This window comes from Rhodanobacter denitrificans (assembly GCF_003335105.1).
GTDB lineage: Bacteria > Pseudomonadota > Gammaproteobacteria > Xanthomonadales > Rhodanobacteraceae > Rhodanobacter > Rhodanobacter denitrificans_A.
Genome location: NZ_QFWQ01000003.1, coordinates 113706 through 168596, shown reverse-complemented (window position 1 = coordinate 168596; position 54891 = coordinate 113706). Strand labels below are relative to the sequence as shown.

The window sequence follows — 54891 nt, the reverse complement described above, 5'->3', positions numbered from 1 at the left end:
CGCGGCCAGGCCGAACCGGGTGGACAGCCAGGCCAGGCCCAGGCACAGTGCCAGCACGATCATCAGCGGCGAATGCGGGCCCAGCGGCTTGTCCAGCCAGGCGGAGTTCCAGCGCATCACCCGCGCACCGCCCCAGCCGATGACCGCGATGAAGCCGATCGCGCCGGCCAGCACCACCAGCAGGTGCAAGGCGTCGACGCTGCCGCCGCCCTGCAGCGACACCACCACGCCGAGCAGCAGCATGGCCAGGATGTCGTCGATCACCGCGGCGCCCAGGATCACCTTGCTTTCGATGCGCTGCAGTGCGTTCAGCTCCTGCAGCACGCGCGCGGTGATGCCGGCCGAGGTGGCCACGAACGCGGCCGCGACGAACAGCGAGCGGTCCCAGTCGAAGCCGTTGCCGTGGGCCCACACGCTGCCCATGCCGAACGGCACCAGCACGCCGACCACGCCGACCACGAACGCCACCTTGCCGACTTTCTTCAGATCTTCCAGCCGCGTTTCCAGGCCCACCGCGAACAGCAGCAGGATCACGCCGATCTCGGCCAGCACGTCGAGCGGGGTGCCGGTGGCGATCTGCTCCGGGGTGATCCAGCCGAGCAGGGAAGGGCCGATCGCGCAGCCGGCGGCGATCTCGCCGACCACGCCGGGCAGCCTCAGCCGCTGCGCGATCTCGCTGCCGATCTGGGCGGCGACGAACACGACGAACAGGGTGAACAGGATGTCGCTGGCGTGGTGCATGCGTCGCGGGTCCGGGCTTGCGGCAAGGCCTGCATGCTACATGCAGGCGTCCGTGCCTGTGCCATGAAGGACGCGCGGAATCAGGGCGGCGGCGCGTTGCTGACGGGGGCGGCACGGTCGGGCCGCAGCCGGCCGAACACGCGGCTGGCCGCGGCGGTGATCAGCGCCAGCAGCAGTACCGTCCAGCGGAACGCCACCACGTAATCCTCGTGCACATGGCCCTGCAGCAGCGCCTGCATCAGCAAGGTGGACAACGCGATGCCGAAGCTCATCGCCAGGTACTGCGCGGTCGAGGCCATCGAGGAGACCATCGAGGCGTGCCGGATGTCCACGTCGACGTAGATCAGCGTGTTCATGGTGGTGTACTGCAGGCCCGCGAAGGCGCCGTAGCAGAAGGTGAGCGTCGCGATCAGCCACACCGGCGAGCCCGGACCGAGCATGGCGAACATCGCCAGCAGCACGGCCACGATCAGCGTGTTGCCGATCAGCAGGCGGCGGTAGCCGTAGTGGACCAGCGCACGGTGCACCACCCACTTGGCCGTGATCGAGCCCAGCGCCTGCGGCACCATCATCAGGCCGGCCATCAGCGGGGACCAGTCGCAGCCGATCTGCAGGAACAGCATCAGCAGCAGGAACATGCCGGAGATGCCGAGCCGGGTGAAGATGCCGCCGGCCAGCGACACCCACACGCTGCGCACCCTGAGCAGACCGAGGTCCGCCACCGGGTGTGCGGTGCGCCGGCTGTGCCAGACGTAGAGCGCGCCGAGCAGCACGGCCGCCAGGGTGTACAGGCCCATGCCCGACCACGGCACCGGGCTGCCGCCAGCCAGTTCCGAGGCGGTCAGCAGCAGCGCGGAGGCGGCCGCGAACAGCAGGAAGCCGGACAGGTCGAAGCGGTTGGCATGGTCGAGCCGGTAGTCGGGCATGTCGCGCTGGTTCATCCACACGCCGGCGATCGCCACCGGCACGTTGATCAGGAAGATCAGCCGCCACGAGGTGAACTCCACGATCGCGCCGCCCAGCAGCGGCCCCAGCACCGAACCGAGCAGGCCGAACGTGGCCACCGTGCTCATCGCCCGCACGAACTCGTGCTTGTCGATACTGCGCACCAGCACGTAGCGGCCCACCGGCATCAGCGCGGCGCCGCCGACGCCCTGCACCACGCGCGCGGCGACCAGCTGCGGCAGTGTCTGCGCGATACCGCAAAGCAACGAGCCCACGCCGAACACGACGATTGCCGCACCGAACACCCGCCGCGTGCCGAAGCGGTCGCACAGCCACGGGCTGGCCGGAATCAGGATCGCCAGGGTCAGCACGTAGCTGGTCAGCGCGGTGCGCATGCCGAGCGGAGTCACCGCGAGCGCCGCGGCCATCGCCGGCACCGCGGTATTGACCACGGTGGAGTCCAGCGCCTGCATGAAGAACGCGGCGGCGACCAGCCATAGCAGGCCGCGGTAGCGTTCGCGCGAGGACACATCGGAACCTGCCACGGGCAGGACGGAGGCGGGGACGGCTTCGGGAAGCGCTGAGGCTTGGACAGGCATTGTCGGCTATGATACCGGCGCAAAGGCTTGATTTTCGGCGACAGTATCCGCAGAGTTGGCCTTGTTTCATCCGCCGGTCATACCCATCTCGGGCATCGCGGCCATCGACAACCACACGCCGGGGCGACTTCGTTCCGGCGTGTGCTTTTGTGCGGCAGGAGCCGCGAGTATCAGGAAAAGCTCATGAGCAAGCCAACGATCACTGTTTCCCGCATCGACATGGAGCGCATCGAAGCGCTGCTGGAGCGTCTGCCGACCGCCGAGGCGGCCAAACTCGATGCGCTGCGTGCGGAACTGGATCGTGCCGACGTGCTCGAGCCGGCGGCGATGCCACCACATATCGTGACGATGAACTCCATCGTCACCTTCCAGGACGAGAGCAACGGCGAGCAACTGACCCTGACCCTGGTCTACCCCGCGGCCGCGGGTGCGCCGGGCACCGTATCCATCCTGGCGCCGGTGGGCAGCGCCCTGCTCGGACTGGCGCGCGGCCAGCAGATCGACTGGCCCACGCCGGACGGCCGCAAGCGCCGCCTGAAGGTGCTGGAAATCGCCTACCAGCCGGAGGCGGCGGGGCACTACCACCGCTGAGCCGTCAGGGCTTGAAGTGGTGCACGAAACCCACCTGGAAACCGCCCGGCAACCAGCTCACGATCAGTGGTGACTGGCGGTGTGCGGCCCACAGGCCGACCCCGGCGCCGATCGCTGCGCCAGCCAGCACGTCGCTCTGCCAGTGGCCGCGGGTCTTGACCCGGGCCACGGCGTCGTAGGCCGGCAGCAGGGCCAGTGCGTAGACGGCCGGATGGTCGTTGCCGTAGGCGACGATGAACGGCGTCACCGCCGCCGTGATGGCGGTCACCTCGCCGCTGGGGAAGCTCTGGGCGTGCCAGCCGCGGAAGAAGCGGTCGGGGTTGTCGGTCTGCGAGGGGCGTTCGCGCTGGAAGGTGTGTTTCAGCACCTCGGCGCCGGCGCCGGAGATCACCATGGCGTCGACCGAGCGCCAGAACGTGTTGCCGAGCTTGTCGTCGCTGCCAAACGCCAGTGCGCCAATGCCTACGGTGGCGATCGTGCCGTACATCAGCGCATTCTGGTCGCGGCGATTCCAGATGCCGCTGTTGTCGTAGTGCACCCGATGGTCGATGCCGAGCGGGCCGCCGCCGGCCATCGCGCTGCCGGAAGCGACCGTGGCGGCCAGGAATGCCAGATATCGGTTCATGCGCATGATCATGCCCCCACCTCAGCCCTGCCAAGGGGACGCTATACCCGCCAGCTTTCGGTTCCCTTACTTCGCGACCGGCATCCCGGCTGTCGCTAAACTGGGCGCAGCCAGGAGACCTGCATGACCGGACACCCAGTTCCCGCCGAGGCCACCGCCCTCGCCGCCCGCCTGCGGGCACGGATCGAGCAGGCCAATTACCGCTACCACGTGCTCGACGACCCGGAGATCACCGACGCCGAGTACGACCGGCTGATGCGCGAACTGGAGGGGCTGGAGGCCGAATACCCCGCGCTGGCCTCGCCCGATTCGCCCACGCGCAAGGTCGGCGCCCGGGCGCAGGGCGGCTTTGCCGAGGTGCGCCATGCGATCCCGATGCTGTCGCTGGGCAACGCGTTCGAACAGGATGGCGACACCGAGCGCGAGCGCTTCCGCGAGGTGGCCGAGTTCGAGCGGCGCATCGAGCAGACGCTGAAGCGGCGCGAGCCGGTCTTTTCGGTTGAGCCGAAACTGGACGGCCTGGCGATCAGCCTGCGCTACGAACACGGCGTGTTCGTGCAGGGCGCCACCCGCGGCGATGGCGAGACCGGCGAGGACGTGACCGCCAACCTGCGCACGGTGCGGGCCATTCCGTTGCGCCTGCGCAGCGGAAAAAACGAGGATGGTTCGTTGAAATTGCGCAGCAAGGGCTGGCCCGACGTGCTGGAAGTGCGCGGCGAGGTGATCATGCTGCACAAGGACTTCGAGGCGTTCAACGAGTACGCCCGCAAGCATGGCGAGAAGCCGCTGGCGAATCCGCGCAATGGAGCCGCCGGCTCGCTGCGCCAGCTCGACCCGGCGGTCACCGCGAAGCGGCGCCTGAGTTTCTTCGCCTACGCGATCGGCGTGGTCGAGGGCGGCGAGCTGCCGCCGACGCATTCGGCCACGCTGCGGCAGCTGCGCGAATGGGGCTTCCCGGTGTCGCCGGAAGTGGACACGGCGCGCGGCTTCGACGGCTTGATCGCCTACTACCGCCGCATCGGCGGCAAGCGCGACAGCCTGCCGTACGACATCGACGGCGTGGTCTACAAGCTGGACGACTACGCCGGCCAGCGCGAGATGGGCTTCGTCTCGCGCGCGCCGCGCTGGGCCATTGCGCACAAGTTCCCGGCGCAGGAGCAGACCACCACCGTCGAGGCGATCGAAATCCAGATCGGTCGTACCGGCGCCGCCACGCCGGTGGCGCGGCTGGCGCCGGTGCAGGTGGCCGGCGTCACCGTCACCAACGCCACCCTGCACAACGCCGACCAGGTGGCGCGGCTGGACGTGCGCGTGGGCGACAGCGTGATCGTGCGCCGCGCCGGCGACGTGATCCCGGAGGTGGTGCGCGTGATGCCCGAGCTGCGGCCGCCGCACACGCGTCCCTGGCACATGCCTGCGTGCTGCCCGGTGTGCGGCTCCGAACTGCTGCGCGAGGAGGGCGCCGCGGCATGGCGCTGCTCCGGCGGACTGATCTGCGCCGCGCAGCGCAAGGAGGCGCTGATCCACTTCGCCTCGCGCCGCGCCATGGACATCGAGGGCCTGGGCGAACGCTTCGCCGAGGCGCTGGTGGAACTCGACATCGTGCATTCGCCGGCCGATCTGTATGGCTTGAACGTGGACGATTTCGTCGAGATGAAGCGCCGCATCGACGAGCGCGACGGGACTACGCCGGAAACCGTCAAAGCCGGCAAGGTGGCGACCAGGTGGGCGGAGAACCTGGTGGCCGGGATCGAGGCCAGCAGGCGCACCACGCTGGCGCGCTTCCTGTTCGCGCTGGGCATCATGCACATCGGCGAGAGCACGGCGAAGACGCTGGCGGCCTGGCTCGGTCGGCTCGATTTCGTGCGCAGCATGCCTGCCGCCGTGCTGCGCGTGCTGCCGGACGTCGGCGGCGAGGTGGCCACTTCGATCGCCGGCTTCTTCGCGCAGGCGGGCAACGAGCGGGTGGTCGACGCGCTGCTCGAAGCCGGCATCGCGTTCAGCGACGAGGGCACGCCCTCGCCACTGCTGCGCGAGCGCCTGGACCTTGGCGTGCTGCTGGGCATGGCCCATATCAACAAGCTCGGCCCCAGGAGCTGCACGTTGCTGGCGCAACATTTCCCCACGCTCGACCAGTTGCTGGCTGGCGGATCGGTGCACTGGATCACCGCCGGCGTGCCGCAGGCGGCGGCGACCAGCCTGCAAAACCACCTGGCCGACCCGGCCATGCTGGCCGAGCTGCGCGAGGCCGAGGCAGCGATGCAGCGCCTACTCGAGGCGATACCGCGTACGGCCAAGGCCGCTTCGGCACCGCTGGCAGGGCAGACCTTCGTGCTCACCGGCACGCTGGCCTCGCTCGGCCGCGACGAGGCGAAGGACCGGCTCGAAGCGCTTGGCGCCAAGGTGTCCGGCTCGGTGTCGAAGAAGACCAGCGTGGTGGTCGCCGGCGAAGCCGCCGGCTCCAAGCTGGACAAGGCGCAGGAACTGGGCGTACCGGTGTGGGACGAGGCGCAGTTGCTGGCGCTGCTGGGCGAGCACGAGGCCGGTTGATGGGTGTCGAACCGCTCGCCGCCCTGCAACTGCGCGCACGGCTGTACGCGCTGCTGCGCGCGTACTTCGCCGAGCGCCAGGTGCTGGAGGTGGAGACGCCGATCCTCTCGGCGGCCGGCAACACCGAGCCGAACATCGAGAGCTTCAGCACGCGCTTCAGCGGCCACGTCGACGCCGGCGCGCGCGAGCGCTGGCTGCGCACCTCGCCGGAATATCCGCTGAAGCGGCTGCTTGCGGCCGGCATCGGCGACTGCTACGAGCTGGGCCGGGTGTTCCGCAACGGCGAGGCGGGAGGGCGGCACAATCCCGAATTCACCATGCTGGAGTGGTACCGCGTCGGCTGGGACCATCGCCGGTTGATGCAGGAAACCATCGAACTGGTCGAGGCGGCGCTGGCGATGACGGGGCGGCGCGCGGAGGTGCTGGTGACGAGCTACCGGCAGCTGTTCCTCGACGAATTGGGGATCGATCCGGTGCATGCCGCCATCGACGAACTGCGCGTGCCCATGGCCGGATCCGGCATCGACCCGGCAGGCCTCGGCCACGACGACTGGCTGGACCTGCTGATCACGCACAAGCTGCAGCCGGCATTCCCGCGCGACCGCATCACGGTGATCCACGACTACCCGGCCAGCCAGTGCGCCCTGGCGAAAATCCGCCCCGGCGAGCCGCCGCTGGCCGAGCGTTTCGAGCTTTACCTGGGCCGCTACGAACTGGCCAACGGCTACCACGAGTTGAACGATGCAGCCGAGCAGCGCGCGCGCTTCGAGCGCGACAACGCCCGCCGCCGCGAACGCGGCCTGCGCGAGGTCCCGCTGGACGAGCGCCTGCTTGGCGTGCTCGACGCGCTGCCCGATTGCGCCGGCGTGGCGCTGGGCGTGGAACGCCTGCTGATGTGCCTGGCCGACACCGACGCGATTGCCGACGTGCTGGCGTATTCCTTCTCGGAAGCTTGAGCATGGCCGAGCCCCTGTTGCGAGGCATCCACCATGTTGCCCTGATCTGCTCGGACTATCCGCGCTCGAAGGCGTTCTACAGCGGAGTGTTGGGCCTGCGCATCGTGCGCGAGGTCTACCGCGAGGCGCGCGATTCCTGGAAGTGCGACCTGGAAGTCAGCCCCGGCGTGCAGCTGGAGCTGTTCTCCTTTCCCGGTGCGCCGCCGCGCCCTTCCTGGCCGGAGGCGCAGGGGCTGCGCCATCTCGCATTCGCCGTGGCCGACGTGGATGCGGCAAGGGCCGCGCTGACGGCGCGTGGCGTCGCCTGCGAACCGGTGCGGGTGGACGAGCACACCAGCCGCCGCTTCGTTTTCTTTGCCGATCCGGACGGATTGCCGATCGAGCTTTACGAGGCGTAGGCGAGGTCACGCCACGCGGCAGGCCGCGTGGCGTGCATGTTTGGTCAGGTCCGGTCGCCCTTGATGTCGGGCTGCGCGGGGCGATCGCTCCACAGGTAGCGGTAGATCAGCCCGCCGACGATGCCACCGACGATCGGCATCACCCAGAAAAACCACAGCTGTTCCACCGCCCAGCCGCCCTGGAAAAAGGCTACGCCGGTGGAGCGTGCCGGGTTCACCGAGGTGTTGGTGACCGGGATGCTGATCAGGTGGATCAGGGTCAGGGCGAGGCCGATCGCGATGCCGGCGAAGCCCACCGGCGCGCTCCGGTGGGTGGCGCCCATGATGATGAAGATGAAGAAGCCGGTCATCACGATCTCGCACACCGCGGCTGCAGCCATCGAGTAGCCGCCCGGCGAATGCGCGCCGAAACCGTTCGAGGCGAAGCCGCCGCCCACGGGATCGAAGCCCGTCTTGCCCGAGGCGATCATGTACAGCACCGCGCCGGCCACCAGGCCGCCGATCACCTGCGCGACGATGTAGGGAATCACTTCCTTCAGCGGAAAGCGGCCGCCGGCGGCCAGGCCGCAGGTCACCGCCGGGTTGATGTGGCAGCCTGAGATGTGGCCGATGGCGTAGCACATCGTCAGCAGGGTGAGGCCGAAGGCCAGCGCCACGCCGGCGAAGCCGATGCCCAGTTCCGGAAATCCCGCGGCCAGCACGGCGCTGCCGCAGCCACCGAGTACCAGCCAGAACGTGCCGAAGAATTCGGCGGCCATGCGTTTGCCTAGGTTCATGGAAGACTCCTTCCCGATTGCGTGATAGGACACGAGCGTCGCGGCGTGCGACGCATGCCGGATGACTGGCCTGAGGCCAGGGTCGAACGACGTTTCCTCTTCCCCTGAAAACGGCGCCGGACGGGGCGCCCGCAGGCTGGACGGTCCGCCCGTGTGGCCCGGCATTCCCGCCGGGCAGGGCGAGCATAGGGGATGCGGGCGACGTCGCGAAGTGCCGCGTACTGAGCTATGTTGCGGAATTCTTTCCGCATCGGACCGCGGTTCCCCCATGAGCGAAGCCACGACATTGGCGATACCGGAGGTGACGGGCGGGGCAGCGCGCCGGCTGGACCGCCGCGATGCCCGCACCCTGCTGCTGTCCGCATTGGGCGGCGCGCTGGAGTTCTACGATTTCGTGGTGTTCGTGTTCTTCGCGATCCCCCTGAGCCATCTGTTCTTCCCGCCCGGCACGGTGCCTTGGCTGGCCCAGTTGCAGGTGTTCGGCATCTTCGCCGCGGGTTACCTGGCGCGGCCGCTGGGCGGCATCGTGATGGCGCATTACGGCGACAAGCGGGGGCGCAAGCGGATGTTCACGCTCAGCGTGTTCCTGATGGCGGTGCCGACCCTGGCCATCGGCCTGCTGCCGGTGTATGCGCAGGTCGGCGTGCTGGCGCCGCTGCTGTTGCTGCTGCTGCGCGTGGTGCAGGGCATCGCGGTGGGCGGCGAGGTGCCGGGCGCGTGGGTGTTCGTGGCCGAACACGTGCCGCCGCAGCGGATCGGCTTTGCCTGCGCCAGCCTTACCTCGGGGCTCACCGTGGGCATCCTGATCGGCTCGCTGGTGGCTGCGGCGATCAACGGCCGGATGAGCCCGGCCGAGGTGCTCGACCATGGCTGGCGGCTGCCGTTCCTGGTCGGCGGCGTGTTCGGTTTCTTCGCGGTGTGGCTGCGCCGCTGGCTCAGCGAGACGCCGGTGTTCGAGGCGATGCATGCGCGCAGGGAACTGGCCAGCGGCCTGCCGCTGCGCCAGGTGTTCGAGCGGCATCTGCCGGGGGTACTGCTGTCGGTGCTGGTGACCTGGATGCTCACCGCGGCGATCCTGGTAATCATCCTGATGACGCCGTTGATCGTGCAGTCGGCATTTCATGTCACGCCGGCGCGGGCGTTCCTCGGCAGCAATCTGGCCTCGTTTGCGCTGGCGCTGGGCTGTCTGGGCTACGGCTGGCTGGCCGACCGGATCGGCTACGCCCGCGCGTTGCTGTTCGGTGCGCTCGGACTGCTGCTGTGCAGCTATGCGTTGTACCTCGACCTGCGCTCCGGTGCCGCGCACTTCCTGGTGCTATATCCGCTGGCCGGGCTGGCAGTCGGCGTGACCGGCGTGGTGCCGGCGCTGATGGTGACGGCGTTTCCGCCGGCGGTGCGTTTCTCCGGGTTGTCGTTCTCGTACAACATCGCCTATGCGCTGTTCGGCGGATTGACGCCGCCGCTGATCAGCCTGCTGGTGAAACGGTTCGGCGTGCTGGCGCCCGCGCATTACGTGGCATTTGCCGCGGTGATCGGGATGGCCGTTGCCGCGCGCTCGCTGGCCGCGCGCAGCCGGATTCATCCCGCTCCTACATCAGTTGCCTAGAACTCCAGCTCCTGCGCGGCGCACAGGTAGTCGACCAGCGGTGCGACGCGCCTGAACGTGTTGACCGTCCATGGCAGCAGTTCGTCCGAGCAGGCCAGCTCCTCGCTGAGCGGCGTGGTGGCGACGAAGTCCTTGCGTTTGAGGTCGTCGATCAGCTCATGCGTGGGGTCGTAACCGCGCGGCGGGCGGATCAGCGATTCGCCACCCAGTTGCAGGTGGTCGCGGAACGCCTTGCCCTGGGTTGCCCGCTTCCACGCGGCCGGGTTGTCGACCAGGAACTCGCGGATGTGCTTCAGCGCATCCGGCTCCGGGTGCCACATGCCGCCGCCGGCGAAGCATTCGCCTGGCTCGATGTGCAGGTAGAACCCGGGCGCCTGGATCTCGTGCCGGCGTTCGTGGAAGAAGCGCGAACCCTGCCACGACTTGTACGGCAGCTTGTTGTTGGAGTAGCGGGTGTCGCGGTAGATGCGGTACAGCGAACCGCCGTTCTTGCGCGGATCGGCGCGGTAGTGCGCGCTGATCTTTGCCAGCGGCGCCTGCAGGTCGGCGATCAGCCGCAGGAACGGCTCGCGCACGTGGCGCTCGTAGTCGTCCTTGTGCGCGTGGAACCATTCGCGGTTGTTGTTGCGCCCGACGGCGCGCAGGAAGCGGAAGGTGGCGGGGGTGAAATAGCTCTGGGCCATGGCGGGTTGTCGAAGGACTCGGTAGGGCGGGCAGTGCCCGCCGGATTTTCGGAATGCCGTGGGGGCGGGTGGTGCCCGCCTTATGTGGAGGGATGATTGTCGATGCCGGTAGCGAGTCGTTCGCCCCAAACCTGCAGCTGATCGAGCAGGGCCAGCTTGTCGCGGGCCTGCGGATCGCGGCGCAGTTCGTCGAGGCGGGCGAAGTAGTCGTCCAGGGTGAGTCCGGTCAGCGGCGTGTGCCGGGTGAGGCGCGCCTGGCGGAAGCTTTCCCAGCGCGCGTGTTCCCCGGCATCCAGCGTTTCTGGCCAGTTGCGCGCGCGGTAGCGGAACAGCAGCTCGGGATAGCGTGGATCGCGAAAGGGGAACCCGCGGGTGCCCAGCTCGTGCGGCGGCGTGGCGCGCACCTGGGCCAGCAGGCGCTTGTCGGCGTCGGGCAGGAAGCCGCCGCCGTACAGGGCCAGTTCGGGATCCTCCGGCGGCGGCAGTTCGGCCGCGCGCTGGAACACGCGGCGCAGTTTTTCCGCCAGCCCGTCGACGGCATGCAGCGCGTCGCGGTGCGCCTGGCAGCGCGTCAGGTCCAGCTGCAGGCGATCCAGGTCCACGCCCTGCAGCACCGACAGCGGCGCCAGCGCCGGGGCGTGATTGGCGCGCACGGTGCGCAGCGGGATGCGCTCGACATCCTCGGGCAGGTCGGCGCGCGCGGTGAAGATGCGGTCGGCGATCTCGTCCTCGTCCAGCGCCAGCCATGCGGCGGGATCGGTGGCCAGGTCGTACACGATCACTTCGCCGGGTCGGCTCGGGTGCGGTGCCAGTGGTGCGATCACGGCCAGGCAATGGCGACCGGCCGGATAGCGAGAGGAAACGTGCACCAGCGGCGTCATGTTCACCACGTCGAGCAGCTCGAACACCTTCTGCTTGCGCCGCAGGGCGTAGTACCAGTCCCACAGCCGTGGCTGGCGCACGCGGATCAGCCGGGCCAGCTCAATCAGCGCATGGACGTCCGACAGCGCGTCGTGGGCGCGCTCCTGGGTGAGTCCGTTCGCGCTGGCCAGATGTTCCAGTTTGAAGCTGGGCGAGCCGTCCTCCCGGGCCGGCCAGACGATGCCTTCGGGCCGCAGCGCCTGGCACATGCGCACCAGGTCGATCAGGTCCCAGCGTGAATTGCCGTTCTCCCACTCGCGGCCGTACGGCTCGTAGAAGTTGCGGTAAAGCATCTGGCGGGTGAATTCGTCGTCAAAGCGCAGCGAGTTGTAGCCCACGCCGCAGGTGCCTGGCGCGGCCAGCTGCTCGTGCACGCGGGCGGCGAATTCGGCTTCGCCGAGCCCTTCACGCTCGGCCAGCTGCGGGGTGATGCCGGTGATCAGGCAGGCATCGGGATGGGGCGGCATCTCCAGCGGCGGCTTGCCGTAGAACATCACCGGCTCGTCGACGATTTCCAGTTCCGGGGTGGTGCGGATGCCGGCGAACTGCAGCGGGCGGTCGCGTCGCGGGTCGGCGCCGGAGGTTTCGTAGTCGTGCCAGAAAAAAGTCTGCATGGCGCGGATCATCGCATGCGGGCAAGGCTGATAAACTCCGGCGCACAAGGAGAGCCCATGAGCCAAGCCCACGAAGACAACCTGATCTGGATCGATCTGGAGATGACCGGCCTTGACACCGACAACGACTCGATTCTGGAGATCGCCACGATTGTCACCGACAAGGAACTGAACGTGCTGGCCGACGGGCCGGTGTTCGCGGTCCGCCACGAGATCGACCGGCTGGAGTCGATGGACAGCTGGAACTCCAACCAGCACCATAAGTCGGGCTTGTGGCGGCAGGTGCTGATCTCGGAGACCGACCACGCGATGGCTGAGCAGGCCACCGTGGATTTCCTGCGCGCGTGGGTGCCGCCGGGCAAGTCGCCGATGTGCGGCAACTCGATCTGCCAGGACCGCCGCTTCCTGCACCGGCAGATGCCGCGGCTGGAGCGCTACTTCCACTACCGCAATCTCGATGTCTCCACGCTCAAGGAGCTGGCCCGGCGCTGGGCGCCGGAGATCGCCAGGAGCGTCGGCAAGGAATCGGCGCATACCGCGCTGTCGGACATCCGCGACTCGATCGCCGAACTGCGCCACTATCGCCGCTTCATGGGCGAGCTGGGCGGCCGGATCGAAGCCTGAACGCCGCTTCCGGACATTGACGAGGCCATGAGCATGTCGAACGATCCGTTTGCGCCGGTGCTGGATTGTGCCGGGCGTCCGTTGCGGCTCGATCGCGCGCGGGTGGTCGGCATCCTCAACGTCACCCCCGATTCGTTCTCCGACGGCGGCACGCACGACAGCGTCGATGCGGCCGTGGCGCACGGTCTGCGCCTGGCGGAGGAGGGCGCCGACATGATCGACGTCGGCGGCGAGTCGACCCGCCCCGGCGCGGCCGACGTGCCGGTCGAGGAAGAATTGCGCCGGGTGCTGCCGGTGATCGAGCAGCTGGTCGCGCGCACCACGCTGCCGATCGCGATCGACACCTCCAAGCCCGAGGTGATGCGTGCGGCGGTGGCCGCCGGCGCCGGCATGATCAACGACGTGTACGCGCTGCGCCGCGACGGCGCCATGGAGGCCGCGGCCGAACTGGGCGTGCCGCTGTGCCTGATGCACATGCAGGGCGAGCCGCGCAGCATGCAGGCCGAGCCGCACTACGAAGACGTGGTCGGCGAAGTGCACCGCTTCCTCGCCGACCGGCTGTTCGCCTGCGAGCTGGCCGGGATCGACCGGCGCAAGGTGCTGGTCGATCCGGGCTTCGGCTTCGGCAAGACGCTGCAGCACAACCTGGCGCTGCTGTGCGCGCTGGAACGCTTCGCCGACCTCGGCAGCGGCGCATACATCGGCTTGTCGCGCAAGGCGATGATCGGCGAGATGACCGGCCGCACAGTGCCGGCCGGACGCGCCGCCGGTTCGGTGGCGGCGGCGCTGATCGCCGTGCAGCGCGGCGCCCGCATGGTGCGCGTGCACGACGTGGCCGCCACCGTCGATGCGCTGGCGGTATGGCGGGCGGTGCATGCGGTCGATGCCGTGCCGCGGCGTGCCGACAAACCGGCCATGCCGCGCTGGCCGGACGACGACTGAGCTGCACCTTCATCTTTTCCTTCCCCCTCATCATCGCCATCAGGCAGCCCATGACCCAGCGCAAGTATTTCGGCACCGACGGCATCCGCGGACTGGTCGGCCAATGGCCGATCAGCGCGGACTTCATGCTGAAGCTCGGGCGCGCCGTCGGCAGCGTGCTGGCGCGTGACGGCAACAAGCGACCGAAGGTGCTGATCGGCAAGGACACCCGTATCTCGGGCTACATGTTCGAGGCCGCGCTGGAATCGGGTCTGGTCGCGGCCGGTGCCGACGTGGGCCTGCTCGGCCCGATGCCGACGCCGGCGGTGGCCTACCTGACCCGCTCGATGCGCGCGCAGACCGGCATCGTCATCAGCGCCTCGCACAACCCGCACCACGACAACGGCATCAAGTTCTTCTCCGCCGACGGCGAGAAGCTGTCCGACGAGGTCGAGCTGGCGATCGAGCAGGAGGTCGACGCCGCGTTCGCCACGGTACCGTCCGAACGGCTCGGCAAGGCGCGCAGGATTGACGATGCAGTGGCCCGTTACGCGGAGTACTGCAAGTCCACCGTGGCCGAGGATTTCAGCCTGCACGGGCTTCGGCTGGTGCTGGACTGCGCCCACGGCGCGACCTACCAGGTGGCGCCGAAGGTGTTTGCCGAGCTGGGCGCCGAGGTGGTGGCCATCGGCGACAAGCCGGACGGCTTCAACATCAACCGCGAGGTCGGCTCGACCCATCCGCAGGCCTTGCAGCGGGCGGTGCTGGAGCACGGCGCCGACATCGGCATCGCGTTCGACGGCGACGGCGACCGCGTGCAACTGGTCGACCGGCACGGTGCGCTGGCCGACGGTGACGACATCCTCTACGTGCTGGCGCGCAGCTGGCATGCGCAGGGTACGCTGCACGGACCGGTGGTCGGTACCCTGATGAGCAACTACGGCCTGCAACTGGCGCTGGCCGGACTCGACGTGCCGCTGATCCGCGCCAACGTGGGCGACCGCTACGTGCTGCAGCAGCTGAAGGAGCATCGCGGCATGCTCGGCGGCGAAACCTCCGGCCACATCCTGTGCCTGGACCGTGCCACCACCGGCGACGGCATCATTGCCGCGCTGGCCGTGCTGGAAGCGCTGGCGCGCTCCGGTGAGGATCTGGCCGCGGCACGGCAGGGCCTGCAGAAGATGCCCCAGGTGATGCTCAACGTACGTGCCGACGGCGCCCGCGAGGCCTTGTCCAGCAGCGAGGTGAAGCAGGCACAGGCCGAGGTGGAGCAGATCCTGCACGGCCGCGGCCGGGTGGTGTTGCGCGCCTCCGGTACCGAGCCGCTGGTGCGCGTCACGATCGAGGGCGCCGACGAAGCGGAAGTGCGGCAGTTGGCGGAGAAGCTCGCCGGGACTGTAAAATCCGCAGCCGAACGATCGTGAACCTGTAGCTGTACCGGGTCGCCATGGATTGGCCCGACGTGCCCCGCCCCATGCGGTGGCGGATGAACCGACCGCACGCCCAACCCGGTGACTACAGCCCATGAAGAATGTTCCCACCCTCGACATCCGCCGTTACGACACCGACCGGGACGCTTTCGTCGCCGAGATCGGCGCGGCCTACCGCGAATTCGGTTTCTGCTGCATCAGCGGCCATGGCATCGCGAGCGAGCTGATCGACGGCGCGTACGACGTGTTCCGGCGCTTCTTCGCGCTGCCCACCGAAACCAAGATGAAGTACCACGTCGCCGGTGCCGGCGGTGCGCGCGGCTATACCCCGTTCAAGGTGGAAACCGCCAAGGACAGCCAGTACGCCGACCTCAAGGAGTTCTGGCACATCGGCCGCGAGATCCCGCGCGATTCGAAATTCGCCGACGTGATGCCGCCGAACATCTGGCCCGCCGAGGTGCCGGACTTCAGGCAGTACGGCTACGGCCTGTACCAGGCGCTGGACCAGCTCGGCACCCGCGTGCTGCGCGCGCTGGCCCTGCACATCGGCGAGTTGGAGAACTTCTTCGAGGACAAGACCGACGTCGGCAACTCGATCCTGCGGCCGATCCACTACCCGCCGATCACGGAGGAGAACATCCCGAACGTGCGCGCCGGTGCACACGAGGACATCAACTTCATCACCCTGCTGGTCGGCGCCAGCGCGGAAGGGCTGGAAGTGCTCACCCGCGAAGGCAAGTGGCTGCCGATCACCACCGAGGGCGACGCCATCGTGGTGAACATCGGCGACATGCTGCAGAGGCTCTCCAACCATGTGTTCCCGTCCACCACGCACCGCGTGGTCAACCCGGGGAACGAGAACGCGCGCAAGCCGCGCTATTCCGTGCCGTTCTTCCTGCATCCGAATCCGGACGTGGTGCTGGATCCGCTGGATTCGTGCGTCACCGCGGACAACCCGCGCCGCTACGACAGCTCGATCACCTCGCACGAGTACCTGCTGCAGCGGCTGCGCGAGATCAAACTGATCTGAGACCGGGCCCAGCGCTTCGGCCAGGTTGCGATGCGGCGGCAGCACGATGTTGCCGTCGGGCATAGGCTGACGGAAGAAGCTGGCGCCGCGTCTTCGGGCAGGTGGGGAATTGAGTTACAGCACGGCGGCGTAGCGGCAATGAGTCGGCATGCGGTTCGACCGCGCCGATCACCTGCACACAGGTGTGGTTTAGCCGGGTGCCGGCTTCGGTCTGCTCGATTGGCGCATCCGGGGCGGGAGCAGGGTGGAGGCTGTGGCGAGATCGTGCAACGCTAGCGAGGGCGGCAGTGGTCGGCTAGATCTGGGTATTCCGATAGCGCTTTGATTCACGCGCCGAAAGCCACAGCGCCAGCTGGTCCGGCAGCAGTTGCACCATCGTCTTGATGGCCCGGTTGACCCGGCCGGGGATGTACACGGCATCGCCGCGCTCGACCGCCGCAATGCCCTGGCGCACCACCTCTTCCGCACTCAGCCACATGAACCCGGGCAGCTTGTTCATCTTGTCGCGGGTGCGGGTGACGTCGTGGAATTCCGACCAGGTGAAACCGGGGCACAGCGCGCAGACATTCACTCCGGCCGTTCGGTTCTCCAGCGCGAGCGACTGCGAGAACTTGATCAGGTAGGCCTTGCTGGCGGCGTACAGGGTGTGCCCGGCCGGGCCGGGAACGTGTCCGGCCAGCGAGGCGACGTTGATGATGCGGCCGTGGCCACGCTGGCGCATACCGGGCAGCAACCGCCAGGCCAGTTCGGTCGGCGCGGTAAGCAGCACCTGCAGGAAGTCCGCATGCGTCGCCCAGTCGTTGGCGACGAAGGTGCCCGGCACGCCATAGCCTGCATTGTTGATCAGCCAGTCTACCTGCAGGCCGCGCCGGTGCAGCTCGTCGCACAGCGTCCGCGGCGTGGCCGGGTCGACCAGGTCGTACGGCAGTACGGTGACCTGTGTGACGTGTTGTTCACGGAGTTCGGCGGCCAGCGCTTCCAGCCGGTCGGCGCGCCGTGCGGTCAGCACCAGGTCATGGCCGAGTGCGGCGAGTTGCCGGGCAAACGCCGCGCCAATGCCGGACGAACCACCGGTGACCAGGCTGAGCGGACGGGAGGCAGTCATGCGTAGCTCCTTCGGACCAGCCATCATTCTTCACCGCGCCGGCGGATCGACGCCAGTGGTCCGTCGGTTTGCCCATCCGGGAGGCCCTCGGTAAGCTTGCCGTTTGACCGCAGCGGAAGCAGCCCATGCGCAAGAGACTCGTCGCCGGCAACTGGAAAATGCACGGCAGCCGATCGATGGCCAAATCCCTGGTGAGCGACATCGCCGCCGGCATGCCTGATGGCGTCGAGGTGGCAGTCTTTCCACCGTTTCCCTATGTGGCCGAGCTGGCCTGGCAGCATGCCGACTCCGGCGTGGGCATCGGCGCGCAGGACGTCAGCGAGCACGAGGGGCAGGGCGCGTATACCGGCGAAGTCTCCGCTGCCATGCTCGCCGATGTCGGCGCGCAGTGGGTGCTGGTCGGCCATTCCGAACGCCGCCAATACCACGGCGAGAGCGACGGGTTGGTGGCGCGCAAGTTCGCCGCGGCCCGTGCCGGCGGCCTGACCCCGATCCTCTGCGTGGGCGAGACGCTGGAGCAGCGCCAGGCGGGCGAGACCGAAGCGGTCATCGCGCGACAGCTGCAGGCTGTGCTGGCGCTCAACGGCGTGGCCAGCTTTGATACGGCGGTGATCGCCTACGAGCCGGTCTGGGCCATCGGTACCGGCCTTACCGCCAGCCCGGAGCAGGCGCAGCAGGTGCACGCCTTCATTCGTAGCCAACTGGAAAAAGAAGATGTTATGATTGCCCGTCTGACCCGACTGCTTTACGGCGGCAGCGTCAAGGCGGCCAATGCCGCGGAATTGTTCGCGCAGGCGGACGTGGATGGAGGGCTGATCGGCGGGGCCTCCCTGGCCGCATCCGACTTCCTTGGAATCTGCGCCGCGGCGCATCAGGCGCCACAGGCTCGATAGAAACCTTATGTTCGTCATTTTCAGCGTGTTCTACATCCTGATTGCAGCGGCGATGATCGTGCTGATCCTGCTGCAGAACGGCGCGGGTGCCGATGCCGGTTCCGGCTTCGGTGGTGGCGCGTCGGCCACGGTGTTCGGCGCACGTGGCTCGGCCACGTTCCTGACCCGCGCGACCGGCATCCTGGCTGGCCTGTTCTTCCTGCTCAGCCTCGGCATGGGCATCTACCTGCACAGCAATGGCGCGCCGCACACCAATGCGGAAGATCTCGGCGTGATGGGCGCGCTGGCCGACAAGCATCCCGCCGCTGCCAAGCCGACACCGGCCGCACCGACGACCGGCTCGGAAGTCCCGGCAGCCCCGGCCGCAACCAACAACGCCGTCCCGGCCGCACAGCCGGCGGCAACCCCCGCTCCGACCCAGGGTCAGGGCGAGGTGCCGGCAGCCCCCGCGCCGCCGGCCAAGCACTGAGCAATACACCTGCCCAGGTGGCGGAACTGGTAGACGCACTACCTTGAGGTGGTAGCGCCGCAAGGCGTGGGGGTTCGAGTCCCCCCTTGGGCACCATACATACGCAGCTTCGATGGATTCCGCCGAAGTTGCCGGAAACAAAAGAACCGCCTTCGGGCGGTTCTTTTGTTTCCGTGTATTCGCTGGCTCAGGGCGGCGGGTCGTACTGGTATGGCGCGGTGATTTCCGTACACGAGCTGTAGGCATGAGCCGACATATCGGTCGCCCTGCCCGTGGCACCTTGGAGCGGATGAGGGAGTGTTGGATCGACGGCACGTTCGGCATTGCCGATCTGTCCACGATAAGGGTGAGGGCCGCTGCCATGGTGACTATTTCGCTGAAGCAAACGGCCGCAGGCAGTTGGAGCGTCTGCCGCTGTAACGTCAAGCTGTTCGGTGACCTGCAGTTGGGGCCGGCGATCAAACTGGCCAGGGAAGTGGCTCGCGACGAGCATCGGCGCTTGGCGCGTCAGGTTTGTGTCGAGATGCCGGGGCCGGTTTCCACGATCGTGCTGGCGCGTTACGCCGGCGGGCTGCCGGACGTGGGGCAGGCAGCCTGACTTTCGTGCGGGTTGGCCCGCGGCATCCCATCATTACGCGGATGCCGGCGGCGGTTGCGGGTCGTCGACGATGCTTCATGGGGCCAGCCGCATCGTCTCGTGCACGGAAGTGCCGAATTGGTTGCAATGGGGCGCTGTGCGGCCTAATTTCATGCAGCCCAACCAGGGAGGGCGTCAAGTGATCAACGTGGTTCTGGTGGACGATCATGAGCTGGTTCGCACCGGCTTCCGGATGATCCTGCAGCAACAGGCCGATATCAATGTCGCCGGCGAGGCAGGCAGCGCCGAAGAGGGCCTGCACCTGATCCGCACGCTGGCGCCGGACATCGCGCTGGTGGATGTGCACATGCCCGGCATGAGCGGCATCGAGCTCACCGAGCGCGTATGCCGGTCGAAGATGTCCACGCACATCGTCATCGTGACGGTGGTCGACGATGCGCGGTTTCCCAAGCGGCTGCTCGATGCCGGTGCGCTCGGCTACCTGACCAAGGGCTGCAGCGCCGGCGAGCTGGTTTCGGCGGTGCGCCAGGTGGCCGGCGGGCGCCGCTACCTCGCTCCGGCCGTGGCCCAGCAACTGGCGCTGGCTACGCTTGACGGCAGCGCCTCGCCGTTCGACGTGCTGTCCAGCCGCGAACTGGAGGTGGCGATGATGCTGGTGCGCGGCAAGCCGCTGACCATCATCGGCGAGCAACTCAACCTCAGCCCGAAGACGGTGTCCACCTACAAGCAGCGGCTGATGGAAAAGCTGCAGGTGGATCACGTGCTGAGCCTTGCGCACTTGATGACCGTGCATGGGTTGATCGATACGCCGAACCATCACGTCGGCAACTGATCCCGGGCGGCATGGCAGGCGGGAGGTACGGCCTGAGGCGAAAAAAAACCGGACGTGAGTCCGGTTTTTTTTACCTGGGGCCGTGCGGCGAAGAATCAGTCGAGTGAATCGTTCTTCTGCGCGCCGGGTTCGTCCTGCGGCGGCACGGACTCGGACTTGCCGTCCTCATCGTTCGTCGCTGCTGGCGTTGGCGCTCCGGCCAGCAGGTCGCCCTGCCTGGGCAACGGCAGCGGGATGGCATCGACCGGCTCGTCGGGCACGCTTGCGGCGTCCGTTGCGGTCGCGGCATCCGAGGAGTGGTCGTCCGCTGGCACCGCTGGAGTGATCGCGGTCGGCTCGGCCATCGTCGCAACTGCCGGTTCCGTCGCCGCCGGAGGCACTGCGACCGTCACCGCTTCGTGGTGGGTCGGTCGTTCGAGCGCGATGGCGGGCGCGTCAGCCGCGATGGTGACTGCCGGCATGACGGGCGCGGTCGTGGCCGCAGCCTCGTCAGTGCGGGTCATCGTTGCCGGTCCGCCCGGCAATGCATCGGACAATGCCGGCACCGACGTGGCGACGGAATGGATCGTGACCGTGTCCTGCCCGGCATCCGCTGCCGGCGATTTCGCCTGGTCGGGAATCGGCGGCAGGACGGGCAGGTTGAATGCCGTTGCAACGGCTGCCACGGGCGCGGCGGCCGCCAGTGGCTGGCTGTCGATCCTGGCGGCGGGCTTCTCAGCCGCAGGCTGGCTGATCGGAGCCGCCGTGTGGCTGCCGTTTGCCGAGGCTGCCAGCGGTGCCGATTCGCGTGGCGATTTTTCGGGAGCGACCGGGGTGGCTGCTGCCGGCGCCACACTGGATTCCTCGTCGCGATCCTCGTCGTCGAGCGCCTGGGCCTGCACGCTGTCGAGCGGTGCGTCGCCTGCAGCGCCTTCGTCGTGACGGCGACGGCGACGGCCACCCCGACGGCCACGCCGGCGGCGCGACTGGCCGCCGTCGGCGTCTGTCGTCTCTTCGGCGGATGCCGGCACTGCCGAGGTAACCGGCGGCGTGAGCAGCAGCTCGGTTTCCTTGGCGGCGTCGTCCAGAGGTGCGGCGACGGGGCGTTCGTCATTGGTGGCTGCGCGTGGCTGCCGTTCGGCCTTGGGCTGCTGTGGCGGATTCGGCTTGCGCTCGGAACGTGCCGGGTTGCTTTCGCTGGCAGGTCGGGGCTGGCGCTCAGCCTTGCCGGTTTGTGCCTGAGCCTGCTGTGCGGGCCGCGGTGAAGCTTCGTTATTGCGCTGGCGGTTGCCGCGAGCCTGCTGCTGGGTCCCCGCCGGTTTCGGCGATGACGACTGCTGCGCTGTTTCGCGGCGCGACTGGCGCGACGATGAGGCGTTCCCGCCATTGGCGTTGCGATTGCCGCGCTCGTCGCGACGGTTGCGTTGGCCGCTGTCGTTGCCGGTATCGGCGCGCTTCGCCACCGGTGTCGGGGCCGGCGACGCCGTTTCGGCGCCGCGGAACCAGCCCAGCAGGCGCGAAATGATGCCGCCTGTCGGCGCACCGTGGGCCGGCGCCGGGGCGGCGGGCTGGCGGCGCATGGCGGGTTGCGCGGGAACAACCGGGGCAGCGACGACTTCCTCGCGCACCGGGGCGGGGCTGCCCGGCACGATGCCACTCACCGCGGGCTGTTCGCCGCTGCCCAGGGCCTGGCCCATCTTCGGCAGTTCGGCAGGTTCCGCCGCGGTCAGGCGTTCGTAGCTGGGCTTGCTGTGCTCGCCCATGTCCGCTTCGCGGATGCGCTGGATCTCGATGTGCGGGGTTTCCAGCTTCTCGTCGGCGACGATCACCACATGCGCCTTGTGGCGCAGTTCGATCTCGACCACGCTGGCGCGCTTCTCGTTGAGCAGGAAGTTGGCCACGCTGCTCGGCGCCTGCACCAGCACCTGGCCGGTATTGTCCTTCATCGCGTGTTCTTCGATCAGGCGCAGGGTCGACAGCGACAGCGATTCCACGCCGCGGATGTGGCCATGGCCCTCGCAGCGCGGGCAGACGATCTGGGTCGCTTCACCGAGGCTGGGGCGCAGGCGCTGGCGCGACATCTCCAGCAGGCCGAAGCGCGAGATGCGGCCGATCTGCACGCGGGCGCGGTCCTGCTTCAGCGCCTCCTTCAGGCGGTCTTCCACTTCGCGCTGGTGCTTGGGGCTGTCCATGTCGATGAAGTCGATCACGATCAGGCCGCCGGCATCGCGGATGCGGCACTGCCGGGCGATTTCCACCGCCGCCTCGCAGTTGGTGTTGAACGCGGTCTCCTCGATGTCGCTGCCCTTGGTGGCCTTGGAGGAGTTGATGTCGATCGCGGTCAGCGCTTCGGTCTGGTCGATCACGATCGAGCCGCCGGACGGCAGCCGCACCTGGCGGTCGAACGCGCTCTCGATCTGCGTCTCGATCTGGTAGCGGGTGAACAGCGGGGTGTCGTCCTTGTACAACTTGAGCTTGCGCAGGGCGTTGGGCATCACCTGCTGCATGAAGTCGCGGGCATCGTTGTACAGCGATTCCTCATCGATCAGGATCTCGCCGATGTCGCTGCGCAGGTAGTCGCGCAGGGCGCGGATGAACAGCTTCGATTCCTGGTAGATCAGGAACGGCGCCTTCTGCTTGCTGGCCGCTTCGGAGATCGACTTCCACAGGGTCAGCAGGTAATCCAGATCCCACTGCAGCTCTTCGGCATCGCGGCCGAGGCCGGCGGTACGCACGATCAGGCCAACGTCGTCGGGAACCGTGACGTGGTCCAGCGCTTCCTTCAGCGCCTGCCGGTCCTCGCCCTCGATCCGGCGCGAGACGCCGCCGGCCTTCGGGTTGTTCGGCATCAGCACCATGTAGCGGCCGGCCAGGCTGATGAACGTGGTCAGGGCGGCGCCCTTGTTGCCGCGCTCCTCCTTTTCCACCTGCACGACGACTTCCTGGCCTTCCTTGACCAGTTCACGGATGTTCGCCTTGTGCGGGTCCAGGCCCGGCGTGAAGTACTCGCGGGAGATTTCCTTCAGCGGCAGGAAACCGTGCCGCTCGGCGCCGTACTCGACGAAGCAGGCTTCGAGTGAAGCCTCGACCCGGGTGATTCGACCCTTGTAAATATTGGACTTTTTCTGTTCCCGCGAAGGGATTTCGATGTCCAGGTCGTACAGGTTCTGGCCATCGACAATGGCCACGCGCAACTCTTCACGCTGAGTCGCGTTGATCAACATGCGTTTCATGGTGGTAATCCTCGGCTTGGCCGCGCGTCGCGTGCCGCGGTGGCGCCACAGTGGCGGCCTGCCGGGGATCGCGCCGCTGCGGTTAAGCGGCAATAAAAAACGGCACCGTTTCCGGCGTCGGGATGATTCGGTCAGCCGCGCCTGCCGCCCCGATGCCTCGATCGCATCGGACAAACAGCAGCCCGAACCGTTACGATGAAAGGGAGTCGCGACTGGCCGCCCGAAGGCAACCGGAGCAATCCTCGCCGACGTTACGGGCGGGCACTCGACCCGATCCAGACTTCGGCGGGCAGAATGTGGCGCCCGCCGAGTATCCTATTTCATCAGGTTTTTTTCAATGCAAACGGCAACTTCCCATGACGCACCTCACGGTGTACGTCAAGTCGAGATCGGCCCGGAGCGGGACGGCCAGCGCATCGACAACGCGCTGGTGAACCTGCTCAAAGGCGTGCCCAAGAGCATGATTTACCGGCTTTTGCGTACCGGCCAGGTGCGTGTGAACGGCAAGCGGGCCAAGCCGGATACTCGTCTCGTCGAGGGTGATACCCTGCGTATCCCGCCGGTACGGGTGGCGGAACGCCCGGAGCGGGAAGGGCCGCCTAGCGGCCAGGTGGCCGGGCTGGCCGACACGGTCATTTTCGAGGACAAGCATTTCCTGGTGATCGACAAGCCGGCCGGCGTGGCCAGCCACGGCGGCAGCGGGGTCAGCCATGGCGCGATCGAGCTGCTGCGTGCGGCCCGCCCGCAGGAGCATCTGGAACTGGTGCACCGGCTTGATCGCGACACCAGCGGCGTACTGGTATTTGCCCGTACCCGGGCGGGGCTGACCGGATTGCAGGCGGCGATCCGTGCCGGCGAGGTCACCAAGCAGTACCTGTGCCTGATGCTCGGCCATCCGTCCAAGGCGAAGTTCGACGTCAACGCGCCGCTGCTGAAATCGGTGATGCAGGGCGGCGAGCGGATGGTGCGGGTGTCCGACAGCGGCAAGCCGTCGCTGACGTTCTTCCGCGAGATGGAGCAGTACCCCAGCGCCCGGCTGATGCAGGCCACGCTCGGTACCGGCCGCACCCACCAGATCCGCGTGCATGCGGCGCACATCGGCCATCCGCTGGCCGGCGACCCCAAATACGGCGATCGGGAGATGAACAAGCGCTACCGCGAGATGGGCCTGAACCGGATGTTCCTGCATGCCTCGCACATGAGCTTCGACCTGGACGGGCGCGCCTACAGCTTTTCCGCGCCGTTGCCCGACGACCTCAAGGATTTCCTCGACGTGCTGGCGGTGAAGGGCAAGCGGCTGGTGTGGATGCAGGAAAAGTCGCGTACCGACTTCTGATCAACGCGCCAGCAGGGCTTCGACCCGCGCCGCGCAAATGAAATCGTTCAGCGACAGGCCGCCCACGTCATGGGTCGACCACAGCAGCTGGCAATGGCCGTAGCCGGCCTCGAGGTCCGGGTGATGGTCTTCCTGATTGGCCATGAAACCCACCGCGTTGATGAAGCCAAGCGTGTGGTGGAAGTCGGCGAAACGGAAATCCTTGATGATGGCCGCACCATCGTGTCGCAACTGCCAGCCGGGCAATTGCTGCAGCAGGTCGGTCACCTGCGCGGCGTCCAGTGCATGTTCCTTGCCCTTGCATGGCCGGCAATGGCGGGTGGCCAGGTCGTTGCTGTTCATGGGAGCTCCCTGTGGGCTGAAAGTCGGATGCGAAGCGTCGAAGCTGCGCGTGCAAAAGTCAAAGCGCGCATCGTTTTCAAAACAGGACTAAAATGGTGCTGATTCACCGGCACCCGTATGGCGAGAGTGGAACAGGCATGATCGAGATTTCCGAGCGCGCACAGCAGCATTTTCTGCGGCTTCTTTCCCAACAGGACATCGACGGACTGGGCATTCGCCTGCGGGTGACCTCCCCGGGGACGCCGGCGGCCAACTGTGAGCTGGAGTTCTGCGAGCAGGAGGATCTTGCCGGCGGGGAATGGACGATCGAATGCGCGGGCTTCGACTTCCATGTCGATGGCGACAGTGCCAGCTGGCTGGATCAGGCCAGCATCGATTTCGTACCCAATGCCACCGGCGGCCAGCTGAATATCCGTGCGCCGAAGATCAAGGGCGACGTGCCTGGTGTCGAGGCGGGGCTGATCGAGCGCGTGCGCTACGTGCTGGAGGCGGAAATCAATCCGAAGCTGGCCTCGCATGGCGGCCGGGTCAGCCTGTTGCAGATCGATGCCGACGGCGCGGTATTGCTGCAGTTCGGCGGCGGCTGCCACGGCTGCGGCATGGTCGACGTGACGCTGAAGCAGGGCGTGGAGAAGACCTTGCGCGAACGGGTGCCCGAGGTCACCGCGGTGCGCGACGCCACCGATCATTCCGGTGGCAAGAAGCCATACTACAGCAAGGCCGAAGGCAAGTCGGCGATCGCCTAGCGCTGGTCACAAAAAAGCCAAGGCCCGCCGGAGCGGGCCTTGGCGAGCGTGCGGCTTGCGACGGGCTTACTTGCTGCCGCTGACGTGGTCCTTCAGCGTGTCGAGCTTGCTCGGCAGGCTGGAGAAGTACGCGGAGACGTCCTCGATGTCCTGGTCGGACAAGGTGGCCACCATGCCCTTCATGATCGGGTTGTCGCGCTGGCCGTCCTTGTACTCGTGCAGCACTCGCTGCAGGTAGAGGTTGTACTGGCCGGCGAGGCGCGGGTACTGCGGGTCGACCGCGTTGCCGTCGGTGCCGTGGCAGGCGAAGCAGGTGGCGGCTTTCTGCTTGCCGTTCTCGATGCTGCCGTTGGCCAGCAGCGAGGTGGAGGCGAACGCCAGCGCGACGCCGAATGAAAGCAGGGTAAGCACACGTTTCATGCGGGAATCCTTGGCAACTTACTTGGCGAGGCTGGAGAGATAGGCGGCAATGTTCTGGATGTCCGTGTCGGACAGGCTCTGCGCCTGCGCGCCCATGGTCGGATGCTTGCGGTCGCCACTCTGGTAGCCGTGCAGCGCATTGACGATGTACAGCTCGTTCTGGCCGGCGATCTTCGGTACCGGGTACTGCGGGTAGGCGTTGGTGTAACCCGGCACGCCATGGCAACCGGCGCAGGTGTAGACCAAGGCGCGTCCGGCGGCCTTGTCGCCTTCGGCGTGGGCGCTGCTGGCGGCGAAGAAGGCTGTGGCCACGGTCAGGCCAAGCAATGGCAATCGAGTCATCGAGATCATTCCCACGAGTGCGACGGATACGGGAGCACGCAAGTCGCCAAGTATAGACGTTGCGTTAACGGCCTAACAACACTCGGCTTGACGTTGATCAATGTTTGCCCAGCGCGCATCCGATAGGCCTGTCTTCAGCATGCGCCATTGCCGCTGCGGTCGATGCCCCCATATACTGGCGCGGTCAGATCGTTTTCCCCGGGGGTGTCCTGGCTTCGACGGGGGCAGTGAGATGACTTGGTGCATGCCGAGGGGGCAGCTTTCCTCGTTAATCCAGCAGCAAACTCATAGTTGCCAACGACGACAACTACGCTCTCGCCGCTTAAGGCGTAAGCCCCGAACCCACTTGTGCTCATGCTCGTCGGTGTAGGGTCATTATCATGAGATCGCCGAACGCTGCCGCCTGGCGGTTCTAGGCTAAATCAATCAGGCTGGTTCCGCGGTGCGTTTTGCCCACCGTACTTGTCGCGGAACGAGATCGAACGGCGAGCTAAGCATGTAGATCCGGGCATTTAACGCCTTCGGACGCGGGTTCGACTCCCGCCACCTCCACCAACACAAAACCCCCGAGCGATCGGGGGTTTTTCATGGCACGGCTGCAGCGGATCAGCTCGTGCGGTTGTGCGAACGCATGGTGCGTTGTTTCTCGATCTGCCAGTCGCGCTGCTTCTCGGTATCGCGCTTGTCGTGTTCCTGCTTGCCGCGGGCAAGTCCGATCTCGACCTTCACCTTGTTGCCTTTCCAGTACATCGCGGTGGGCACCAGGGTATAGCCCTTGCGCTCGACCGCGCCGATCAGCTGGTCGATCTCCTTGCGATGCAGCAGCAGCTTGCGGGTACGCCGGTCCTCGGCGATGACATGGGTGGAGGCGCTGATCAGCGGCGGAATCGAGGTGCCGACCAGGAAGATCTCGTTTTTCAGTACGATCGCGTAGCCGTCGCCGAAGTTGATCCGGCCGGCGCGCAGCGCCTTCAACTCCCAGCCCTGCAGCGCGACGCCGGCCTCGAAACGCTGGTCGATGTGGTACTCGAAGCGTGCGCGCTTGTTGAGCGCGATGGTGCCGCCGCCCTTGTTGTCTTTGTCCTTGTTCTTGGCCATGTCCGTTAAACTTCGGGCCTCTGGGCGGCCGCATTGCCCGTTGCCCCCATCGGAGCGACGCTTTTGTTGAGAGTGCGTCCAGGGAAGGACGCTCACTTGATCTTCGCATTCATGGATGAATGCACAAGCCTAAGAGGTTGCCGTGATCGAAATTCGTCGCAGCGCACTGGTGAAGTATTCGCCGGCGCAGATGTTCGACCTGGTCAATGATGTGGAAGCATACCCAAAGCGGTTCTCCTGGTGCGCCGGTGCCGCGGTTCTCGATCGCCGTGACAACGTGCAGGTGGCGCGGCTGGATCTCAAGTTTGCCGGATTCCACCAGAGCTTCACCACGCGCAACACGGTCGACCCGCCGCGCCGCCTGCAGATGGATCTGGTCGACGGCCCGTTCCGCAGCCTGGAAGGCGTGTGGGATTTCATCCCGCTGGGCGATGCCGGCTGCAAGGTCGCGTTTGCGCTGGATTTCGATTACGCCGGCCGGCTCGGCGGCGGTGCCTTGAAGCTGGGTTTCCAGGGACTGGCCGGGCGCATGGTGGACGATTTCTGCCGCGAGGCCGAGCGGGTCTATGGCTGAGCGCACGATCCGCGTCGAGGTGGTCTACGCAGGAGCCGGGCGTGCGGTCCTGCACCAGGTCGAATTGGCCGAAGGCAGCACGGTGATGCAGGCGGTCGACGCCGCGGGTTTGGCCGCGGTGGTTCCAGGCGGGGCGATCGACCCTTCGCGCCTGGGCATCTTCGGACGCAAGGTTTCGCCGGATCGGGTCGTGCAGCAGGGCGACCGGATCGAGATCTACCGCCCGCTCATGCTCGATCCGATGGAGGCGCGCCGCCGTCGCGCCCGCTGAACGGGCAGGGCGGCGCATCCGCTGTCCGATCAGTGGCCGTCCTGGCTGCCCTGGCCGAAGCCGCCGTCGTTCTTCTTGTCGTCCGGGGATGTGCTCTTGTCGCCGCGGGTCTCGGTGGCAGGGTAGCCGGCGTTGTATTTCTTGCTGTCCTTGACCAGCTGCTGGGCATCCTGCGCAAAGAAATCGCCCTCGGTACGCACCAGCGTGTCGTTGTTGAAGGTCAGCGTGAAGGTGCGCACCTTGACTGGACCGCCGCGGTGCGACTGGGTGGAGACGTAATCCCAGCGACTCTGCTGGAACGGCGTGCTGACCGAGGGGGTCCCCATCAGCACCAGCACCTGATGCTTGGTCATGCCGGGCTTGAGCTGATCCACCGTTTTCTTGTCGAGCAGGTTGCCTTGCTGCACGTCGGGCGTATAGACGAGGTGACAGCCGGTGATGGAGAGCGCCAGCATGGCGAAAACCAGCAGGGTGATCAGCTTTTGCATGCGTGTTGCGTCCGGATCGTGAAGGTGTCGGATGATACACTACCGGCCTGAAAACGCCGTGTGCGGGGAGTGGATCTATGGAACAGGAAACCAAAGAGCTGCGCCGGGTCGGCCTCAAGGTGACCCATCCGCGGATGCGCATCCTGCAGATCTTCGACGAGGAGGAGGGGCATCACCTCACCGCCGAAGATGTCTACAAGAAGCTGCTTGCCCACCAGGAAGACATCGGCCTGGCGACGGTGTACCGAGTGCTGATCCAGTTCGAGGCGGCAGGCATCGTCGTCAAGCACAACTTCGAAGGCGGCCAGGCCGTCTATGAACTGGATCGCGGCAAGCACCACGACCACATGATCGATGTGGACAGCGGGAAAGTGATCGAGTTCGTCAGCGAGGAGATCGAGCGGCTGCAGCACGAGATCGCCGCGCGCCACGGTTATGTGATCGAGGATCACAGCCTGGTGCTGTACGTACGCCCGAAACACCGTCAGCGCAAGAGCTGATTGGCTGCCAGCATGGTCCGGCGTTGACGATGCGCGCCGGGTTGCGCGCATAAAAAAGCCGCGGGGAGGACTCCTGTCCGCCCGCGGCTTGCTCCCCCACCTGTCGGTCGGCATAGCGAATGGCTCGCGTATGCCCGTGTTCCTCGCCAGGTAGCGGCGAAACGGCTTCCTGCCGTTTTTCAGAGCCCCCGTCCCCACGGAGACCCTGATCCACCATCTTGCGATGGTGGCTCCCCCACATCGATAAGACATCCTAACGAGCCCTTCACTTCTCCGGTATCGGAAAAATTCCTAGGGTTGTCGCTGGCTTTCGGGGCGGCTGTTGCTGCGCAGCAAAATCCGCAGATGCACGCCGGCAGGTGAGGGACGCAGGCGGAACTGGCCGCCGAGCGAGGTGACCCGGTCGCGCATGCCCTGCAGGCCGCGGCCGCCGCGGGGCAGCCGGCTGGGCAGGCCGGTGCCGTCGTCGCGCAGGTCGAGCAGGGCTACCGCGATGTTCTGGCGCTCGCCGATCCGCAGGCGCAGCCGAAACTCGCTGGCCTTGGCGTGCTTGACGGCATTGGTCGCGCTTTCCTGGACCAGCCGGTAGATCGCGGTGCGGATATCGTCGTCGAGCAAGCGCGGATCGCCGTGCAACTCGGTGTGGTAGACCATCCCGGCGGCGTTCAGCAGGTCGCGGATCGGACCTTCGTCGAGCGCGCGCAGCAGTCCGAACTCGTCCAGCACGGCGGGTCGCAGATCGTCCAGTAGGCGGTGCAGGGCGCGCCGCATGTGGGCCAGGATGGTGTTGATCGATGCGCTGATGTCTTCCATGCCGGCCTGGTACAGGCGCGCCTGGGCCAATTTCACATGGGTCTGGATCGCGGTGATGTTCTGCCCCAGCTCGTCATGCAGCTCCGCTGCCAAATGCCGGCGCTGGTTTTCGTCCGCCTGCAGGTTGCCGCGGGCGGCATCGCGCAACTGGTGCGCGAGTTGGTCGAGCCGGCGATTGACCGCGCCGAGGTAGACGTTCTGCTCGGCGACCCGCTCGCTGCTCCGGCGTAGTGCGTCGGTGGCGGAGCCGAGCATCAGTGCGCCGGTTCCCGCCACGGCCAGGAACAGGTAGGCCGCGGCCGTCGACGGCGCGTGCCCCAGGTGCTCGTCGGCCAGGGTCATGCCGAGGCTGGTGATGAGCATGGCCAGGCTGGCGCCGCGCCAACCGTGGCGGAACGCGAAGAAGAGCACAGGCGCCAGCGACAGCACCCGGGCGAACTGCGGTTGTGGGGCGGCCCGCTCGGACAGCACCAGCAGGATCGCCATCGACGGCAGCATCACCAGCACGCCGTCCATGAGCAGGCCGGCCAGCACCCGCTGCTCCACCCGGGTGCGCAGCAACATGATCATCAGCGGGACCACCAGCAGGATGCCCAGGTAATGGCTGAGCAGTTCCTCGCCCAGCACGCGGACCATCAGATCAGGTGAACCCGACGCGCTGACCAGGGCCAGCAGGGCGGCGTCGACGACCGTGGTCACCGTCACCACCAGTGCCGCAGAAAGCAGCAGCCGGGTCACGTCCTGCGGACTGTGCAGGCTGGCGTGCAGGTCGAGCCGTCGCAACAGCCACAGCACGGCGGCCATCACCAGCGGCTCGGGCAGCTCGCCGACGGCGAAACCGGTCCAGCCCTGAGGCAGCCCGTGAGCCAAACCGATGCCGGCGATTGCAGCCAGCTCGACGCCAAGCAGCCAGCCCCAGCAGCGCACCGGGGTGAGCAGCAGGGCGCCGAAGCGCAGGCCGTAGGGAAGTGCCCAGTAAGGCTGCACGGTTGGCCACAGCAACAGCCACAGCAGCAGGTAGCCGGCGGCAAGCAGGGGGCCGGAATCGGGCAGGCGGAGGGGGTTCAGGCGCATGCGCGGATGGTACATGCGTGATCCGCCGGGGTGTCCGCTTCCCACTGTCAGCGGGGATCTCGGGCGCGGAAGGGAATCCCTGTGTAAAGTAGAAGGATGTACAGCATTGTTCTTGTCGACGACCATGCCATCGTTCGCGAAGGCTTCAAGCGGCTGATCGAGATGGAAGCGGATCTCGACGTGGTGGCGGAGTGCCGCAACGCCGATGACGCGGTGGAGGCGGTCAACCACTGGCGCCCCGACCTCGTGGCGCTGGATCTGTCCCTGCCCGACGGCAGCGGGCTGCCGTTGATCGAACACCTGCTCAGCGTGCATGCACAGACGCATGTAGTGGTGCTGAGCATGCACGACGGCGAGCCGTACGTGTCCGAGGCCTTGCGTCGGGGGGCCAGCGGCTACGTGACCAAGGGCGTCGCGCCCGAGGAACTTGTGGCCGGCCTGCGCGCGGTGATGCAAGGTGAGTGTTTCCTCAGCTCCGACCTGCGCCAGCGCCGCGCCGAGCAGCCGAACGCGGCACTGGATCCGATCAACCGTTTGACGGCGCGCGAGCGCGAGGTATTCCTGCTGCTGGCCGGCGGCCGCACGCCGAAGCAGGTGGCGGCGGAACTGGGCATCGGCCAGAAAACCGTCTACATCCATCGCGCCAGCCTGATGGGCAAGCTGGCCGCGGGTTCGGAACTGGACCTGTACCGGATGGCGAGCGAGCGCGGGATGCTGGCGCCGGCGAGCTGATCCAGGCCGGGCGGTTTGCCGCGCTCAGGCGGTCTGCGCCCGCTCCAGCATCTGTTTCGCGTGCGCCCGCGTCTCGCGGGTGATCTCCACGCCGCCCAGCATGCGGGCCAGCTCGTCGCGGCGACCGCCGGCGTCGAGGTTTTCGATCCGCGTGCGGGTGGAATCGCCGTCGCTGTGCTTGCTGACCTTGAGATGCGCGTGGCCCTGTGCCGCCACCTGCGGCAGGTGGGTGACGCACAGCACCTGGCGTCTGGCGCCCAGCGCGCGAAGCTTCTGGCCGACCACTTCGGCGACCGCACCGCCGATGCCGGTGTCGACCTCGTCGAAGATCATGCTGCCGACGGTGTCCTTGCCCAGGGTGGCCACCTCGATCGCCAGGCTGATGCGCGCCAGTTCGCCACCGGAAGCCACCTTGCGCAGCGGCCGCGGCGGTTGCCCCGGGTTGGCGCTGACCAGCAGCTCGCAGCGTTCGCCGCCCTGCGGATCCGGCTCGTCGCCGTCGACCGCTTCCAGTTCGATGCGCAGCACGCCGCCGGCCATGCCCAGTTCGGCCATCAGCGCGCTCACCTCCTCGCCGAGTCGGGCGGCGGCGCCGGCACGGGCCTCGCCCAGCTGCGTCGCCGCGACCGTGTAATCGCGCTGCAGGCGCTGGCGTTGCGCGGCCAGCTTTTCCAGCGCATCGCCGGCGCCTTCGAGTTCGGCCAGTTCAAGGCGCAGGGCGCCGAGCCGGTCGTGCAGCTCGGCCAGCGGCAGCCGGTGGCGGCGCGACAGCTCGTGCAGGCGCGCCAGGTGCTGGTCCACTTCCGCATAGCGCTCGGGGTCGAGATCGACGTCCTGCGCGTAGTGCACCAGGCCGTCGGCAGCTTCGCCGAGTTCGATGCCGGCGTTGTCGAGCAGTTCCAGCAAGGGGGTCAGTTTGTCGTCGATCGCCGCGAGCTTGCCCAGTTCGGCATGGGCGCGGCCGAGTGCGCGGCGCAGCGCGAATTCGCTGTCGCCGTCGAGCAGCTCGACCACCCCGCCCGCACCTTCGGCCAGCCGACCGGCGTTGGCGAGGCGCCTGTGGCTGGCCTCCAGTTCGTCCAGCGCGGCCGGCGGCAGCGCCCATTGCTCCAGCTCGCCGAGCTCGTGGCGCAGCATGTCGATGCGCCGGTCGCGATCGTCGCCGCCGCTGAGCTTGCGCATGCGCGCACCGAGCTCGCGCCACTGCACGGCGCTGTCGTGCACCCGCACCAGCAGTTCGTCATGGCCGGCATAGGCATCGAGCAGGGCCAGCTGGTGCGGGCGCGACAGCAACGCCTGGTGCTCATGCTGGCCGTGGATCTCGACCAGCAGCGCGGCCAGTTCGTCGAGCTGGCGGGTGTTGGCGGGGCGACCGTTGATCCAGGCCTTGGAGCTGCCTTCGGCGCGGATCACCCGTCGCAGCTGGCAGCCGCCATCCTCGTCCAGTTCCTCGCGCTGCAGCCACTGGCGCGCTTCCGGCAGTCCGGCCAGGTCGAATTCGGCGGCCAGCTCGGCGCGGTCGCTGCCGGCGCGTACCATGCCGCTGTCGGCGCGGGCGCCGGCCAGCAGCATCAGCGCGTCGACCAGCAGCGACTTGCCGGCGCCGGTTTCGCCGCTGACCACGGTCAGGCCGGGGCCGAATGCTACTTCGGCGGCTTCGACAACGGCAAAATGGCGGACGTAGAGCGAAGTGAGCATGGGCAGGCGGATGGTTGGATGACCGGATTGTAGCGGGAGCCCGTGGCCGTGCACGCAGAGCACGTTTCACTTGCAAGCCGCGCGCGCAGACCTTATTTCTGTCGGGTCTCAAGGACCGCTACAGACGCATGATCAATCCGCATGGCCACGACCTCGACGCCCGCGCCCGCCGCCTGTTGCGCACGCTGATCGCCCAATACCTGGTCGATGGCGAGCCGGTCGGCTCGCGCACGCTGTCGCGTTCATCCGGTCTGGACGTGAGTCCGGCCACGATCCGCAACATCATGGCCGACCTGGAGGACGCCGGCCTGGTCGCCTCGCCGCATACCTCGGCCGGCCGCGTGCCCACGCCGCGCGGCCTGCGCCTGTTCGTCGACAGCCTGATCGAGTTGCAGCCGCTGCCGCGCGCGGAGATGGCCCGCCTGCAGCGCGAACTGCCGCCGGGGCCGACCACCACGCGCGACCTGCTCGGCAACGTGTCCACCCTGCTGTCGGCGATGACCCATTTCGCCGGTGTGGTCACGGTGCCGCGCCAGGCCGATTTCCCGTTGCGGCACATCGATTTCGTGGCGCTGCCGGATGCGCGGGTGCTGGTGATCCTGGTGTTCAGCGACAACCAGGTGCAGAACCGCATCGTGCAACTGGCCCGGTCGCTCGACGGCCGCGAGCTGGAGCAGGCGGCGAACTACCTGAACAGCCACTTCGCCGGCCTGCGCGTGGACGACATCCGCGCCGGTCTGCTGGCCGAGGTGCGCAGGGCCGGCAGCGAGCTGAACCAGCTGCTGGCCAGCACGGTCGAACTGGCTACCGCCTCGTTCGCACCGCCGGCCAACGGCCCGGGCGGACCGGACGTGCTGGTCAGCGGGCAGACCAACCTGATGGGCTACTCCGAGCTGGCCGACCTGCAGCGACTGCGCGACCTGTTCGAGGCGTTCCAGCAGAAAAACCAGCTGCTGCAGTTGATGGAAGTCTGCGCCCGGGCGCCGGGCGTACGGCTGTTCATCGGCGAGGAATCCGGCTTCACCGCCCTCGACGGCTGCAGCGTGGTCACCGCCAGCTACGGCGCGCAGGGGCGCGTACTCGGCGCGGTCGGCGTGATCGGCCCGACCCGGATGGCCTACGAGCGGGTGATCCCGGTGGTGCAGGCCACCGCCGGATTGCTCAGCGACGCCTTGAATCGCGCCGCCACGACCCTATAACCGCAGCGGGAGGCGGTTTTTTCGCAAATCGGGACGGTCGGACTCGCTGCCGGCCATGAACTTTCCTTTTGGAGTGATGCATGCAGAACAACGATCCGCAGTCGCCGGGCGAGGCGCCGGTCCGGGGCCAGCCCACCGAGTCGACGACTACCGAGCTGCAGAACCTGCAGGCGCGCATGGCCGAGCTGGAGGCGAGCAATGCCGAGTTGCGCGAGACCGTGCTGCGCGAAAAGGCCGAGCTGGAGAACCAGCGCCGCCGCCTGCATCGTGACCTGGAGCAGGCCCGCCGCTTCGCCAACGAGAAGCTGCTGAGCGAACTGCTGCCGGTATATGACGGGCTGGAAAGCGGGCTGAACATCGAGGGCGGCGACGTGGCGTCGATCCGCGAAGGCCTTGGCCTCACGCTGAAAGCGTTGCTGAAGGTAGCCGAGAGCCATGGCATGTCGCAGGTCGATCCGCTGGGCCAGCCGCTGGATCCGGAGCGTCACCACGCCGTGAGCATGGTCGAGGCGCCGGGCCAGGCGCCGGGTACCGTGGTCAATGTGCTGCAGAAAGGCTACGTGCTGAATGACCGTCTGCTGCGTCCGGCGCTGGTCGCGGTAGCCAAGGACTGAAGCGCCGAACCGGAGCGCCGGTTGCCGCGCAGGAAATCATATAGGGAGGCCTTGCCGGCATTGAATCGTCCGGGCAGACCCCCATCTGGAAACCATCGCGGCCGCGGGGGCCGCAAGAAAAATTCGGAGAGCACAAACATGGGCAAGATCATCGGCATCGACCTGGGCACGACCAACTCCTGCGTGTCCGTGATGGACGGCAGCACGACCAAGGTCATCGAGAACTCGGAAGGCGATCGCACCACGCCATCCATCGTCGCCTTCACCAAGGACGGCGAAGTGCTGGTGGGCGCCTCGGCCAAGCGCCAGAGTGTGACCAACCCGAAGAACACCTTCTATGCGGTGAAGCGCCTGATCGGCCGCAAGTTCACCGATGCCGAGGTGCAGAAAGACCTGCACATCGTTCCCTATGGCGTGATCGCCCACGACAACGGCGACGCCTGGGTGCAAACCTCCGACGGCAAGAAGATGGCACCGCAGGAGATCTCCGCCAAGGTGCTGATGAAGATGAAAAAGACCGCCGAGGACTACCTCGGCGAGACGATCACCGAGGCGGTGATCACGGTGCCTGCGTACTTCAACGACAGCCAGCGCCAGGCGACCAAGGACGCCGGCAAGATCGCCGGGCTGGAAGTGAAGCGCATCATCAACGAGCCGACCGCGGCCGCGCTGGCCTATGGCCTGGACAAGAAGGGCGGCGACCGCAAGATCGCGGTGTACGACCTCGGCGGCGGCACCTTCGACGTGTCGATCATCGAGATCGCCGAAGTCGACGGCGAGAAGCAGTTCGAAGTGCTGGCCACCAACGGCGACACCTTCCTCGGCGGCGAGGACTTCGACATGCGCGTCATCGACTATCTGGTCGAGGAGTTCCAGAAGGAGCAGGGCATCGACCTGCGCAAGGACCCGCTCGCTCTGCAGCGCCTGAAGGACGCCGCCGAGCGCGCCAAGATCGAGCTGTCCTCGAACCACCAGACCGACGTGAACCTGCCGTACGTGACGGCCGACGCGTCCGGCCCGAAGCATCTGAACATCAAGCTGACCCGGGCCAAGCTCGAGGCGCTGGTGGAAGACCTGGTCAAGCGCACCATCGAGCCGTGTCGTACCGCGCTGAACGACGCCGGCCTGCGCGTGGCCGACATCGACGACGTGATCCTGGTCGGCGGCCAGACCCGCATGCCCAAGGTGCAGGAAGCGGTGAAGGACTTCTTCGGCAAGGAGCCGCGCAAGGACGTCAACCCGGACGAAGCCGTCGCCGTGGGCGCGGCGATCCAGGGCGGCGTGCTGGGCGGTTCGGTCAAGGACGTGCTGCTGCTCGACGTCACCCCGCTGTCGCTGGGCATCGAGACGATGGGTGGCGTGATGACCAAGCTGATCGAGAAGAACACCACCGTGCCGACCAAGGCCTCGCAGACCTTCTCCACCGCCGACGACAACCAGACCGCGGTGACCGTGCACGTGCTGCAGGGCGAGCGCGAGCGCGCCAGCGCGAACAAGTCGCTGGGCAAGTTCGACCTGCAGGGCATCGAGCCGGCGCCGCGCGGCATGCCGCAGATCGAGGTCACCTTCGACATCGACGCGAACGGCATCCTGCACGTGTCGGCCAAGGACAAGAAAACCGGCAAGGAACAGAAGATCGAGATCAAGGCCGGCTCGGGCCTGTCCGAGGAAGAAATCGCGCGGATGGTCGCCGACGCCGAAGCGAACAAGGAAGAGGACAAGAAGTTCCACGAACTGGTCGCCACCCGCAACAAGGCCGACCAGCTGGTGCACGCCACCCGCAGCGCGCTGAAGGAGCACGGTGGCAAGGTGCCGGCCGACCAGCTCAGCAGCATCGAAGGCGCATTGTCGGACCTGGAGAAGGCGAAGGACGGCGACGACAAGGCGGCGATCGAGGCCAAGGTCGGCAAGCTGGAGCAGGTGGCGCAGGCGCTGTACGCGGCCGCGCAGGGCGGCCCGGCCGATGCCGGCGCGCAGTCCGCACCGGGCGGTTCGGCCCAGCCGGACGACGTGGTCGACGCCGAGTTCACCGAAGTGAAGGACAACAAGCAATAATCGGCACCGTCTTCGGCACGGCCGACTGACCAGCCCGCGCCAGGCATCCTCCCGGCGCGGGCTGTTTTGCTGATCGGGAAAGGGTGTGACAAGCAGTGTGGATGCATGAATGAGCAAGCGTGACTACTACGAGGTGCTGGGTGTCGAACGCAGCGTCAGCGAGATCGAACTGAAGAAATCCTTCCGTCGGCTGGCGATGAAATACCATCCGGACCGTTGCCCGGACGACCCCACCGCGCAGGAGAAATTCAAGGAGGCCAAGGAGGCCTACGAAGTGCTGTCCGACGCGCAGAAGCGCGGGATGTACGACCAGCACGGCCATGCCGCCTTCGAGCAGGGCATGGGCGGGCGCGGCGGGGCGGGCTTCGGCGATGTCGGCGACATCTTCGGCGACATTTTCGGCGATATCTTCGGCAGGGGCGGCGGTCGCGGGCGTCCGCGTCGCGGCGCCGACCTGCGCTATGTGATGGAGCTGGATCTGGAGGAGGCCGTGTTCGGCGTCAGCCGGCAGATCGAGGTGCCTACCCAGGTCAACTGTCACCACTGCAACGGCAGCGGCTCGGAGGACGGCAAGGTCAGCAAGTGCAAGACCTGCAATGGCCACGGCCAGGTGCGCATGCAGAATGGCATCTTCTCGATCCAGCAGGCTTGCCCGCATTGCGGCGGCAGCGGCCAGGCGATCGAGAAGCCGTGCAGGAAATGCCATGGCGAGGGCCGCCTCGAGGAGACCCGCACGCTGTCGGTGCAGATCCCCGAAGGCGTCGACAACGGCGATCGCATCCGCCTGACCGGACAGGGCGAAGCCGGCCCGGCCGGTACGCCGGCCGGCGACCTTTACGTGGAAGTGCACGTGCGCGAGCACGCGATCTTCCAGCGTGACGGCAACGACCTGTATTGCGAACTGCCGATCCGTTTTTCGCAGGCTGCACTCGGTGCGGAATTGCCGGTGCCGACGCTGGAAGGCGAGGTGCCGGTCAGCATTCCATCCGAAACGCAGACCGGCACCCAGTTCCGCCTGCGTGGCCGCGGCGTGAAGTCGGTGCGCAGCAGCCGCCACGGCGACCTGATCTGCCGCGTCGTGGTGGAGACGCCGGTGCGCCTGACGAAGCAGCAGCGCGAGCTGCTCGAGTCGCTCGAAGCCACCTTCGACAACAGCGACGCCGGCAAGCACACGCCGCGAGCCAAGGGCTGGGTCGACGGCGTGAAGAAGTTCTGGTCGAAGGTCACCACCTGAGACCGCGAACACACGCGCTAGCATGTGCCGACCGATGTTTTTGACTGGAGCGCGCCGATGATCCGCCCCCTACGCCTCGCCATCAGCGGCGCTTCCGGCCGCATGGGCCATGCGCTGCTGACCCTGCTCGACGACGACGCGCGCTTCGAACTGGTGCATGCGGCGGTGGCGCCGGGTTCGGTCCACGACGGCCGGCCCGTGTTTGCCGGCATCGCGGATTCGCCGCGTTATGCGCACGACTGGAGCCAGGCGCCCCAGGTCGACGTGGTCGTCGACTTCAGCGGGCCGGCCGGATTGGCGCTGGCGCTCGACCACTGCCTGGCGCACGGTATCGCCCTGGTCAGCGGCACCACCGGCATCGAGGCGGCGCTGGAGGCAAGGCTTGCCGATGCCGGCAAGCACATCGCGCTCCTGCGTGCGGCCAATTTCAGCCTCGGCGTGGCGGTACTGACGCGTTTGCTGCGCGAGGCATCGGCGGTGTTGCCGGCGTGGGACCTGGAGATCGTCGAGGCGCACCACGGCCGCAAGCAGGATGCGCCCTCGGGCACCGCGCTGGCGCTCGGCCGCGCTGCCGCCGAGGCACGCCAGACCACGCTGGAGACAACCGCGGTGTATTGCCGTGAGGGCCGCACCGGCGAACGGGTCGGGGGCGCCATCGGTTTCGCGGTGGTGCGCGGCGGCGACATCGTCGGCGAACACACAGCCATGCTGATCGGGCAGGGCGAGCGGCTGGAGCTGACCCATCGCGCCACCGATCGCTCGATCTTTGCGCGCGGCGCCCTGCAGGCGGCGCATTGGCTGGCCGGCCGCAGCGCCGGGCATTGGCAGCTCGAGGACGTGATCGCCGGCCCGCGCTGAAACGGGGCCGCTGCCTCGCCGGCTTGTCACGCCCGGGAGCCGCCGCTACCATCGGCGGCCTGTCATTGGGGAGTAGCCAGCCTCGTCCCCAGAGGCGTTCGCATCAACAGACTTGGCCGCCGCGTTTGCGGCGCCATGGTGCGGACAGCAGCCGCCACCGTCCGGTGCGGCCATGCCCGGCGAGACCTTTGGCCAGCGACACGCTTACCCGGCCGGGCGAGCGGTGCCGTTGCGCCATCGGTTCCTTCGCTCGCCCGGCCCGTGCATCCCATGTTGCTTACCATCTGTCTGTTCCTCGGTTCGGCCGGTGCGATCTATCTGGCCTGCGAGTACTTCGTCAACGGCGTCGAATGGTTCGGCCGCCGGCTGAAGCTGGGTGCCACCGCGACCGGCACGGTGCTGGCGGCGTTCGGTACCGCGCTGCCCGAAAGCGCGGTGACCTTCGTCGCGGTGGTGTTCGGCAAGACGCCCGGCGCGCGCGACATCGGCGTGGGCGCCGCGATGGGCGGCCCGCTGGTGCTGGCCACGATCGCCTACGCAGTGGTGGGCATCGCGCTCTGGTGCAATCGGGATCGGCTGCGCCGGACCGATGTGCTGGTACGGGTCGATCATCGACGGCTGGCGCGCGACCAGTCGTGGTTTCTGGCGATCTTCGCGGTCAAGGTCGGCCTGGGCCTGGTCGCATTTGCGTTCAAGCCCCTGCTGGGCGTGCTGTTCCTGGTGGCCTACGCGCTGTACGTGTGGCGCGAGATGCGCAGCGACGACAGCGCGCCGGACGACGAGACGCTGGAGCCGCTGAAATTCCGCCCGGGCGATGCCGACCCGGCCCTGCGCTGGGTGGCGGCGCAGACGGTGGCGGCGCTGGTGGTGATCGCGGCCGCCTCGCGGGTGTTCGTCAGCCAGCTGGAAGCGATCGGCGTGGCGTTAGCACTGCCGCCGCACCTGGTCGCGCTGCTGTTGAGCCCGGTGGCGACGGAATTGCCGGAAACCCTCAACGCGCTGATCTGGGTGCGCCAGGGCAAGGAGCGCCTGGCGCTGGCCAACATCTCCGGCGCCATGATGATCCAGGCGACCATTCCCAGTTCGCTGGCGATCTTCGCCACGCCGTGGCTGTTCGACACGCCGCTGATCGTGGCCGGCGTGCTGACCGCCGTGGCCATCGTCTACCTGTGGTGGCTGTTTCACCGCGGCCGTGTCGACGCGCGTTCGCTGTTGCCGGCCGGTCTGCTGTATGGCGTGTTCGCGGTGTTCGTGGCCTGGCATTTCGCCGGTTAGCGCGGCCGGCGGCAGTCGACGGCTCGATGGGTCAGTCGGGGTGCGAGGCGTTGCGGTCGCGGCCGGCGCCAAACCGGGTGTCCAGCTTGCCGAACAGTTTCTTGAACGCACGCGAGAATTTGCCGCGCTTCGTCTTGCGCAGTTTTTCCTCCTCGCTGGTGAGCCACGCAACCTGGATCACCCGCCGCTCGCCTTCGTAGGGCAGGTGGCCGTGGAAGGAGTTCTCGCAGCGCTTGAACACGGCGAACTCGCCGTACAGCGGGATCAGCTCCGGCGCCGCGATGCTGTCGATGTCGTCGATCCGGTGCAGGAACCGCAGGCAGCCGTCGCTGGTGTCGGGCCACCGCGTGTTCAGGTAGATCAGCGCGGTGGCGACCTTGGATCGGCTGTCGGTGTGGATGGTGCCATGCCGCTTGTTCAGCAGGCGGCACAGCGTCACCAGCGTCGGGTATTGGCCGAGGTCGTCGATGCCCAGTCGTTGCCCGATGGCCTGTGCGAACGCCGGCGAGGTCATGTTCTCGATCAGCGCATTGATGCTCGGCCCGCAGTCGTCCGGGTCGTACGGGAAGAAGCCGGCGCTGGTGTAGCGGGGGAAATCGCGTTCCAGGTCGTCACGCACGTCGTCCGGCAGCTGGCCGTGGGCCATCATGAACGGGAAGGGCTGGTGCTGAACCGTGGTGTCCGGGCGATCGAGGCGTGCGGGATCGAGCAGAACGGCAGCACTCATGGGACATCGGACTCCATCGAAAAGTGGCCTAGTGTAGCGCTGGCAGATCGACCCGGAAGGGTGGGGCCTCGCAGGATTCATGTCCGTGAGGTGGACAGAAACGGCGTTGCCGCATACAATTTCCACCCGCCCAGATCCTTTCCTCCCCAAGCTCCACAAGCCGGCAATCGTGCGGCTTGCGGACTTTGCTGCATCCAAAAGGCGGTTACCCCATATGCCTATTCCTGCCCTGCTGGCCCTCGAAGACGGCAGTGTGTTTCATGGTCATGCCCCTGGCGCGGTCGGTGAAACCGTCGGCGAGGTGGTCTTCAACACCGCGATGACCGGCTACCAGGAGATCCTTACCGATCCTTCGTACAGCCGGCAGATCGTCACCCTGACTTATCCGCACATTGGCAACACCGGCGTCAACGCCGAAGATGCCGAGTCCACTGCGGTGCACGCCGCCGGCCTGATCGTGCGCGACGTGCCGCGCCTGGCCAGCAACTGGCGCAGCAGCGAAAGCCTGCCGGACTACCTGAGGCGCCACGGCATCGTCGCCATCGCCGGCATCGATACCCGTCGGCTTACCCGCATCCTGCGCGACAAGGGCGCGCTGGCAGGCTGCATCGCGGCTGGCGAGCAGGTGGATGCCGACGTGGCGCTGGCCAGGGCGCGTGCGTTCCCCGGCCTCAACGGCATGGACCTGGCGAAGATGGTCAGTACGGCCAAGCCGTACCGCTGGACCGAAGGCAGCTACGACCTGGATCGCACCGCCTTCAACCAGCCGCGCGGACGCTTCAAGGTGATGGCCTACGATTTCGGCACCAAACTCAACATCCTGCGCCTGCTGGCCGAACAGGGCTGCGACATCACCGTGGTACCGGCGCAGACGCCCGCCGCCGAGGTGCTGGCCATGAAACCCGATGGCGTGTTCCTGTCCAACGGCCCGGGCGATCCGGCGGCGTGCGACTACGCCATCGAAGCCACCAGGCAACTCCTCGATGCGAAGGTTCCGCTGTTCGGCATCTGCCTCGGCCACCAGCTGATGGGCCTGGCGCTGGGCGGCAGGACGCTGAAGATGAAGTTCGGCCACCATGGCGCGAACCATCCGGTGAAGGACCTGGACGACGGCCGCGTGCTGATCACCAGCCAGAACCACGGCTTTGCGGTGGATCCGGCCACGCTGCCGGCGAACGTGCGCGTCACCCATACCTCGCTGTTCGACGGCTCGCTGCAGGGCTTCGCGCTCACCGACCGTCCGGCGTTCTGTTTCCAGGGCCACCCGGAAGCATCTCCCGGCCCCCACGACATCGGTTACTTGTTCGACCGGTTTGCCAAGCTGATGCAGGAGGCCCGCTGAGATGGCCAAGCGTAACGATATCAAGAGCATCCTCATCATCGGCGCCGGCCCGATCGTGATCGGCCAGGCCTGCGAGTTCGACTACTCCGGCGCGCAGGCCTGCAAGGCGTTGAAGGAAGAGGGCTACCGGGTGATCCTGGTGAACTCCAACCCCGCCACGATCATGACCGATCCGGAGACCGCCGACGCGGTCTACATCGAGCCGATCAACTGGCGGACGGTGGAGCGCATCATTGCCAAGGAGCGCCCCGACGCGGTGCTGCCCACGATGGGCGGCCAGACCGGCCTCAACTGCGCGCTCGACCTGGCCGACCACGGCGTACTGGAAAAGTACGGCGTCGAACTGATCGGCGCCAAGCGCGATGCCATCCGCATGGCCGAGGATCGCGAACTGTTCCGTCTGGCGATGGCCGAGATCGGGCTGGAGTGCCCCAAGGCCGAGGTCGCCAGGTCGTTCGAGCAGGCGGTGGAGATCCAGGCCAAGGTGGGTTTCCCGACCATCATTCGCCCCAGCTTCACGCTCGGCGGTTCCGGCGGCGGCATCGCCTACAACGTCGAGGAGTTCGAGGAGATCGTCAAGCGCGGCCTCGACCTCTCGCCGGTGCACGAGGTGCTGGTGGAGGAGTCGGTGCTGGGCTGGAAGGAGTTCGAGATGGAGGTGGTCCGTGACACCGCGGACAACTGCATCATCGTCTGCTCGATCGAGAATCTCGACCCGATGGGCGTGCACACCGGCGACTCGATCACGGTGGCGCCGGCGCAGACGCTCACCGACAAGGAATACCAGCGCCTGCGCGACGCCTCGATCGCCGTGCTGCGCAAGATCGGCGTGGATACCGGCGGCTCCAACGTGCAGTTCGGCATCAATGCCGAGGACGGCCGCGTGGTGGTGATCGAGATGAACCCGCGCGTGTCGCGCTCGTCGGCGCTGGCCTCGAAGGCCACCGGCTTCCCGATCGCCAAGATCGCCGCCAAGCTGGCCGTCGGCTACACGCTGGACGAACTGAAGAACGACATCACCGGCGGCCTCACCCCGGCCTCGTTCGAGCCGACCATCGACTACGTGGTCACCAAGATCCCGCGCTTCGCCTTCGAGAAGTTCCCGGCCGCCGACGCGCGCCTCACCACCCAGATGAAGTCGGTGGGCGAGGTGATGGCGATCGGCCGAAGCTTCCACGAGTCGCTGCAGAAGGCGCTGCGCGGGCTGGAGATCGGCAAGACCGGCCTCAACCCGACCGGGCTGGACATCAGTACCGAGGCGGGCCTGGCCACGCTCAAGCGCGAGCTGCGCGAGCCGCGGCCGGACCGCGTGTTCCATCTCGCCGATGCCTTCCGGGCGGGGCTCACGCTGGAGGAGGTGTACGGCCTCAGCCGCGTCGACCCCTGGTTCCTCGCCGCATTCGAGGACATCGTGCTGACCGAGAAGGAAGTGCAGGCGCAGGGCGTCGCCGCGCTCGACGCGCCGCGCATGCGCGAGCTCAAGCGCATGGGCTTCGCCGACGCGCGTATCGCCGAACTGACCGGCTCCGACGAAGCCGCCATGCGCCACCTGCGCCGAACCCTGGGTGTGCGCCCGGTGTACAAGCGCGTGGATTCCTGCGCGGCCGAGTTCGCCACCACCACCGCCTACATGTACTCGACGTACGAGGAAGAGTGCGAGGCGAACCCGACCGACCGCGAGAAGATCATCGTGCTCGGCGGCGGCCCGAACCGCATCGGCCAGGGCATCGAGTTCGACTACTGCTGCGTGCACGCCGCGCTGGCGCTGCGCGAGGATGGTTATGAAACCATCATGGTCAACTGCAACCCGGAAACGGTCTCCACCGACTACGACACCTCCGACCGGCTGTACTTCGAGCCGCTGACGCTGGAGGACGTGCTGGAAATCGTCGACCTGGAGAAACCCAAGGGCGTGATCGTGCAGTACGGCGGGCAGACCCCGCTGAAGCTGGCGCGCGCGCTGGAAGCGGCCGGTGCGCCGATCATCGGCACTTCGCCCGATTCCATCGACCTGGCCGAGGACCGCGAGCGCTTCCAGCAGATGATCGTGAAGCTGGGCCTGCGCCAGCCGCCGAACCGCACCGCGCGCAACGCCGACGAGGCGCTGGCGCTGGCGCGCGAGATCGGCTATCCGCTGGTGGTGCGCCCCAGCTACGTGCTGGGCGGCCGCGCGATGGAGGTGGTCTACGACGATGCCGACCTTTCGCGCTACATCCGCGAGGCGGTGCAGGTATCCAACGATTCGCCGGTGCTGCTCGACCGCTTCCTCGACCATGCGGTGGAGGTCGACGTGGACGTCATCGCGGACGCCGGCGGCAACGTGCTGATCGGCGGCATCATGGAGCACATCGAGGAGGCCGGCGTGCATTCGGGCGACTCGTCCTGTTCGCTGCCGCCGTATTCGCTGACCGCCGAAGTGCAGGATGAGATGCGCAGCCAGGTCGCCGCGATGGCGAGGGAGCTGAAGGTCATCGGCCTGATGAACACCCAGTTCGCGATCCAGGGCGACACCGTGTTCATCCTCGAAGTGAATCCGCGCGCCTCGCGCACGGTGCCGTTCGTGTCCAAGGCCACCGGCGTGCCGCTGGCGAAGATCGCCGCGCGCGCGATGGCCGGCAAATCGCTGGCCGAGCAGGGCGCTACCCGCGAGGTGATTCCGTCGTACTTCTCGGTGAAGGAGGCGATCTTCCCGTTCCTGAAGTTCCAGAACGTCGACCCCATCCTTGGCCCGGAGATGCGCTCCACCGGCGAGGTGATGGGCGTGGGCCGCAGCTTTGGCGCCGCGTTCGCGCGCGGCCACGAGGCCGCCGGCATCAAGACTCCGCCGAAGGGCAAGGTGTTCGTGTCGGTGCGCGACGCCGACAAGGACCGCCTGCTGCCGGTGGCGCAGGAGGTGCTGAAGCGCGGTTTCAGCCTCGTCGCCACCTCCGGGACCGCTGCGTACCTTGCGGCGCATGGCGTGGTCTGCGAACGCATCAACAAGGTGATCGAGGGCCGCCCGCACATCGTCGACCTGATCAAGAACGGCGAGATCGTCTATATCGTCAACACCACCGAGGGCAAGCAGGCGATCGCGGATTCGTTCTCGATCCGGCGCGAGGCGCTGCAGCAGCGCGTCACCTATTCCACCACCGTCGCGGGTGCGCGCGCGCTGGTCCATTCGCTGGATTTCCACGGCAGCGAGGACGTGCACAGCCTGCAGGAACTGCACAAGGAGCTGAACGCATGAGCGCTCGCGCCCCCATCACCAAGGTCGGTTCGGAGCGCCTGCGCGCCGAGTTGGAGCGCCTGAAGTCGGCGGATCGCCCGCGCATCATCGCGGCGATCGCCGAGGCCCGTGCGCATGGCGACCTGAAGGAGAATGCGGAATACCACGCCGCGCGCGAACTGCAGAGCTTCACCGAGGGGCGCATCGCCCAGCTGGAGGCCCTGCTGTCGACCGCCGAGGTGATCGACGTCGCCCAGCTCAAGCCGGGCGGTCGCGTGGTGTTCGGCGCCACGGTCGATCTGGAGGACGAGGATAGCGGCGCGGCGGTGACCTATCAGATCGTCGGCGACCTGGAGGCGGACATCAAGCAGCGGCTGATCGCCGTGTCCTCGCCGATTGCCCGTGCGCTGATCGGAAAAAGCGCCGGCGACAGCTTCGAATTCACCGCACCGAATGGCGTCAAGCACTACGAGATCGTCGGCGTTAGATACGAGTGAACGGAAGCCGTGGCATCCGGCGGAGTCGCCGCCGGATCGGGATCGACACCCACAAAAAAGGCCGCTTGCGCGGCCTTTTTCAGTGACGCCGTCAGGCCTGATTCAGCGCTGACGGGCCTTGAAACGCGGGTTGCTCTTGCAGATCACGAACACCTTGCCGCGACGGCGCACAACCTTGCAGTCGCGATGCCGCGCCTTGGCGGACTTCAAAGAGTTAAGCACCTTCACGGCCAGCTCCTGACACAAAGAAAAATGTAAGCACGCAAGTGTAACGAGTCCAATGACTTATCACAAGCCTGGCGCGACGGCCGTTTCTGCCACCGTGGCCAGAAACTGCTGCAGGGCGGGGGAGTGGTCATCGGCGCGGCAGGCCACGGCCAGCAACAGGAAGGCACCGGGGTCTTCCAGCGGCACGTAGCAGACGCCCGCCAGGCGTACCGCGCGCATGCTGGCCGGCACCAGGGCCAGCCCCAGGCCGGCGGCGACCAGGGCCAGCAGGCCGTTGATCTGTTGCGCGTGCTGGATGATCTCCGGCCGGAAGCCGGCGCGGGTCGCCAGTTCCACCAGCCGGTCGTAGAGCGTGGCGGCCAGTTCGCGCGGTTGCGACACAAAGGCGTCGCCAGCCACCTCCGCCAGGCGCAGGCTGCTGCGGCTGGCCAGGGGGTGGCCCACAGGCAGCGCGAGCAGCAGCGGCTCGCGATCGATCACGCTGAGCCGCAGGCTGCGGACATCCTGTGCATGGAGCGGTTCGTCACGAACGAAGCCGACGTCGATCTGGCGGGCCAGCAGGGCGGCGAACTGCGGCTCGGTGTACATCTCGCTAAGTTGCAGGCGTACGTTGGGCGCGATCTGGCCGAAGCGCAGCAGGGCCTGCGGCAACGCCGGATGGAACGAGACCGAGACGGTGTAGGCCAGCCGCAGCTGGCCGCTATAGCCGGCTGCCGCGGCCATCACCTGGCTGCGGGCCTCGTCGACCTTGGCCAGGATCTGCCGTGCCTGTTCCAGAAAGACCCTGCCCGGTTCGGTCAGGGCCACGCTGCGTTTGGTACGTTCCAGCAGACGCACGCCCAGGTCCTGTTCCAGCGACTGGATCTGCTGCGACAGTGGCGGCTGCGACAGGTGCAGGCGCAGCGCCGCCCGGGTGAAGCTCAGCTCCTCGGCGACGGCGACGAAATAGCGCAACTGGCGGAGATCGAACATATAGCGATATGAAATTAATAGTGATCTAAATATATATTAGATACTTTATTGCGTCGATCATAAAATGCCCCCGTCCCGCCACTTCCCCTCCCTCCCCCTAGTGGCGGCGGCCTCGCCCCGCAGCGACGCTAAATACGACATCTGGTTCAACTCCCCCCCTGAACCCATGTCGATGCGTCTTCCCTGCGGGGCGCTTTCTTCTCCGCGACCGATGCCGCTGCCCCATGGCAGCGGCATCGGCGTTTCCGCAGCCGCAAGCTATATCGCGCTGGCCAATCGCGTGCCCTGGTCGATAGCGCGCTTCGCGTCCAGCTCGGCGGCCACGTCGGCGCCGCCGATCACGTGCACCTTCATGCCGGCAGCCATCAGTTCGTCGGCAAGACGACGGTTCGGTTCCTGGCCGGCGCAGACCACCACGTGCTCGACCGGCAGGATTTGCGGTTCGCCATCGACGGTGATGTGCAGGCCCTGGTCGTCGAAACGCTCATAGCCGACCTTGCCCAGCATGGTCACCTGCTTCGCCTTGAGCGTGGCGCGATGCACCCAGCCGGTGGTCTTGTTGAGCCGGGCACCGGGGCGGCCCTCGCTGCGCTGGAGCAGCCAGACCTGCCGCGCCGGCGCTTCCGGTTGCGGCGGCTGCAGCCCGCTGCGCTGCCGCAGTTGCATGTCCACGCCCCATTCGCGGGTCCAGCGGGCCACGTCGGTGGTGGGCGACGGCGCATGTTCGACCAGGAACTCGGCCACGTCGAAACCGATGCCGCCGGCGCCGATGATCGCCACCCTGGCGCCTACCGGCTGGTGCCGGGCCAGCACATCGAGATAGCCCAGCACGCGCGGATCGTCGCTGCCGGGAAAGCTCACATGGCGCGGCGTGATGCCGGTGGCGATCACCACCTCGTCATGGCCGCCGGCGCGCAGCGAGGCGGCGTCCGCGACCTGGCCGAGCCGCACGTCGACGCACGTATCCGCCAGACGGTGGCGGAAATAGCGCAGCGTCTCGTGGAACTCCTCCTTGCCAGGGATCTGCTTGGCATAGTTGAACTGGCCGCCGATCTCGCTGGCCTGGTCGATCAGGGTCACCGCGTGGCCGCGCTCGCCCAGCGTGGCGGCGCAGGCCATGCCGGCCGGCCCCGCACCGACCACGGCGATGCGCTTGCGCACGCTGGCCGGTTCGACCTTCAGCTCGGTCTCGTGGCAGGCGCGCGGGTTGACCAGGCAACTGGCGCGCTTGTTCTGGAACACGTGGTCGAGGCAGGCCTGGTTGCAGGCGATGCAGGTGTTGATGCGCTCGCTGCGCCCGGCTTTCGCCTTGTTTGCCCACGCCGGGTCGGCCAGCAGCGGGCGCGCCATCGAGACCATGTCGGCCTCGCCATCGGCGAGGATGCGTTCGGCCACGTCCGGCATGTTGATCCTGTTGGTGGCGACCAGCGGGATCGTCACTTCGCCCTTCAGCTTCTGCGTGACCCAGGCGAAACCGGCGCGCGGCACGCTGGTGACGATGGTCGGTACGCGCGCCTCGTGCCAGCCGATGCCGGTATTGATGATGCTGGCTCCGGCCGCCTCGATCGCCCTGGCCAGGGTGGCGATCTCGTTCCAGTCCTGGCCGCCGTTGACCAGGTCGAGCATCGACAGCCGGTAGATGATGATGAAGTCGCGGCCCACCGCCTCGCGCGTGCGACGCACGATCTCGACCGGAAAGCGCATGCGCCGTGCGGCATCGCCACCCCAGGCGTCGTTGCGCCGGTTGGTGCGCGCGGCGATGAATTCGTTGATCAGGTAACCTTCCGAGCCCATCACCTCGACGCCGTCGTAGCCGGCATCCTGCGCCAGCCGCGCGCAACGCACGAAGTCGCCGATGGTGCGCTCCACGCCTCGCGCGGACAGCGCCCGCGGCGTGAACGGGGTGATCGGCGACCTGATCCTCGATGGCGCCACGGACAGCGGGTGGTAGCCGTAGCGGCCTGCATGCAGGATCTGCATGCAGATGCGCCCGCCCTCGGCGTGCACGGCACCAGTGAGCTTGCGGTGGCGCGGCTTGTGCCAGGGCATCGTGAGGCGCCCACCGAACGGCTTCAGCCAGCCCTCGATGCTGGGCGAAATGCCGCCGGTGACCATCAGACTCACGCCGCCACGGGCACGCTCGGCGAAATACGCAGCCAGTTTGTCGTAGTCGCCGGCCTTGTCTTCCAGTCCGGTGTGCATCGAGCCCATCAGGATGCGGTTGGGCAGGATGACGTGACCCAGGTCCAGCGGGGCAAACAGGTTCGGGTAATTCATGCGATCCCAGGAGACTCAAACGATCGTATGAATGTGCCGGTGTTCAGCGTTTGAAAGCAAGCGCCGCGTGAGTACGGCGGCCACGCCGGGGTCAGGCCAGCAACTGGTGTACCAGTGCGACGTAGCGACGCATGGCTTCTTCCCGGGAGACGCCGCTCAACTGCGCCCAGGCCTCATGCTTGGCCGTGCCGACGAAGTCGAAGAAGCCGGGTTGGGCACGTTTGAGGTCACCCTCCGAGCCCTGCTTGTAGAGCGCGTAGAGCTTCAGCAAGGTGTCGTTGTCAGGGCGCCCGGCCAATCCCTGGATGTCCTTGGCAGCCTGGTCGAACTCGCAGCGAAGGTCGGTCATAGGGCTGATCGGGCATGACTTGCGGGCAGGGAGATCGGCTAGATAGCACGCGTTCCCGGTGGGGTCAACGCGTTAAACTGCCGTTTCCCGCAGCCAGCCCAGGACTCCGCCATGAGCCATGCTCCCGTCGTTCCCGTACTCACCATCGACGGGCCATCGGGGTCGGGCAAGGGCACCATCAGCGCGCTGGTGGCCGAGCGGCTGGGCTGGCGACTGCTTGATTCCGGAGCGCTGTACCGTGCCGTGGGCTATGCCGCCGGCGCGGCGGGGCTGGACCTGTCGGACGTGGAGGCGATGACCCGCTGCGCGCAGGGCACCAGGATCCAGTTCCGCGCGGCCGGCGACGGCGGCGCGACCCGGGTGGTCGTCAACGGGCATGATGCCACCGACGAATTACGTACCGAGACCGCGGGTGCAGCGGCCTCGGCGATCGCTTCGATGCCACCGGTGCGCGAGGCCCTGGTGGCGCTGCAGCTGGGCTTCCGCAAGGCGCCCGGGCTGGTCGCCGACGGGCGTGACATGGGTACGGTGATCTTCCCGGATGCCGCGTACAAGGTTTTCCTCACCGCGAGCGCCGCCGAGCGGGCGAAAAGGCGCTATAAGCAGTTGAAGGAAAAGGGACTCAGCGTTACACTTGCCGGCCTTCAGCGAGAAATTGAGGCGCGTGACAGCCGCGATGCATCACGTGCGGTTGCGCCGCTCAAGCCTGCCGAAGATGCCGTGCTGGTGGATACCACCGGGATGGGCATCGACGAGGTCGTCGCGAAAGTACTTGCCGTCGTGCGGTCCTGAACGGATTGCGCGACGGTTTCTGCGCTCCTGCCGCGGCAGGGGTTTTGACCAACGGTGACGACGGCCGGTTCTGCGGAACCGCCGGAAGGCACCCTCAACCGGTGGACCGGGAAGTTCGTGCGCAACCACAACCCAGCGCAACGGACCCAAGGTCTTTTCCCACTATGGAATCAACATGACTGAAAGTTTTGCCGAACTGTTTGAACAGAGCCAGCAGGCCATCTCCAAGCTGAAGCCCGGCGCCATCGTCACCGGCATCGTTGTGGAAATCCGCAACGACGTCGTCGTGATCAATGCAGGCCTGAAGAGCGAAGGCATTGTCCCGATCGAGCAGTTCAGGAGTGAGGACGGCGTGCTGGAAGTGCAGGTTGGCGACGAGGTGAAGGTAGCCCTCGAAGCCCTGGAAGACGGTTTCGGCGAAACCAAGCTGTCGCGCGAGAAGGCCAAGCGCTCGATGGTGTGGGACGACCTGGAGCAGGCGTTCGACAAGGAAGAGACCATCAAGGGCATGATCTCCGGCAAGGTCAAGGGCGGCTTCACCGTCGACATCAAGGATGTCCGCGCGTTCCTGCCGGGCTCGCTGGTCGACGTGCGCCCGGTGCGCGAGCCGACCTACCTCGAGGGCAAGGAACTCGAGTTCAAGATCATCAAGCTCGACCGCAAGCGCAACAACGTGGTGGTCAGCCGCCGCGCCGTCGTCGAGACCGAGTTCTCCGAGGAGCGCGAGAAGCTGCTGGAGCGCCTGACCGAGGGCGCGGTGGTCAAGGGCACGGTCAAGAACCTCACCGACTACGGCGCGTTCGTGGACCTGGGCGGCATCGACGGCCTGCTGCACATCACCGACATGGCGTGGAAGCGCGTGCGCCATCCGTCCGAAGTCGTCAACGTCGGCGACGAGCTGGACGTGCGCGTGCTGAAGTACGACAAGGAGCGCAACCGCGTTTCGCTGGGCCTCAAGCAGCTGGGCGACGACCCGTGGGTCGCCATCGCCCGCCGCTACCCGGTCGGCAGCCGCCTGTTCGGCAAGGTCTCCAACGTCACCGATTACGGCTGCTTCGTCGAGATCGAGCCGGGCGTCGAGGGCCTGGTCCACGTGTCCGAGATGGACTGGACCAACAAGAACGTCAACCCGGCCAAGGTGGTGCAGGTCGGCGACGAGACCGAAGTGATGGTGCTGGACGTGGATGAAGAGCGTCGCCGCATCTCGCTGGGCATCAAGCAGACGCGCTCCAACCCGTGGGAAGCGTTCGCCGCCATGCACAAGAAGGGCGACAAGGTTTCCGGCCAGATCAAGTCGATCACCGACTTCGGCGTGTTCATCGGCCTGGACGGCGGCATCGACGGCCTGGTGCACCTGTCCGACATCTCCTGGCAGATGTCCGGCGAGGACCTCGTGCGCAACTTCAAGAAGGGCGACGAGATCGAGGCCGTGGTGCTGGCGGTGGATCCGGAGCGCGAGCGCATCAGCCTCGGCATCAAGCAGATGGAGCAGGATCCGTTCGGCCAGTTCATGGCGGCGAATCCGCGCGGCAGCATCGTCAACGGCACCGTCAAGGAAGTCGATGCGAAGGGCGCCGTGATCGACCTGGGCGAGGGCGTGGAGGGTTACCTGCGCGCCAACGACATCGCCAAGGAGCGCATCGACGACGCCACCCAGCACCTGAAGGTGGGCGACAAGGTCGAGGCCAAGTTCACCGGCATGGATCGCAAGGGTCGCCAGCTGGCGCTCTCGATCCGCGCCAAGGACGAGGAAGACGCGCCCGACACGTCGGTGGATTACTCGTCCGCGGCCAGCGGCACGACCAAGCTTGGTGCGCTGCTCAAGGAGCAGTTCAACAAGGCCGACTGATCGTCGACACCAGCCTGACGCGGGGCGGCGGCCAACGCCGTCGCCCCGTTGTTTCATGTCACGGACATTGGGGCCCCATGACTAAATCCGAATTGATCGAGGCGCTCGCCAGGCGCCAGACCCATCTCGCGTTCGCCGATGTGGAGATGGCCGTCAAGAGCGTCATCGAGCAGATGAGCCACGCCCTGGCTCACGGCGAACGCATCGAGGTGCGCGGGTTCGGCAGCTTCGCGCTGCATTACCGGCCACCGCGCATGGGTCGCAACCCGAAGACGGGCGATGCCGTGGCGCTGCCCGGCAAGCATGTACCGCACTTCAAGCCGGGCAAGGAGTTGCGCGAACGGGTCAACATGGACCTGGAGCAGGAGGTCGGCTGACCGACCGCCCAGACTGGACCGAAGGCAGGCGACGCAAGTCGGTCCTGCCTTCTTTTTGCGCGGAATCCGCGATGGCCCTGCAGCGGCATGAATCATCGCCGCATGAACGGATTGCGCCGCCTGTGCCTGTCACGATCAATCGGGTAAAGTCGTGCCATGCGCCCGCTAGCCATCGTCATCCTCGTGATCTTCGTCGCCGCCGGCATCGTGCTCGGGGCGCTCAATGCCGACCTCGTCGACTACGACCTCGCGTTCTTCCGGATGCAATTGCCCAAGGGGGCCGCTCTGCTGGGTGCCATGGTGATCGGCTGGCTGCTGGGCGGGCTTACCGCCTGGGTGGGCGTGAGCACGCGTCAGCGCCGGCAACTGCGGGCAGACCAGAAGTCGCCGCTCACGCCATGAACCACCTGTATGTCCTGGCTGCACTGATTCCGGTCGCGTTCGTCCTGGGTTGGTGGGCCTCCCGCCAGATCGGTGTGCGCCGCTCCGGGGCCGAAGTCAGCGAGTTGTCCTCGGACTATTTCCGCGGCCTCAACTACCTGCTCAACGAGGAGCAGGACAAGGCGATCGAGGTTTTCCTCAAGCTGGCCGAGTACAACCGCGACACGGTCGAGACGCACCTGGCACTGGGCAACCTGTTCCGCCGCCGCGGCGAGGTGGACCGGGCGATCCGGCTGCACCAGCACCTGGTCTCGCGGCCGGGCCTGACCGACGCGATGAAGACGGTGGCCCTGCTCGAGCTGGGCGAGGACTACATGCGCGCCGGCTTGCTGGATCGCGCCGAGGCGCTGTTCTCCGACCTGGTGGCGATGGACGCACATGCGCCGTCGGCGCTGCGCCATCTGATCGCGATCTACCAGCACGAGCGCGACTGGCACAAGGCGATCGAGCATGCCCGGCGGCTCGAGGTGATGACCGGGGAGGAAGAGGCACCGATGATCGCGCAGTTCTACTGCGAGCTGGCCGAACGCTCGCGCCAGCATGGCGCCCGTGCCGAGGCGCGCGACTACCTGCGCCAGGCGTTCGAATGCCAGCCGGACTGCGTACGCGCGTTCATGCTGACCGGCCGCCTGCTGTCCGAGGATGGCCAGCATGCCGAGGCGGTGACCGCCTACGAAGCCGCGATCAATGCCGATATCGCGTTTACCCCGGACATCCTGCCACCGCTGCTCAACAGCTACGCCCGGTCGCAGCAGATGGAGCGCGCCGAGGGTTTCCTGCGCGACATGCTGGGCCGCTACCATGGTGTGTCGCCGGTACTGGCGCTGACCCATCTCTACCGTCAGCGCGACGGCGAGCGGGCGGCCGTCGATTTCCTCACCGCGCAGTTGCGGTTGCGGCCGTCGGTGCGCGGCCTGATGGCCTTGATCGACGCCACCATGGACAAGATCGAGGGCGAGGCGCGCGAAAATTTCCTGATCCTGCGCGACCTGACCCGCAAGCTGCTTGAGGGCCAGGCGATGTATCGCTGCAGCCGTTGCGGCT

54 protein-coding genes, 1 tRNA gene, 1 other RNA gene and 1 riboswitch (2 of these 57 running past the window's edge) are annotated in these 54891 nt (G+C 67.1%); of the genes, 36 read left to right on the top strand and 20 right to left on the bottom strand.

The genetic code is table 11. The features are described 5' to 3' along the window. Positions 1-741, bottom strand: the 5' portion of a protein-coding gene (locus DEO45_RS03065) for a cation:proton antiporter (RefSeq protein WP_114340844.1). 450 nt of this gene lie to the left of the window's left edge; only the first 741 of its 1191 coding nucleotides appear in the window; the start codon lies at positions 739-741; the stop codon falls past the left edge of the window. Between the two features lie 80 nt (positions 742-821). Then, a complete protein-coding gene (locus DEO45_RS03060) occupies positions 822-2285 on the bottom strand; it encodes an MFS transporter (protein WP_114340843.1) in 1464 nt (487 codons plus the stop codon). A 183-nt stretch (positions 2286-2468) separates the two neighbouring features. Between DEO45_RS03060 and rnk the strand changes: the two genes are divergently transcribed. Further along, positions 2469-2876 carry a nucleoside diphosphate kinase regulator gene (rnk, locus tag DEO45_RS03055; protein WP_114340842.1) on the top strand — a complete coding sequence of 136 codons (408 nt, stop codon included), beginning with the start codon at positions 2469-2471 and terminating at the stop codon, positions 2874-2876. Positions 2877-2880: 4 nt separating this feature from the next. Here the strand turns inward: rnk and DEO45_RS03050 are convergent, their stop codons facing one another. After that, positions 2881-3501 carry a phosphatase PAP2 family protein gene (locus DEO45_RS03050; RefSeq protein WP_223250766.1) on the bottom strand — a complete coding sequence of 207 codons (621 nt, stop codon included), beginning with the start codon at positions 3499-3501 and terminating at the stop codon, positions 2881-2883. 123 nt (positions 3502-3624) lie between these two features. Between DEO45_RS03050 and ligA the strand changes: the two genes are divergently transcribed. The 3 genes from ligA to gloA2 are packed head-to-tail and all read left to right on the top strand — an operon-like array spanning position 3625 to position 7405. Further along, positions 3625-6051 (top strand): NAD-dependent DNA ligase LigA, encoded by a 2427-nt coding sequence (ligA, locus tag DEO45_RS03045; protein ID WP_114340841.1) that lies wholly within the window; start codon positions 3625-3627, stop codon positions 6049-6051. After that, positions 6051-7007, top strand: a complete 957-nt coding sequence (gene epmA / locus DEO45_RS03040; protein WP_114340840.1) for an EF-P lysine aminoacylase EpmA — start codon at positions 6051-6053, stop codon at positions 7005-7007. Before ligA ends, epmA begins: the two co-directional genes overlap by 1 nt. 2 nt (positions 7008-7009) lie before the next feature. After that, positions 7010-7405, top strand: coding sequence for an SMU1112c/YaeR family gloxylase I-like metalloprotein (gene gloA2 / locus DEO45_RS03035; RefSeq protein ID WP_114340839.1), 396 nt, complete (start codon positions 7010-7012; stop codon positions 7403-7405). Positions 7406-7449: 44 nt separating this feature from the next. Here gloA2 and aqpZ read toward each other — a convergent pair whose 3' ends face one another. Then, complete coding sequence (gene aqpZ / locus DEO45_RS03030) at positions 7450-8181, bottom strand: aquaporin Z (protein ID WP_114340838.1); 732 nt, start codon at positions 8179-8181, stop codon at positions 7450-7452. 268 nt (positions 8182-8449) lie between these two features. On the opposite strand from aqpZ, the gene DEO45_RS03025 reads away from it, so the two are divergent. Next, positions 8450-9787 (top strand): MFS transporter, encoded by a 1338-nt coding sequence (locus DEO45_RS03025; RefSeq protein ID WP_114340837.1) that lies wholly within the window; start codon positions 8450-8452, stop codon positions 9785-9787. On the opposite strand, the gene DEO45_RS03020 is transcribed toward DEO45_RS03025, so the two are convergent. Beyond that, a complete protein-coding gene (locus DEO45_RS03020) occupies positions 9784-10470 on the bottom strand; it encodes a DUF2461 domain-containing protein (protein ID WP_114340836.1) in 687 nt (228 codons plus the stop codon). The two genes, DEO45_RS03025 and DEO45_RS03020, sit on opposite strands and share 4 nt — an antisense overlap. An 80-nt stretch (positions 10471-10550) precedes the next feature. Continuing rightward, positions 10551-12005, bottom strand: a complete 1455-nt coding sequence (gene sbcB / locus DEO45_RS03015; RefSeq protein WP_114341297.1) for an exodeoxyribonuclease I — start codon at positions 12003-12005, stop codon at positions 10551-10553. A gap of 57 nt (positions 12006-12062) precedes the next feature. Between sbcB and orn the strand changes: the two genes are divergently transcribed. The 4 genes from orn (at position 12063) to DEO45_RS02995 (ending at position 16010) form a co-directional block, all read left to right on the top strand. Beyond that, positions 12063-12629, top strand: a complete 567-nt coding sequence (gene orn / locus DEO45_RS03010; RefSeq protein ID WP_114340835.1) for an oligoribonuclease — start codon at positions 12063-12065, stop codon at positions 12627-12629. A 27-nt stretch (positions 12630-12656) separates the two neighbouring features. Beyond that, the gene (folP, locus tag DEO45_RS03005) at positions 12657-13571 is read left to right on the top strand and encodes a dihydropteroate synthase (RefSeq protein WP_114340834.1); all 915 of its coding nucleotides are present in this window, start codon (positions 12657-12659) and stop codon (positions 13569-13571) included. A gap of 50 nt (positions 13572-13621) precedes the next feature. Continuing rightward, positions 13622-14974: a phosphoglucosamine mutase gene (gene glmM, locus DEO45_RS03000; RefSeq protein ID WP_114340833.1), complete on the top strand. Its 1353-nt coding sequence runs from the start codon at positions 13622-13624 to the stop codon at positions 14972-14974. 100 nt (positions 14975-15074) lie between these two features. Next, complete coding sequence (locus DEO45_RS02995) at positions 15075-16010, top strand: isopenicillin N synthase family dioxygenase (RefSeq protein ID WP_114340832.1); 936 nt, start codon at positions 15075-15077, stop codon at positions 16008-16010. 295 nt (positions 16011-16305) lie between these two features. On the opposite strand, the gene DEO45_RS02985 is transcribed toward DEO45_RS02995, so the two are convergent. Next, entirely contained in the window at positions 16306-17115 is an 810-nt protein-coding gene (locus DEO45_RS02985; RefSeq protein WP_114340831.1) for an SDR family NAD(P)-dependent oxidoreductase, read from the bottom strand. 125 nt (positions 17116-17240) lie between these two features. Between DEO45_RS02985 and tpiA the strand changes: the two genes are divergently transcribed. From tpiA to DEO45_RS02960, 5 genes are all read left to right on the top strand, one after another. After that, positions 17241-18008 (top strand): triose-phosphate isomerase, encoded by a 768-nt coding sequence (gene tpiA, locus DEO45_RS02980; protein ID WP_114340830.1) that lies wholly within the window; start codon positions 17241-17243, stop codon positions 18006-18008. Positions 18009-18015: 7 nt separating this feature from the next. Next, positions 18016-18477 (top strand): preprotein translocase subunit SecG, encoded by a 462-nt coding sequence (secG, locus tag DEO45_RS02975; RefSeq protein ID WP_114340829.1) that lies wholly within the window; start codon positions 18016-18018, stop codon positions 18475-18477. An 11-nt stretch (positions 18478-18488) separates the two neighbouring features. Then, a tRNA-Leu gene (locus tag DEO45_RS02970) sits at positions 18489-18573 on the top strand. A gap of 148 nt (positions 18574-18721) precedes the next feature. Continuing rightward, on the top strand, positions 18722-19075 hold the full coding sequence (locus DEO45_RS02965; RefSeq protein WP_223250765.1) for a hypothetical protein: 354 nt from the start codon (positions 18722-18724) through the stop codon (positions 19073-19075). Positions 19076-19253: 178 nt separating this feature from the next. Further along, positions 19254-19907, top strand: coding sequence for a response regulator (locus DEO45_RS02960; protein WP_114340828.1), 654 nt, complete (start codon positions 19254-19256; stop codon positions 19905-19907). Between the two features lie 95 nt (positions 19908-20002). Here DEO45_RS02960 and DEO45_RS02955 read toward each other — a convergent pair whose 3' ends face one another. Further along, positions 20003-23119 carry an Rne/Rng family ribonuclease gene (locus DEO45_RS02955; RefSeq protein WP_114340827.1) on the bottom strand — a complete coding sequence of 1039 codons (3117 nt, stop codon included), beginning with the start codon at positions 23117-23119 and terminating at the stop codon, positions 20003-20005. Between DEO45_RS02955 and DEO45_RS16560 the strand changes: the two genes are divergently transcribed. Together DEO45_RS16560 and DEO45_RS02950 are read left to right on the top strand one after the other, a co-directional pair. Beyond that, entirely contained in the window at positions 23100-23318 is a 219-nt protein-coding gene (locus DEO45_RS16560; protein WP_189339667.1) for a hypothetical protein, read from the top strand. The two genes, DEO45_RS02955 and DEO45_RS16560, sit on opposite strands and share 20 nt — an antisense overlap. Positions 23319-23456: 138 nt before the next feature. Beyond that, complete coding sequence (locus tag DEO45_RS02950) at positions 23457-24455, top strand: RluA family pseudouridine synthase (RefSeq protein WP_189339666.1); 999 nt, start codon at positions 23457-23459, stop codon at positions 24453-24455. Here DEO45_RS02950 and DEO45_RS02945 read toward each other — a convergent pair whose 3' ends face one another. After that, positions 24456-24797: a 4a-hydroxytetrahydrobiopterin dehydratase gene (locus tag DEO45_RS02945; protein ID WP_114340826.1), complete on the bottom strand. Its 342-nt coding sequence runs from the start codon at positions 24795-24797 to the stop codon at positions 24456-24458. It lies immediately after the preceding gene. Positions 24798-24934: 137 nt separating this feature from the next. Here DEO45_RS02945 and DEO45_RS02940 point away from each other — a divergent pair, with 137 nt between their 5' ends. After that, entirely contained in the window at positions 24935-25543 is a 609-nt protein-coding gene (locus DEO45_RS02940; RefSeq protein WP_114340825.1) for an NfuA family Fe-S biogenesis protein, read from the top strand. Positions 25544-25609: 66 nt separating this feature from the next. Here the strand turns inward: DEO45_RS02940 and DEO45_RS02935 are convergent, their stop codons facing one another. Next, positions 25610-25963 carry a c-type cytochrome gene (locus DEO45_RS02935; RefSeq protein ID WP_114340824.1) on the bottom strand — a complete coding sequence of 118 codons (354 nt, stop codon included), beginning with the start codon at positions 25961-25963 and terminating at the stop codon, positions 25610-25612. 18 nt (positions 25964-25981) lie between these two features. After that, complete coding sequence (locus DEO45_RS02930) at positions 25982-26305, bottom strand: c-type cytochrome (protein ID WP_114341294.1); 324 nt, start codon at positions 26303-26305, stop codon at positions 25982-25984. 200 nt (positions 26306-26505) lie between these two features. Between DEO45_RS02930 and ssrA the strand changes: the two genes are divergently transcribed. Next, positions 26506-26860: a transfer-messenger RNA gene (ssrA, locus tag DEO45_RS02925) on the top strand. Positions 26861-26911: 51 nt separating this feature from the next. Here the strand turns inward: ssrA and smpB are convergent. Beyond that, the gene (gene smpB / locus DEO45_RS02920; protein ID WP_114340823.1) at positions 26912-27403 is read right to left on the bottom strand and encodes an SsrA-binding protein SmpB; all 492 of its coding nucleotides are present in this window, start codon (positions 27401-27403) and stop codon (positions 26912-26914) included. A 142-nt stretch (positions 27404-27545) separates the two neighbouring features. Here smpB and DEO45_RS02915 point away from each other — a divergent pair, with 142 nt between their 5' ends. Together DEO45_RS02915 and DEO45_RS02910 are read left to right on the top strand one after the other, a co-directional pair. Then, the gene (locus tag DEO45_RS02915) at positions 27546-27977 is read left to right on the top strand and encodes a type II toxin-antitoxin system RatA family toxin (RefSeq protein WP_114340822.1); all 432 of its coding nucleotides are present in this window, start codon (positions 27546-27548) and stop codon (positions 27975-27977) included. Continuing rightward, on the top strand, positions 27970-28248 hold the full coding sequence (locus DEO45_RS02910) for an RnfH family protein (protein ID WP_114340821.1): 279 nt from the start codon (positions 27970-27972) through the stop codon (positions 28246-28248). Before DEO45_RS02915 ends, DEO45_RS02910 begins: the two co-directional genes overlap by 8 nt. A gap of 29 nt (positions 28249-28277) precedes the next feature. Here the strand turns inward: DEO45_RS02910 and DEO45_RS02905 are convergent, their stop codons facing one another. Further along, positions 28278-28736: an outer membrane protein assembly factor BamE gene (locus tag DEO45_RS02905; RefSeq protein WP_114340820.1), complete on the bottom strand. Its 459-nt coding sequence runs from the start codon at positions 28734-28736 to the stop codon at positions 28278-28280. Between the two features lie 77 nt (positions 28737-28813). On the opposite strand from DEO45_RS02905, the gene fur reads away from it, so the two are divergent. Continuing rightward, complete coding sequence (gene fur, locus DEO45_RS02900) at positions 28814-29236, top strand: ferric iron uptake transcriptional regulator (protein ID WP_068090404.1); 423 nt, start codon at positions 28814-28816, stop codon at positions 29234-29236. A gap of 291 nt (positions 29237-29527) precedes the next feature. Here fur and DEO45_RS02895 read toward each other — a convergent pair whose 3' ends face one another. Further along, positions 29528-31123: an MASE1 domain-containing sensor histidine kinase gene (locus tag DEO45_RS02895; RefSeq protein ID WP_114341293.1), complete on the bottom strand. Its 1596-nt coding sequence runs from the start codon at positions 31121-31123 to the stop codon at positions 29528-29530. A gap of 96 nt (positions 31124-31219) precedes the next feature. Here DEO45_RS02895 and DEO45_RS02890 point away from each other — a divergent pair, with 96 nt between their 5' ends. Continuing rightward, positions 31220-31855: a response regulator transcription factor gene (locus tag DEO45_RS02890; RefSeq protein ID WP_114340819.1), complete on the top strand. Its 636-nt coding sequence runs from the start codon at positions 31220-31222 to the stop codon at positions 31853-31855. A 24-nt stretch (positions 31856-31879) separates the two neighbouring features. Here the strand turns inward: DEO45_RS02890 and recN are convergent, their stop codons facing one another. Beyond that, entirely contained in the window at positions 31880-33553 is a 1674-nt protein-coding gene (gene recN, locus DEO45_RS02885; RefSeq protein WP_114340818.1) for a DNA repair protein RecN, read from the bottom strand. A gap of 128 nt (positions 33554-33681) precedes the next feature. Here recN and hrcA point away from each other — a divergent pair, with 128 nt between their 5' ends. From hrcA to DEO45_RS02855, 6 genes are all read left to right on the top strand, one after another. Then, positions 33682-34752, top strand: coding sequence for a heat-inducible transcriptional repressor HrcA (gene hrcA, locus DEO45_RS02880; protein ID WP_114340817.1), 1071 nt, complete (start codon positions 33682-33684; stop codon positions 34750-34752). 80 nt (positions 34753-34832) lie between these two features. Beyond that, positions 34833-35366: a nucleotide exchange factor GrpE gene (gene grpE, locus DEO45_RS02875; RefSeq protein ID WP_114340816.1), complete on the top strand. Its 534-nt coding sequence runs from the start codon at positions 34833-34835 to the stop codon at positions 35364-35366. Between the two features lie 138 nt (positions 35367-35504). Continuing rightward, entirely contained in the window at positions 35505-37421 is a 1917-nt protein-coding gene (gene dnaK, locus DEO45_RS02870) for a molecular chaperone DnaK (RefSeq protein WP_114340815.1), read from the top strand. 109 nt (positions 37422-37530) lie between these two features. Beyond that, positions 37531-38655: a molecular chaperone DnaJ gene (dnaJ, locus tag DEO45_RS02865; RefSeq protein ID WP_114340814.1), complete on the top strand. Its 1125-nt coding sequence runs from the start codon at positions 37531-37533 to the stop codon at positions 38653-38655. 57 nt (positions 38656-38712) lie between these two features. Beyond that, positions 38713-39513: a 4-hydroxy-tetrahydrodipicolinate reductase gene (dapB, locus tag DEO45_RS02860; protein WP_114340813.1), complete on the top strand. Its 801-nt coding sequence runs from the start codon at positions 38713-38715 to the stop codon at positions 39511-39513. Positions 39514-39568: 55 nt separating this feature from the next. Beyond that, positions 39569-39685: riboswitch (yybP-ykoY riboswitch) on the top strand. A 98-nt stretch (positions 39686-39783) separates the two neighbouring features. Next, the gene (locus DEO45_RS02855) at positions 39784-40788 is read left to right on the top strand and encodes a sodium:calcium antiporter (RefSeq protein WP_114340812.1); all 1005 of its coding nucleotides are present in this window, start codon (positions 39784-39786) and stop codon (positions 40786-40788) included. 31 nt (positions 40789-40819) lie between these two features. On the opposite strand, the gene DEO45_RS02850 is transcribed toward DEO45_RS02855, so the two are convergent. Continuing rightward, positions 40820-41515: a 2OG-Fe(II) oxygenase gene (locus DEO45_RS02850; RefSeq protein ID WP_114340811.1), complete on the bottom strand. Its 696-nt coding sequence runs from the start codon at positions 41513-41515 to the stop codon at positions 40820-40822. A 214-nt stretch (positions 41516-41729) separates the two neighbouring features. Here DEO45_RS02850 and carA point away from each other — a divergent pair, with 214 nt between their 5' ends. The 3 genes from carA to greA are packed head-to-tail and all read left to right on the top strand — an operon-like array spanning position 41730 to position 46562. After that, complete coding sequence (gene carA / locus DEO45_RS02845) at positions 41730-42857, top strand: glutamine-hydrolyzing carbamoyl-phosphate synthase small subunit (RefSeq protein WP_114340810.1); 1128 nt, start codon at positions 41730-41732, stop codon at positions 42855-42857. A gap of 1 nt (position 42858) precedes the next feature. After that, positions 42859-46086 carry a carbamoyl-phosphate synthase large subunit gene (gene carB / locus DEO45_RS02840; RefSeq protein WP_114340809.1) on the top strand — a complete coding sequence of 1076 codons (3228 nt, stop codon included), beginning with the start codon at positions 42859-42861 and terminating at the stop codon, positions 46084-46086. Beyond that, positions 46083-46562 (top strand): transcription elongation factor GreA, encoded by a 480-nt coding sequence (greA, locus tag DEO45_RS02835; protein WP_114340808.1) that lies wholly within the window; start codon positions 46083-46085, stop codon positions 46560-46562. Before carB ends, greA begins: the two co-directional genes overlap by 4 nt. A 102-nt stretch (positions 46563-46664) precedes the next feature. Here greA and ykgO read toward each other — a convergent pair whose 3' ends face one another. The 4 genes from ykgO to DEO45_RS02815 all read right to left on the bottom strand — a co-directional run bounded on the left by ykgO (position 46665) and on the right by DEO45_RS02815 (position 50388). Then, the gene (gene ykgO, locus DEO45_RS02830; protein WP_007508267.1) at positions 46665-46790 is read right to left on the bottom strand and encodes a type B 50S ribosomal protein L36; all 126 of its coding nucleotides are present in this window, start codon (positions 46788-46790) and stop codon (positions 46665-46667) included. 60 nt (positions 46791-46850) lie between these two features. After that, entirely contained in the window at positions 46851-47762 is a 912-nt protein-coding gene (locus DEO45_RS02825) for a LysR substrate-binding domain-containing protein (protein WP_114340807.1), read from the bottom strand. Positions 47763-48020: 258 nt separating this feature from the next. After that, positions 48021-50039, bottom strand: coding sequence for an NADPH-dependent 2,4-dienoyl-CoA reductase (locus DEO45_RS02820; protein ID WP_114340806.1), 2019 nt, complete (start codon positions 50037-50039; stop codon positions 48021-48023). 91 nt (positions 50040-50130) lie between these two features. After that, complete coding sequence (locus DEO45_RS02815) at positions 50131-50388, bottom strand: acyl-CoA-binding protein (RefSeq protein ID WP_114340805.1); 258 nt, start codon at positions 50386-50388, stop codon at positions 50131-50133. Between the two features lie 111 nt (positions 50389-50499). Here DEO45_RS02815 and cmk point away from each other — a divergent pair, with 111 nt between their 5' ends. The 5 genes from cmk to lapB form a co-directional block, all read left to right on the top strand. Continuing rightward, complete coding sequence (gene cmk / locus DEO45_RS02810; RefSeq protein ID WP_189339665.1) at positions 50500-51180, top strand: (d)CMP kinase; 681 nt, start codon at positions 50500-50502, stop codon at positions 51178-51180. A gap of 175 nt (positions 51181-51355) precedes the next feature. Further along, positions 51356-53029, top strand: coding sequence for a 30S ribosomal protein S1 (gene rpsA / locus DEO45_RS02805; protein ID WP_114340804.1), 1674 nt, complete (start codon positions 51356-51358; stop codon positions 53027-53029). A 77-nt stretch (positions 53030-53106) separates the two neighbouring features. Then, complete coding sequence (locus tag DEO45_RS02800; RefSeq protein ID WP_114340803.1) at positions 53107-53406, top strand: integration host factor subunit beta; 300 nt, start codon at positions 53107-53109, stop codon at positions 53404-53406. Positions 53407-53562: 156 nt separating this feature from the next. Continuing rightward, positions 53563-53808: a lipopolysaccharide assembly protein LapA domain-containing protein gene (locus tag DEO45_RS02795; RefSeq protein ID WP_114340802.1), complete on the top strand. Its 246-nt coding sequence runs from the start codon at positions 53563-53565 to the stop codon at positions 53806-53808. Beyond that, positions 53805-54891: the 5' portion of a lipopolysaccharide assembly protein LapB gene (lapB, locus tag DEO45_RS02790; RefSeq protein ID WP_114340801.1), read on the top strand. The gene runs 86 nt beyond the window's last position; only the first 1087 of its 1173 coding nucleotides appear in the window; it begins with the start codon at positions 53805-53807; its stop codon lies off the right edge, out of view. The genes DEO45_RS02795 and lapB overlap by 4 nt, the downstream gene beginning before the upstream one ends.

Coding starts and splice junctions, on each gene's coding strand:
- epmA (WP_114340840.1), top strand. CDS start 6,051: ATGGGTGTCGAACCGCTCGCCGCCCTGCAACTGCGCGCACGGCTGTAC.
- hrcA (WP_114340817.1), top strand. CDS start 33,682: ATGATCAATCCGCATGGCCACGACCTCGACGCCCGCGCCCGCCGCCTG.
- dnaJ (WP_114340814.1), top strand. CDS start 37,531: ATGAGCAAGCGTGACTACTACGAGGTGCTGGGTGTCGAACGCAGCGTC.
- DEO45_RS02795 (WP_114340802.1), top strand. CDS start 53,563: ATGCGCCCGCTAGCCATCGTCATCCTCGTGATCTTCGTCGCCGCCGGC.
- fur (WP_068090404.1), top strand. CDS start 28,814: ATGGAACAGGAAACCAAAGAGCTGCGCCGGGTCGGCCTCAAGGTGACC.
- glmM (WP_114340833.1), top strand. CDS start 13,622: ATGACCCAGCGCAAGTATTTCGGCACCGACGGCATCCGCGGACTGGTC.
- carA (WP_114340810.1), top strand. CDS start 41,730: ATGCCTATTCCTGCCCTGCTGGCCCTCGAAGACGGCAGTGTGTTTCAT.
- smpB (WP_114340823.1), bottom strand. CDS start 27,403: ATGGCCAAGAACAAGGACAAAGACAACAAGGGCGGCGGCACCATCGCG.
- gloA2 (WP_114340839.1), top strand. CDS start 7,010: ATGGCCGAGCCCCTGTTGCGAGGCATCCACCATGTTGCCCTGATCTGC.
- grpE (WP_114340816.1), top strand. CDS start 34,833: ATGCAGAACAACGATCCGCAGTCGCCGGGCGAGGCGCCGGTCCGGGGC.
- cmk (WP_189339665.1), top strand. CDS start 50,500: ATGAGCCATGCTCCCGTCGTTCCCGTACTCACCATCGACGGGCCATCG.
- DEO45_RS02905 (WP_114340820.1), bottom strand. CDS start 28,736: ATGCAAAAGCTGATCACCCTGCTGGTTTTCGCCATGCTGGCGCTCTCC.
- rpsA (WP_114340804.1), top strand. CDS start 51,356: ATGACTGAAAGTTTTGCCGAACTGTTTGAACAGAGCCAGCAGGCCATC.
- DEO45_RS02820 (WP_114340806.1), bottom strand. CDS start 50,039: ATGAATTACCCGAACCTGTTTGCCCCGCTGGACCTGGGTCACGTCATC.
- dnaK (WP_114340815.1), top strand. CDS start 35,505: ATGGGCAAGATCATCGGCATCGACCTGGGCACGACCAACTCCTGCGTG.
- rnk (WP_114340842.1), top strand. CDS start 2,469: ATGAGCAAGCCAACGATCACTGTTTCCCGCATCGACATGGAGCGCATC.
- DEO45_RS02910 (WP_114340821.1), top strand. CDS start 27,970: ATGGCTGAGCGCACGATCCGCGTCGAGGTGGTCTACGCAGGAGCCGGG.
- carB (WP_114340809.1), top strand. CDS start 42,859: ATGGCCAAGCGTAACGATATCAAGAGCATCCTCATCATCGGCGCCGGC.
- ligA (WP_114340841.1), top strand. CDS start 3,625: ATGACCGGACACCCAGTTCCCGCCGAGGCCACCGCCCTCGCCGCCCGC.
- DEO45_RS02995 (WP_114340832.1), top strand. CDS start 15,075: ATGAAGAATGTTCCCACCCTCGACATCCGCCGTTACGACACCGACCGG.
- DEO45_RS02945 (WP_114340826.1), bottom strand. CDS start 24,797: ATGAACAGCAACGACCTGGCCACCCGCCATTGCCGGCCATGCAAGGGC.
- DEO45_RS02930 (WP_114341294.1), bottom strand. CDS start 26,305: ATGACTCGATTGCCATTGCTTGGCCTGACCGTGGCCACAGCCTTCTTC.
- DEO45_RS03060 (WP_114340843.1), bottom strand. CDS start 2,285: ATGCCTGTCCAAGCCTCAGCGCTTCCCGAAGCCGTCCCCGCCTCCGTC.
- DEO45_RS02965 (WP_223250765.1), top strand. CDS start 18,722: ATGAGCCGACATATCGGTCGCCCTGCCCGTGGCACCTTGGAGCGGATG.
- DEO45_RS02940 (WP_114340825.1), top strand. CDS start 24,935: ATGATCGAGATTTCCGAGCGCGCACAGCAGCATTTTCTGCGGCTTCTT.
- secG (WP_114340829.1), top strand. CDS start 18,016: ATGTTCGTCATTTTCAGCGTGTTCTACATCCTGATTGCAGCGGCGATG.
- sbcB (WP_114341297.1), bottom strand. CDS start 12,005: ATGCAGACTTTTTTCTGGCACGACTACGAAACCTCCGGCGCCGACCCG.
- DEO45_RS02895 (WP_114341293.1), bottom strand. CDS start 31,123: ATGCGCCTGAACCCCCTCCGCCTGCCCGATTCCGGCCCCCTGCTTGCC.
- dapB (WP_114340813.1), top strand. CDS start 38,713: ATGATCCGCCCCCTACGCCTCGCCATCAGCGGCGCTTCCGGCCGCATG.
- DEO45_RS02800 (WP_114340803.1), top strand. CDS start 53,107: ATGACTAAATCCGAATTGATCGAGGCGCTCGCCAGGCGCCAGACCCAT.
- folP (WP_114340834.1), top strand. CDS start 12,657: ATGAGCATGTCGAACGATCCGTTTGCGCCGGTGCTGGATTGTGCCGGG.
- DEO45_RS02950 (WP_189339666.1), top strand. CDS start 23,457: ATGCAAACGGCAACTTCCCATGACGCACCTCACGGTGTACGTCAAGTC.
- DEO45_RS02890 (WP_114340819.1), top strand. CDS start 31,220: ATGTACAGCATTGTTCTTGTCGACGACCATGCCATCGTTCGCGAAGGC.
- DEO45_RS02985 (WP_114340831.1), bottom strand. CDS start 17,115: ATGACTGCCTCCCGTCCGCTCAGCCTGGTCACCGGTGGTTCGTCCGGC.
- DEO45_RS02850 (WP_114340811.1), bottom strand. CDS start 41,515: ATGAGTGCTGCCGTTCTGCTCGATCCCGCACGCCTCGATCGCCCGGAC.
- aqpZ (WP_114340838.1), bottom strand. CDS start 8,181: ATGAACCTAGGCAAACGCATGGCCGCCGAATTCTTCGGCACGTTCTGG.
- DEO45_RS02955 (WP_114340827.1), bottom strand. CDS start 23,119: ATGAAACGCATGTTGATCAACGCGACTCAGCGTGAAGAGTTGCGCGTG.
- DEO45_RS02935 (WP_114340824.1), bottom strand. CDS start 25,963: ATGAAACGTGTGCTTACCCTGCTTTCATTCGGCGTCGCGCTGGCGTTC.
- DEO45_RS03020 (WP_114340836.1), bottom strand. CDS start 10,470: ATGGCCCAGAGCTATTTCACCCCCGCCACCTTCCGCTTCCTGCGCGCC.
- DEO45_RS02815 (WP_114340805.1), bottom strand. CDS start 50,388: ATGACCGACCTTCGCTGCGAGTTCGACCAGGCTGCCAAGGACATCCAG.
- DEO45_RS02855 (WP_114340812.1), top strand. CDS start 39,784: ATGTTGCTTACCATCTGTCTGTTCCTCGGTTCGGCCGGTGCGATCTAT.
- DEO45_RS02825 (WP_114340807.1), bottom strand. CDS start 47,762: ATGTTCGATCTCCGCCAGTTGCGCTATTTCGTCGCCGTCGCCGAGGAG.
- orn (WP_114340835.1), top strand. CDS start 12,063: ATGAGCCAAGCCCACGAAGACAACCTGATCTGGATCGATCTGGAGATG.
- DEO45_RS03025 (WP_114340837.1), top strand. CDS start 8,450: ATGAGCGAAGCCACGACATTGGCGATACCGGAGGTGACGGGCGGGGCA.
- tpiA (WP_114340830.1), top strand. CDS start 17,241: ATGCGCAAGAGACTCGTCGCCGGCAACTGGAAAATGCACGGCAGCCGA.
- recN (WP_114340818.1), bottom strand. CDS start 33,553: ATGCTCACTTCGCTCTACGTCCGCCATTTTGCCGTTGTCGAAGCCGCC.
- DEO45_RS03050 (WP_223250766.1), bottom strand. CDS start 3,501: ATGAACCGATATCTGGCATTCCTGGCCGCCACGGTCGCTTCCGGCAGC.
- greA (WP_114340808.1), top strand. CDS start 46,083: ATGAGCGCTCGCGCCCCCATCACCAAGGTCGGTTCGGAGCGCCTGCGC.